We start from the raw sequence: 57,671 nt of genomic DNA, 5'->3' as shown, positions 1-57,671 counted from the left end.
TCGCCGGCGTGCCCGCCCGGATCATCTACGACCGGCGCCAACCCGCCGTACCGTCGCTGCTCAGCCGTTCGGCTTCGTAACCGCCGGGGCTACAACTGCCAGTCGTTGGAGCCGTCATTCTTCGGCACACCGACGGAGTTCTTGACGATGATCGGGTCTCCGCTGCCGAAGTTGTCGAAGAACCACTTGGCGTTGGACGGGCTCAGATTGATGCAGCCGTGGCTGACGTCCCGCTTGCCCTGATCGCCCACCGACCACGGTGCGCTGTGTACGAAGTTGCCGCTGTTGTCGAACCGGACGGCGTCGGACACGGTCACCTTGTAGCCGTTGGCCGAGTTGACCGGGACCCCGTAGGTCGAGGAGTCCATCACCACGGTCGGCATCTTCTCCAGCACGTAATAGGTGCCGTTGGCGGTCTGATGACCGCCGGAGGCCATACCCATCGACATCGGGAACGTCTGGACGACGGTCCCGTTGCGGGTGATCGTCATCTGGTGCGTGGCGTCGTCGGCGGTGGCGATCAGCGAGTCGCCGGTACGGAAGCTCGACTTGGTGCCGGCCGCATCGATGTTCACCGCGGTGTTGGGCGGCCAGAACGCCAGCGGCCGCCAGCGCACCTGCGACGGGGTCAGCCAGTAGAACTTGCCCGGCACCGGCGGGACCGACGAGATGTGGATGGCGCGCTCGGCCATCGCCTGGTCGGCGATCGGTACCTGGAAGTTGATGATGATCGGTTTTGCCACGCCCACCATCGCGCCGTTCACCGGATTGAAGGCCGGCGGCCGGAACGGCGGTTCGCCGATGAACGGGGTGTTGTCCTGACCGGCCGGCGCGGGTCCGCTGGCCACCGGCGCCGCGCCCGGGATGCCCGGAATCGGTGCCAGCGGGTCGGGCAGCGGCGGCAGGGCTATCGGATCCGGCAGCACGGGGTCACCCGGCGCGACCACGACGGGGCCGGGGTCGCCGGGCGGCTCGTCCGGGTCAGCCACTGCCGGACCGGCACCCAGCGCCAGCACTGCGACCACCCCGAAAACGTTCAGAGCGGCAGCGACAAAGGCCCAGAGACGTCCCCTCGAAAAGTCTCTCGTCCTGCGCGACATATCGATCCCTCCGGTCAAATTCTCCGACCCAGTGTGGCACAGCAGCACCACCGGTTAGCCAATCGGCGAGCTCCGGCCAACCGTTACCGACCCCAGTTCAGGCCGCTGACCTGCGGTGTTAATCGTCCTGTGAAATTGCCGTCCCGGCCCCCTGGGCAGGGTCCGCCGGCAGCGCTTCGATCACCCGCCCGAGCGCCGACATCGCCAGCAACGCCAGGCCCATCAGGATCGCCGACGCGGTCAGCATCATCGCCACACTGCGCTCCAACAGCAGCCCGCCGGCCAGCGAGCCTGCCATGATGCCCACCTGAAACGCCGTCACATACAGACTGGAGGCACCGTCGGGGTCGTCCGCCCCGGCGCGCATAGCGGCGGCCTGCAGCATCGGCGACACCGCGGTGGCCATCGCCCCCCACAGCACGATCGCGGCGGTCCCCACGATCAGCGCCGTGCGGGCGGAGTCGTGCCAGCGGTAGGCCAGCACACTCAACAACACCAGGGCGGTCGTCAGCCCGGCGATGCAGATGATGACGGCACCGCGGGGGCGGCGGTCCAGCGGCCGGCCCACCAACGCGACCGCGAGCACCCCGGCGATGCCGTAGGCGGCCAACAGCCAGGCCTGGTTGGGGCCCCGGACCCCGACGACCTCCGCGAGAATCCGCACGATGTAGGTGTAGGAGACGAAGTGGCCGGTGACCCCGATCATGGTGATCAGGCTGACGATGACCAACGCCCGGTTGCGGTGGTGGCGCGAGCGGCGGCCCACGAACTGCAGCTGGTCTTGCGTCAACGTCATTTCCGGCAGCACCACTCGCGCGGCCACGGTGATGACGGCGGCGACCACCGTGATGCACTCGGCTGCCACCCGCCAACCCCACATCAGGCTCAGCGCAGCGGTGAGTGGACTCCCGATCACCAGCGCCAGGCTGGTGCCGATGTAGGTCGACATGGTGGCCCGCCCGGCATGGCTGGGCGGTACCAGCCGGGTGGCGATCGGGGCGATCACCGACCACAGCAGCCCGTGGGTGACCGCGCACAACACCCGCCCGGCGGCCAGCACCGCGAAACTGGGTGCCACCGCCGAGATGAGCTGCGAGACGGTCAGACAGGCCAGGCTGAGCAGCAGCGTCGAGCGGCGCGGCCAGTGCGCCGTCCAGCGCACCAGCGGAACTGTCATCACCGCTGCCACCAGCGCATACCAGGAGACCAGCGCCCCGACCCAGAAGACGCTCACGTGCAGGTCCCGCGAGATGGCGGACAGGGCACCCACCGGCAGCAGTTCGGCGGTGACATAGATGAAGGCCGCCGCGGCCAATACCGACAGTTGAACCGCGATCCGTGGTGTCCACGTTCGGGCGGCACTGGCGGCTTGAGCAGTCATGGTGTGAAGTGCAAAACCGCCGGGGCAGCTACGGTAGCTGGCCGGCGCGGTTTCGCACCTTTACCGTACGCAACGCAGCACTCAGGACCGAACCAGGCGCGCGATGGCTGCGGACGCTTCGGCCAGCTTGTCGTCGACATCGGGGCCGCCCTCGGTCACCGCCCGGGTGACGCAGTGATTGAGATGCTCGTCGAGCAATCCCAGCGCCACCGACCGCAGGGCACTGTTGACGGCGCTGATCTGGGTCAGCACGTCGATGCAGTACTTGTCCTCTTCGATCATGCGCGCAATGCCGCGCACCTGGCCCTCGATGCGCCGCAACCGTTTGCCGTAGTTGTCCTTCTGCTGCGCGTATCCGTGCGGTGCGCTCATCTACTCTCCCGACGAACTGGTCACTATATACCCCGCTAGGGTATCAGACCGGAGCGGTCATTGATTTTGGCGCGATGGCCCCGCACCGCATACTTGCAGGATGGCCCCAGTTCCCGAGCAAGCCCCTGGTCAAGTCGACATCAAGCCCCGCAGCCGCGACGTCACCGACGGTCTGGAGAAGGCCGCCGCCCGCGGCATGCTGCGCGCGGTGGGCATGGTGGACGAGGACTTCGCCAAGGCGCAGATCGGGGTCGCCTCGTCCTGGAACGAGATCACGCCGTGCAACCTGTCGCTGGACCGACTGGCCAAGGCGGTCAAGGAGGGCGTTTTCCAGGCGGGCGGCTACCCGCTGGAGTTCGGCACCATCTCGGTGTCCGACGGCATCTCGATGGGTCACGAAGGCATGCACTTCTCCCTGGTGTCGCGCGAGGTGATCGCGGACAGCGTCGAGACCGTCATGCAGGCCGAGCGCCTGGACGGCTCGGTGCTGCTGGCCGGCTGCGACAAGTCGCTCCCGGGCATGCTGATGGCCGCCGCGCGGCTGGACCTGGCCTCGGTGTTCCTCTACGCCGGTTCGATCCTGCCGGGGGTGGCCAAGCTGTCCGACGGCAGCGAGCGCGAAGTCACCATCATCGACGCCTTCGAGGCCGTCGGCGCCTGCTCGCGCGGATTGATGAGCCGCGCCGACGTCGACGCCATCGAACGCGCCATCTGCCCCGGCGAGGGTGCCTGCGGCGGCATGTACACCGCCAACACCATGGCCAGCGCGGCCGAGGCACTGGGCATGTCGCTGCCGGGCAGCGCGGCACCCCCGGCGACCGACCGCCGCCGCGACGGGTTCGCCCGCCGCAGCGGCCAGGCGGTCGTCGAATTGTTGCGGCACGGCATCACCGCGCGCGACATCCTGACCAGGGAGGCCTTCGAGAACGCGATCGCGGTGGTGATGGCGTTCGGCGGGTCGACCAACGCGGTGCTGCACCTGCTGGCCATCGCGCACGAGGCGGAAGTCGAGTTGTCGTTGGACGACTTCAGCCGGATCGGCTCCAAGGTGCCGCACCTGGCCGACGTCAAGCCGTTCGGCCGGCACGTGATGTCGCATGTGGACCACATCGGCGGGGTGCCGGTGGTGATGAAAGCGCTGCTGGACGCCGGCCTGCTGCACGGGGGCTGCCTGACGGTGACCGGCAAGACCGTCGCCGAGAACCTGGCCGACATCGCCCCACCCGACCCGGACGGCAAGGTGCTGCGCGCGCTGGACAACCCGATCCACCCCAGTGGCGGCATCACCATCCTGCACGGGTCGCTGGCGCCGGAGGGTGCGGTGGTCAAGTCGGCCGGCTTCGATTCTGACGTGTTCGAAGGCACCGCAAGGGTTTTCGACGGCGAGCGGGCGGCCCTCGATGCGCTCGAGGACGGCACCATCACCACGGGCGACGCAGTGGTGATCCGCTACGAAGGGCCCAAGGGCGGTCCCGGGATGCGCGAAATGCTCGCCATCACCGGCGCCATCAAAGGCGCCGGGCTCGGTAAGGACGTGCTGTTGCTGACCGACGGCAGGTTCTCCGGCGGGACGACGGGCCTGTGCGTGGGCCACATCGCACCCGAAGCGGTGGACGCGGGTCCCGTCGCGTTCCTGCGCGACGGCGATCGGATCCGCCTCGACGTGGCCAGCCACACGCTGGACGTGCTGGTCGATCCCGACGAGTTCGCGGCCCGCCGGGCGGGGTTCACGCCCCCGGCGCCGCGCTACCGGACCGGGGTGCTGGCCAAGTACGTCAAGCTGGTCAATTCGGCCGCAACCGGGGCGGTCTGCGGCTAGCACCGGCGACCGGTTGAATTCCCGCTATTTTGGCCGCAACCGGCAATCTCCGACGCTAACATCGGGCGCGTCCAGCGATGCTGTGTCGTCAGCAGCGCGTTACCACAGCGAGGTGCCCGTTGACGTACGCACTGGTTTCACCCCAGCTCCTCACCTCGGTGGCAGCCGAATTGGAGGGCCTCGGCGCCCTGCTCGCCAGTGGTAACGCGACCGCTGCGGCGACCACGACCGCCGTGGCCAGCGCGGCGGCCGACGAGGTGTCCGAGGCCGTCGCGGCGCTGTTCTCCCAGCACGCGGTGGGCTACCAGGAGCTGGCCCGGCAGATGGGCGCGTTCCATGATCAGTTCACCGCCACCCTGTACGCCACCTCGAACGCGTACCTGTCCGCCGAAAACGCCAACAGAGGACTGCTCGGCCTGATCAACGCCCCCACCAACGCGGTGCTGGGTCGCCCGTTGATCGGTAACGGCGCCGACGGGATGACCGTCAACGGGGTGGGCACCGCCGGCGGTCCCGGCGGCATCATCTACGGCAGCGGCGGCAACGGCGGGAACAGCACGAATGTGGGCGCCGTCGGCGGTGCCGGCGGGTCGGCAGGCCTGCTCGGCAATGGGGGCTTCGGCGGGTTCGGCGGACCGGGCGGCGCCGGCGGCGCCGGCGGCAATGGCGGCTCGCTGGGCGGCAACGGCGGGGCCGGTGGCATGGGCGGGACGGGCGTCGCGGGCCTGGCCGGCGCCGTCGGCGGTGCGGGCGGCAACGGGGGCGCCGGCGGCAATGCCGGCATGCAGGGTCACGCCGGGGCCGGCGGTGCCGGTGGCGACGGCGGCCAAGGCGGCGCGGGCGCGACCGGGCAGCAGGGTGGCGCGGGCGGGGCCGCGGGTGCCGGTGGGAACGGCGGCACCGCCGGACACTTCGGCCACAACGGCGCCGGTGGTGATGGCGGCATCGGGGGCGCCGGCGGCAAGGGGGGTACCGGCCTCACCGGCCAGCAGGGCGCAGCCGGCGGTGCCGGCGGCCTGGGCGGTGACGGCGGCAATGCCGGATCGGGCGCAGCGAACGGTGACGGCGGGCGCGGCGGTGACGGCGGAATGGGTGGCTCCGGTGGACAGGGTGCGGCAGACACCGGCAGCGGCGCCACCGTCGGCGGCAAAGGCGGCGACGGTGGCAATGCCGCCGCAGGTGGAGCCGCCGGAACCGGTGGCAGCGGCGGGACGGTAGGCGTCTACGGCACGGGCGGGCAGGGTGGCACCGGCGGACAGGGTGGGGCCGGCCTCAGCGCGGCTGCCGGTTCGGGCGGTACGGGTACCAACGGCGCGGCCGGCGGGTGGGGTGGAACCGGCGGCAACAGTGGCGCCGGTGGCACGAACGGCAGCGGTGGCACCGGTGGCGTCGGCGGCGACGGCGGCGACGGCGGCAGCGGCGCGGCCGACACCGGCAGCGGCCCCGGAGCCGGCGGCAACGGTGGTGACGGCGGGACCGGTGGCCAGAACGGCCTGGCCGGCAAGGGCGGCACCGGCGGCAGCGTGGGGACCGGCGGCGTGGGCGGTGTAGGTGGCGCCGGCGGCGGTGGTGCCGCGGGGGCGGACGGCACCGGCCGCGCGGGCGGCGAAGGCGGCATGGGTGGTGACGGCGGCCGGGGTGGCGGCGCCACCCTCGGCGGGGTCAACGGCGACGGTGGCCGCGGCGGTGTCGGCGGTGACGGTGGCAAAGGCGGCTCCGGAACCGCCGACACCGGCTCCGGCGGCGGTCAGGGCGGGTACGGCGGTGACGCCGGCCAGGGTGGCAGCGGCGGCTGGAGCGGTGGAGGCCCCGGCAGCAGCGCCAACGCCGGAATCGGAGGGGACGGCGGAGTCGGTGGGGACGGCGGCGTCGGCGGCGACGCGATCGCCGGGTCCAGCAATTACGGCGGCTACGGCGGTGACGGCGGGTACGGCGGTGACGGCGGATACGGCGGCAACAGCGAACACACCACCGGCGGTAAGGGCGGCAACGGCGGCAACGGCGGAAACGCCGCGGCCGGCGGTACCTCCGGGGACGGCAGCCAGATGGCCTGGGGCTCCGGTGGCACCGGCGGTGAGGGCGGTCAGGGCGGCTTCGGCGGCGCCGGCAAGATCAATCAACCCGGCGGTACCGGCGGTGAGGGTGGCAACGGTGGCGACGGCGGCAACAGTGGCACCGGTGGCACGGCCGGCACTGGTGGCGCCGGCGGTACCGGCGGTGGCGGCGGCTATGGCGGACCCGGCGATTACCAGCAGAACGGCTCGGCGGGTGGCGCCGGCGGCACCGGCGGCACCGGCGGTGACCCGGGCACCGGTGGTACCGCGGCGCTGGGCGGAGACGGCGGCACCGGTGGCGTCGGCGGCGGTGGCGGTTACGGCGGTACGGGTAAGGAATCCGTCGGCGCCCAGGGCGGCATGGGCGGCACCGGGGGCACCGGCGGCAACCCGGGTGCCGGTGCCCTCGGCGGGAACGGTGGTGACGGCGGCATCGGAGGTCAGGGCGGCTACGGAGATACCGGTGACTCGACGGATGGTTGGGCGGGTGGTGTCGGTGGCACCGGTGGCACCGGCGGCACGCCGGGACCGGGTGGTGCCGCTGCCGGTAACGGGGGTCAGGGCGGCCTCGGAGGTGTGGGCGGCTACGGCGGCAGCGGCGGCAGCGACCAAACCGGATTCGCCGGTGGTGCCGGTGGCCTGGGCGGTTCCGGCGGCGAGGGCGGTGCCGCGCCCGTCGGCGCCGCCAACGGCAACGGCGGCAGCGGCGGTCAGGGCGGCCGGGGCGGTGTCGGTGGCTACGGCGGTTACAACGACGGCAGCGACTCGGGTAAGACCGGCGGTGTCGGCGGCCAGGGCGGCGACGGCGGTGGTTTCGGGCAACCCGGCTCGGGTTCGGGCACCGCGGGCCAACAGGGTGGTGGAGGCGCTGGCGGGCTGGGCGGCACCGGCGGCATCGGCGGGCCGGGGTACTTCAACGCCGATGCCGGCCAGGGCGGTCCGGGCGGTCACGGCGGCGCCGGGGCGACCGGCGGAGCGGGCCAGGCGGGCGGCAAGGGTGGACCGGGCGGCACCGGCGGACTCGGTGGTGGCGCAACCGGCAATGGCGATGGCGGCGTAGGCGGTCTCGGCGGCAATGGTGGCGACGGCGGCGACGGCGGCGACGGAGTCGTGAACGGCCAGGGCGGCGGCAACGGCGGTGGCGGCGGCGTGGGTGGCAGCGGCGGCGCGGGCGGGCATTCCGCCGGCACCGGCAACGGCGGCAATGGCGGCCCCGGCGGGCTGGGCGGCGACGGTGGCGACGGCGGCACCGGGGACGGTGCGGCAGGCGGTCTCGGCGGCGGGGGCGGCATCGGCGGCTACGGCGGCGTCGGCACCGACCCGGGTGGTCTCGGCGGCGCGAGCGGCCTCGGCGGCGCTAGCGGCCAGAACGGCTGATCCGCGAAGTTCGCCTTACCGGGGCAGTCAACGTCCTTTACCGGATACCCCTATGGGGTATACACTGACGGGGCGGAGGTTCCCCCTCCGTTTATGTCCCGAAGATGAGGTGATATCGAATGACAACTCACGAAGCTGGAACCGAGCTGACCTGCGGCCACGAGGGTTGCGGTTGTCGCGTTCGCGTCGAGGTCCCGTGCCACTGCTCCGGGGCCACCGAGCCGTATCGCTGCACGTGCGGCGAAGCGCTGGTGCCGGTGCAGTAGTCACCACTTCCGGGCGTGCGTTCGGGTCGCCCCTGCGCACCCGAACGTGCGCCCGGTCAACACGTGTAAGGCGCCGAGCGTCCTCACAGGTGCGTCAAAACGCCGGTGTGAGCGGCATTCTGCGGACGCTCGGCGAACGACCGGAGAATCGAACGGCTAGATCCGGCGGCCTTCGCGGCGCAGCAGATCCTGGGCCGACAATCCGCCCCCGCCGCCGCGGCGACGCTGGCGCCCGTCCACCGCATCGTCGTCCTGGATGCCGCGGGCGTTGAGCTTCTCGGTGGCCGTCTCGGCGTCGGCGTCGGGCCGCTGTGCGGGTATGGCAGCGGTCTTGTCCGAATCCTCCGGCGCGTCGGGCCGGCTACCCGCGATGGGCATCTTGTTGGTCGCACCGGTCGACGGGGTCGGCGGTTTCGGCGCGGCATTCTTCGGCGCCGCGTTCTTGGGTGCCGGCCCCCGGGGGGTCGGGGCGGGGCCGTTCCGCGTGTTCTGCGGCTGGCCTGCGGTCTGCCCGGACCGGACCGGGACCTGCGGACTGCTCGTGGAGGCCGGCCCGTCGGACGTCAGCTCCGGACGCGCGGGCCGGGGCAACGGCGCCGGATGGGTGGGGTCGTGCGGGGCCCGCGGCGTCGCAGCCACCAGGCCGGCCGTCACCGGCGGCCGTGGGCCGCGACCGGCGTTAGGGGGTCGCTTGCGCTCGTCGGGCAGCTGGATCTCACCCAAACCGATGCGGGTCTGCAGGCGGCGCATCCAGCGCGGCGCCCACCAGCAGTCGTCGCCGAGCAGCTTCATCACCGAGGGCACCAGGAACATCCGGACCACGGTCGCGTCCAACAACAACGCCGCCATCAACCCGAACGCCAGGTACTTCATCATCACCAGGTCGGAGAACACGAACGACCCGGCCACCACGGCGAGAACCAACGCGGCCGCGGTGATCAACCGCCCGGTGGTGGCGGTGCCGATCCGGATCGACTCCTGGGTGGACATGCCGTTCTCCCGGGCCTCGACCATGCGGGACACCAGGAACACCTCATAGTCGGTGGCCAGGCCGTAACCGACAGCGACCACCAGCGCGATGATCACCACCATCAGCGGGGTGGGCGTGAAATTGAGCAGACCGGCGCCGTGCCCGTCGATGAAGATCCAAGTCAGGATGCCCATGGTGGAACCGAGCGTCAGCACGCTCATCACCGCGGCCTTGATCGGCAGCACCACCGAACCGAACGCCAGGAACATCAACAGCATGGTGGTGGTGATCAGCACGATCACCATCAGCGGCGCCCGGTCCACCAGGCTGTGGATCGAATCCTGCTCCAGCGCGGGTGTGCCGCCGACGTAGATGTCGATGCCCTTGGGTGGGGTGATCGACCGCAGCTCGCCCAGCTTCCGGGCCGAATCGGCCGGATTGGTCAGGGCGTTCTGCAGCACCCGCACCGACGGGTCCTTGGTGCCGCCCGGCGCCTGCGGGCGTTCCTGCCACATGTTGGCCGGGTTGTTGTCCTGCTCGATGAAACCGCTGATCGACATGGCCTTGGCGCGGATGTCGGCGACCTGCTGGTCGGTGACCGGCTGATGGTTCTCCGACTGGATCACCAACGTCAGCGGGTTGGTGCGGTAGCCGGGGAAGAGTTGGTCGAAGTGCTCCTGGGCCTGGCGCGCCGCGTTGTTCGGCGGCAGGTACTTCTCGCTCATGCCGCCCAGTGACATATTGCCCAGCGGGATGATCAGCAGGATCATCCCGACCACGATCGGGATGGCGAAGGCCAGCGGGCGTTTCATCACGAAGTTCGTCAGCTTGCCCCAGAAGCCGGCCTCGACCTCCTCACGCGTCTTGGTCTTCTGCAGCCGGTCGGCCAGCCAGTTCAGGTAGGCCCGCGACACCTTCCAGTTGCGCAGGAACGGCACCCGGAACGCGGTCCGCACCCCCAGGGCGTCGACGTGCTTGCCCAGCACACCCAGGCAGGCCGGCAGCAGCGTGATGGACAGGATCGCGGCCAGGGTGACCGCCGTGATCAGGGCATAGGTCAGCGACTTCACGAAGCCCTGCGGCAACAACAGCAGGCTGGCGCCTGAGGCGGCGATGAGCACCGCCGAGAACACCACTGTCCGCCCGGCCGTCATCACGGTGCGGCGCACCGCGGTCTCGGTGTCGTAGCCCTCGGCGATCTCCTCGCGGAAGCGGCTCACCACGAACAGCCCGTAGTCCACTGCGATACCCAGACCGATCAGCGAGACCACCGGTTGGGCGAAGAAGTGCACCGGCCCGAACATCGCGATCAACCGCAGGATGCCCAGCGAGCCGGCGATGCTCAGACCGCCGACCATCACCGGCAGGCACGCCGCGACGGCGCCACCGAACACCAGGAACAACACCACCGCGACCAGGGGTAGCGCCAGCACTTCCATGCGCCGCTGGTCGGTGGCGATGGTGCCGGTCAGGGCGCTGGCGATCGGTTGCAGGCCGGCCAACTGGACGGTGCCGCCGTCGAGTTTCTGCAGCGCGGGTTCGATGGTCTTGTAATTGGTCAGGATGGTGTCGTCGTCGTCGCCGTTCAGCGGGATCGACACGAAGGTGTAGTGCTTGTCGTCGGTGGCCATGCCCTTGATGACCGGGCTGGTGTTGTCCGGGGAGCGCAGATACCCGGCCCAGCCGAACACCTCTTTGGGATGGTCGGCGACGAACTTGTTCAGCTCGTCGGTGATCTTCTTCGACCAGGCCGGGTCGTTGACCGTCTTGCCGTCCGGAGCCTTGAAGATCGCGACGATGTGTCCGGTCCGGTCGCGGCCGTAGACCTTGTCACCAAGGATCGACGCCTTGACCGACTGGCTGCCGTCGTCGTAGAAACCACTCTGCGTGACGTGCTTGCCGAGGCTGAGCCCGAAAATGCCGCCGCCCAGGCACAACGCGACCGTGACCCCGATTACGATGTAGCGCAATCGGTACACAGTTCGACCCCACCAGGCGAACACTTAAGCTCCTTACTGGATCTGTAGCGACCCGCGCATTGCTGTGCACTGCTCTTTTATTGTCAGACCCTCATCACGTCACACGCGAGGTCAACAGCGAGGACAGCGGCCGGAACGGCTGCAACCATGCTCCCTGCTCGGGTAGCGAATCCAGGCCGATCCGCGGCAGTGGCTCCCGGAACACACCTGCGATGTCCTCCAGGTCGACGAACTCCAAGCTATCCGACGCTAGCGCCCAACTAGCGTGTTCACGAAATCCAAGCACGTGAACAGGGGTTCCGCCGCGCGCCACCTCCTCGAGCGGTAACCGAAAGGCCTGGCCGTCGGCGGAGGCCACCATCAGCGCCGCGAGTCCTTCGCGGTAGCGCAGCTCGATGTGCTCCAGCATGTCGCGGTCGACGTCGCTGTCTTCGTCGATCTTGGGTTTGGCGAAGACGGCGAATCCGACGTTGCGCAGCGCGTCCACCCAGGGCCGGACCACCTCGGCGCTGCCGGGTGCGATGTTGGTGAACACGGTCGCCTCGGGGACGACCCGGACATCGGGTGTCTGCGCCGAGACGTCGGCGGTGCGGGCCAGCAGCCAGCGGCCCAGCGCGTCGAACCGGGGCCGTTCCACCCCGGTCGGCCGACGGCCCAGGATGGAACCCAGACCCATGTCGAGGTTGGGCGCGTCCCACACCAGCAGCACCCGCTGGACCCGCTGTGGGGTGGGGTCGGTGAAGCCGGCCAACCCTTCCTGCGCCAGATCTCCCGCCGCCAGCATCGGGCGGTCCAGGGTTTCCGACGCGGCGGTGCCGACGTCTTCGCTGAGGCTCATCTGATTTCGGGCTTCTTCCATACGAACTCGCAGACGCTGCTGCCCGCTTCCTGGGCCTTCGTCTCGTACTTGGTCATGGGCCGAACCACGGAGATCGGCAGGTATTCGGAGCCGGGGTCGACGCGGACGAGGTGCGGTGCGGGAGCGAGGGCGGCGATGTGCTCGGCGTAGCCAGGGTGATCCGTCGCGACATGCAGGACACCACCGGGGAGTAACCGGTCCGCGATCAGAGCAACCGTGCCCGGCTGAAGCAGGCGCCGCTTGTGGTGGCGGGCCTTGGGCCACGGGTCCGGGAAAAAGACCCGCACGCCGGTCAGCGATGCCGGGGCGATCAGGTCTTTGAGCACGTCGACGCCGTTTCCGCGGATCAGCCGGATGTTCTCGACGCCGGCATCGTCGATCGCGCACAGCAGCTGGGCCAGGCCGCGGCGATAGATCTCCACCGCGATCACGTCGATGTCGGGCTCGGCTTGCGCCATCGCCAGCGTCGATGTCCCGCTGCCGCACCCGATTTCGAGCACCAGCGGCGCGTCCCGGCCGAACCAGGAGCGGATGTCCAGCGGCTCGTCGGCCTGCCGGCCCAACTCCGGCCAGCGCCGCTCCCAGGTTTCGCGCTGGGCGTGGGACAGGGCCGACCGCCGCGACCGGAAACTCGTGGGCGGGAGATAGCCCCAGGGCGTGTCGGGCCGTAGCCCCACCCTGGGTTGCGCGTGCATTTGTCCATGGTGGCTCATGATCGATAGGTGTAGCCGCCTCTGGTCCAGATTGATACCCAACAGTTGCCTTCGGCTGGTAACAGCGGGGACACCTGGCTCGCGGGCCGGCGACGGGGATGCCACCATTCGGTGGGATCGCGAGGAGCGGGAAAAGCAGGGGACAGGAGCCGCACATTTTCGTCGACGAGCTGACGCGGTACGCGCGGCAGGCCACTGACCAGCGGATCAGGGCGCTCGCCGAGCAGGCCGGCGCGCCGTTGCGGGTAGCCGTCCGCGGCCGCCCGGGTGTCGGGGCCCGCACGGTGGCACGTGCGCTGGACCGGGCGTCGGGCATCTCGGTGGTAGCGGCCGGACGCAGCGCGGACCTGGTGGTTCAGGTGATCGCCGACGTCGTCAAACCCGAGGACCGAACGAGCCCGGCGCTGGTGGTGCTGACCAAGGCCGACGTGCTGCGCCTGGCCGGGGACGCCCGGGTGGAAGCGCGTTGCGACCGGCTGGCCGACCACGTCGGAGTGCCGGTGTTGCCGATGTGCGGGCTGCTCGCCGTCGCGGCGCTGGACGACCTGGACACCCGGTGCTGGGCGGCGTTACGGACGCTGGCCGCCCATCCCGGTGGCCTCAGCTGCCTGGACGGGTCCTTCGACGGGTTCCTGGGAGCACAGCTGCCCGTGCCGGTCGCGGTGCGAACGCAGTTGCTGCGGGTGTTGGACCTGTTCGGGATCGCGCTGGGCGTGGCGGCGCTGCGGCAGGGCGCCGGTGCGGCGCAGGTGCGGGCGCTGTGGCGCCGGGTCAGCGGAGTGGACGCGGTGCTCGAGCGGCTGCTGAGCGCCGGCGCCGCGGTGCGGTACCGGCGGGTGCTGGACGCGGTCACCGAACTGGAGGCGCTGGCCGTTTCCGACCCGGCCGTGGGGGACTTTCTGACCCGCGACGAGACGGTGATCGCCCGGATGGCGGCCGCCCTGGACGTTGTCACCGCCGCCGGCCAGGCTGCCGGCCCGGAGGCGCCGCTGGCGCGGGCGGTGCACTGGCAACGGCACCGCGCTGGGCCGCACGGTGCGTGCGCGGCGGACATCGCCAGAGGCTCGCTTCGGCTGTGGTCGCGCAGCGGCGGCGCGGTGCCCCGGGAGTCGCGATGACCGGCGCGGCACGCGACGATCCGGTCGCCGACGTCGACGCCCTGGTGACGTCCATCGGGTCGAATCTGGATGCACCGGTGGTCAACCGTCGCGACGTGGTGCTGGTGACCGGTCCCTGGCTGGCCGGGGTGACCGGGGTGGCCACCGCACTACGCGAGCGGCTGCCCGAGCACACCTTCGTCGAATCCGCGGAGCTGGCGCCCGGCGCCGCGCCCAGGGCGGTGGTCTTCGTGGTGTCGGCGGCGGCCCCGGTGACCGAGTCCGACTGCACGCTGCTCGATGCCGCCGCCGAGAACACCGACGTGGTGGTGGCGGTGGTCACCAAGATCGACGTGCACTATGCGTGGCGCGACGTGCTGGCCGCGAACGCGAAGAAGCTGACCCGGCACGCGCGGCGCTATGCCCGGGTGCCCTGGATAGGGGTGGCCGCGGTGCCCGATGTGGGCGAGCCGCACGTCGACGAACTGATCGCGACGGTCCGCGCGCAGCTGGCTGATCCCGACGTTACCCGCCGAAATCGGTTGCGGGCGTGGGAGTCCCGGTTGCAGAAGGCTGCCCAGCGCTTCGACCGGGACGCCGACGGCGCCGGGCGCCGGGCCCGCGTCGATTCGTTGCGCGACGAGCGCAGCGCGGTGTTGCGGCAACGCCGGGAAACGAAATCCGAGCGGATGATCACGCTGCGCGGTCAGCTGCAGCAGGCCCGCGTGCAGCTGTCGTATCTGGCCCGCGCCCGCAGTTCGTCGGTGCGCACCGAGTTGCAGGAGGACATCGCGGGCCTGCCGCGCCGGGCGATGACCGGTGTCGAGGAGGACGCGCGGCACCGCTTCGAGGACGTGGTCGCCGAGGTCGGCGCGGCCGTCGACGCCGATCTCGCCGAGATCGCGCGGACGGCGGGCCTGCCGCTGGAGTTAATGCCCCTCGAGCTGCCGCCGGTCCCGATTCCGCCTGCGCAACGCAAAGCGCGACAGCTGGAGACCCGGCTGATGATGGTGTTCGGCGTGGTGTTCGGCCTCGGCGTGGCGCTGACGCTGAGCCGGCTGGTGACCGGTCTGGCCCCGCGGCTGCACCCGGCCTATCTGGCCGGCGGCGTCGCGGCGTGCGTCGCGCTCGGATTGGCGATGACCGTCTGGGTGGTGCACATCCGGGCGTTGCTGGGCGATCGCAACGCGCTGGACCGCTGGGCGGGGGAGGCGGCGTCGTCGCTGCGGTCGGTGCTGGAGCAGCTGGTGTCCAGTCGGGTGCTGGTCGGCGAATCGCTGCTGACCAGTGCTGCCGCCGCCCGCGACGAAGTCGAGAATGCCCGGGTGAACGAACAGGTCAGCGTGATCGACGGCGAGTTGCGGGAACACGCGCTGGCCGCGGCCCGGGCCGCCGCGGCGCGTGACCGGGAGAAACCGACCGTGCAGGCGGCGCTGGACGCGGTGCGGACCGAACTGGGCGAATCGGTGGCGCCGCGCAATGGCTCGCGTCCCCGCGTGCCCGGCCCAGCGGGCCCGTCGCGGCCGAAGCCGGATAGTAACTCCGACTGACCGGGCCGGTATCTTCTGAATCGGTCTTGTGAGCAGGCTTATACCCTCCTGGGACTTACCCGACAAGTGATGCGCGTTAATCTGTATAAGAAAGCGTTAAGTGTGCGTGTCGAGCGCGCACTCTCTGGAACCGACGAATACCGAACCGCAGAATTCAGGAGAGTTCGATGACCTCAGCGACCATCCCCGGCCTGGACACCGCACCCACCAACCATCAAGGGCTGCTGTCCTGGGTCGAGGAGGTCGCCGAGCTGACCCAGCCCGATCGGGTGGTGTTCACCGACGGGTCCGACGAGGAGTTCAAGCGGCTGTCCGACCAGCTGGTCGAGGCGGGCACGTTCACCCGGCTCAACCCGGACAAGCACCCGAACTCGTTCCTGGCGCTGTCGGACCCGTCCGACGTCGCCCGGGTGGAGTCCCGGACCTTCATCTGTTCGGAGCGCGAAGTCGACGCCGGCCCCACCAACAACTGGAAAGACCCGGCCGAAATGCGGTCGCTGATGAAGGACCTGTACCGCGGTTCGATGCGCGGCCGCACCATGTACGTGGTCCCGTTCTGCATGGGTCCGCTCGGCGCCGAGGACCCCAAGCTGGGTGTGGAGATCACCGACTCCGAGTACGTCGTCGTCTCCATGCGCACCATGACCCGGATGGGCACCGCCGCGCTGGAGAAGATCGGCGACGACGGCTTCTTCGTCAAGGCGCTGCACTCGGTGGGTGCGCCGCTGGAAGACGGCGCCAAGGACGTCCCGTGGCCGTGCAACGAGACGAAGTACATCACCCACTTCCCGGAGACCCGCGAGATCTGGAGCTACGGCTCGGGCTACGGCGGCAACGCGCTGCTGGGCAAGAAGTGCTACTCGCTGCGGATCGCGTCGGCGATGGCCCACGACGAGGGCTGGCTGGCCGAGCACATGCTGATCCTCAAGCTGATCTCCCCGGAGAACAAGGCGTACTACTTCGCCGCGGCGTTCCCGTCGGCGTGCGGCAAGACCAACCTGGCCATGCTGCAGCCGACCATCCCGGGTTGGCGCGCCGAGACCCTGGGTGACGACATCGCCTGGATGCGGTTCGGCAAGGACGGCCGGCTGTATGCCGTCAACCCCGAGTTCGGTTTCTTCGGCGTGGCGCCGGGCACCAACTGGAACTCCAACCCGAACGCCATGCGCACCATCGAAGGCGGCAACACGGTGTTCACCAACGTCGCGCTGACCGACGACGGCGACGTGTGGTGGGAGGGCCTGGAAGGCGACCCGCAGCACCTGATCGACTGGAAGGGCCGCGACTGGACGCCGGGCAACGGCGAGAAGGCCGCGCACCCCAACTCCCGGTACTGCACCCCGATGTCGCAGTGCCCGATCCTGGCGCCAGAGTGGGACGACCCGCAGGGCGTGCCGATCTCCGGCATCCTGTTCGGCGGCCGCCGCAAGACGACGGTGCCGCTGGTCACCGAAGCCCGCGACTGGCAGCACGGCGTGTTCATCGGCGCCACCCTGGGCAGCGAGCAAACCGCCGCCGCCGAGGGCAAGGTCGGCAACGTGCGCCGCGACCCGATGGCCATGCTGCCGTTCCTGGGCTACAACGTGGGCGACTACTTCCAGCACTGGATCGATCTGGGCAAGAACGCCGACGAATCCAAGCTGCCGAAGATCTTCTTCGTCAACTGGTTCCGCCGCGGCGACGACGGCCGCTTCCTGTGGCCGGGCTTCGGCGAGAACAGCCGGGTGCTGAAGTGGATCGTGGACCGGATCGAGCACACGGCGGGTGGCAAGACCACCCCGATCGGCACGGTCCCGGCTGCTGAGGACTTGGACCTGGACGGTCTGGACGTCGACGCCGGTGACGTGGCGGCTGCCCTGGCGGTCAACGCCGACGAGTGGCGCGAGGAACTGCCGCTGATCGAAGAGTGGCTGGAGTTCGTCGGCGAGAAGCTGCCGACGGGCGTCAAGGACGAGTTCGACGCCCTGAAGGAGCGTTTGTCGCAGGCCTGATCGCTTGAAGGCACGAAGCCCCGTCGCACCCCTGTGGCGGGGCTTTTGCTTTCTTGCTTCCATGGTGGTTTGCCATATTTATTGTTTCGGGCGGCCGAACTAATCGATATGGCGGCTTGATCAGCAGATATAAGGCGACCCTTTGTTCGAAAATCGTAGCCTCGCTAAGTTGCCATGTGCTGAGAACCGGGTTACCGTCTAAGACATCGAAGGGGAGTAGTTCCAGTTCGTCGGCCTCGGCCGGCGGCGGCGGATGGTCGACATACTGGCGATTTCAGCTTTCAGGGGCGCCCGGTCATCCACCGGAGAGTTTTCCGGCGAACGAGACCTTCGGCCAGGCCATCCAACCGCCGAACCGAAGGAACCACCCGCATGACCCTGCTGGCCGAACGCCGCAAGACCCGGACACCCGCGGACACGCTGCTGCGTTCGCTGCTCCTCACCCTGGCGTTCATCGCCCCGGCGCTGGTGGTCCGCTTCGTCGGACTGCACCCGACCCCGGTCATCGCGTTGGTGATCTACGGCGCGGCGGTGGTCGCGGCGAGCTTTCTGCTCGCCTGGGCAGCCGAAGCCGCGCAGGTCGATGTCTCCGGCGGGCTGGCCGTCGCCGTCCTCGCCCTGATCGCGGTGTTGCCGGAATACGCCGTCGACCTCTACTACGCGTACCGGTCCGGATCGCACGCGGAGTACGCGCAGTACGCGGCGGCCAACATGACGGGATCCAACCGGCTGCTGATGGGCCTGGGCTGGCCGGTCGTGGTGCTGCTGGGGCTCTGGGTGGCCCGCCGGGTGAGCGGACACAAGGCGGCCGCCCTGACCCTGGGGCGCGGAAACCGGGTCGAGCTCGGCTTCCTGCTGATCGCCGGCGTGGTCGCGGCGATCGTGCCGGCGACCGGTCGCATCTCCCTCACGCTCGGCCTGGCGTTGCTGGCCTGGTTCGGGTTCTACCTCTACAAACTCAGCCGCGGCGAGGTCGAGGAGCCCGAGCTGATCGGGACGGCCGCGGCCCTGGCCGCGTTGCCGCACCGCGCCCGTCGCGGTGGTGTGGTCGCGATCTTCGTCTTCGCCGCCATGGTGATCCTGGCCTGTGCGCAGCCGTTCGCCGAGAGCCTGATCGGGGCCGGCACCGATCTGGGGGTCGACCGGTTCCTGCTGGTGCAGTGGCTGGCGCCGCTGGCTTCCGAAGCACCGGAGTTCGTGATCGCGATCATCTTCGCGGCCCGCGGCAAAGGCACGGTGGCCATCGCGACGCTGATCTCGTCGAAAGTCAACCAGTGGACGCTGCTGGTCGGCTCGCTGCCCATCGCCCACCTGGCCGGCGGCGGCGGATCCGCGCTGGTGCTGGACGCCCGGCAGATCGAGGAGATGCTGCTGACCGTGACGCAGACCCTGATGGGTGTGGCGTTGCTGCTGGCGCTGCGCTTCCACCGACGCCTGGCATGGGCACTGCTGGCGCTGTTCCTGGTGCAATTCGCGGTCCCGTCAACCGAAGGCCGGTTGGTGCTCAGCGGCGTCTACGCCGCAGTGGCTGTCGCTGGGCTGGTCGTGCACCGGCGCCAGTTGATTCCCACGCTGCGAGCGCCGTTCGCCAGGGCGTGACGGCCGGGTCGTAAAGTCGGCCCATGCAGATTCGTCCGCACGCACAGGCACATCCCGGCAAACCGGCCGTCATCCTGCATCCGTCGGGCACGGTGGTGACGTTCGGCGAACTCGAAGCGCGCGCCAACCGGCTGGCGCACGCCTTCCGTCAGGCGGGGCTGCGCGAAGGCGACGCGGTGGCGATCCTGATGGAGAACAACGAACACCTGCACGCGGTGATGTGGGCGGCGCGCCGCAGCGGGCTGTACTACGTGCCGATCAACACCCATCTGACCGCCGCCGAGGCGGCCTACATCGTCGACAACAGCAACGCCAAAGCCATCATCGGCTCCGCCGCGCTGCGGGAGACCTGCGCCGGGCTCGGCGACCACCTGCCCGGCGGCCTCCCCGGTCTGCTGCTGATCGCGGACACCGATCTGGACGGCTGGCAGCGATACCCGGAATGCGTTGCAGAGCAACCGGATTCACCGATCGACGACGAGATCGAAGGAGACCTGCTGCAGTACTCCTCGGGTACCACCGGCCGGCCCAAAGGCATCAAACGCGAACTGCCGCACCTGCCGCCGGCGGAGGTGCCCGGCATGATGGCGGCGCTGGTCGGGTTCTGGATGGACTCCGACACGGTGTATCTGAGTCCGGCGCCGCTGTACCACACCGCCCCCTCGGTGTGGTCGATGACGGTGCAGGGCGCCGGACTGACCACCGTGGTGATGGAGAAGTTCGATCCCGAGCAGACGCTGGCCGCCATCGAGCGTTACCGGGTGACCCACGGCCAGTTCGTGCCGGCGATGTTCGTCCGGATGCTGAAACTGCCGGAGGCCGTGCGTAACTCGTACGATCTGTCCAGCCTGAAACGGGTGATGCACGCCGCCGCGCCGTGCCCGGTGCAGATCAAGCAGCAGATGATCGACTGGTGGGGGCCGATCGTCGACGAGTACTACGCTTCCTCGGAGGCGATCGGTTCGACGTTGATCACCGCCGAGGACTGGCTGACGCATCCCGGCTCGGTGGGCAAACCCATGATGGGTGCCTTGCACATCGTCGGCGAAGACGGTGCCGAACTGCCCCCCGGCCACCCCGGCGAAATCTATTTCGAAGGCGGGTACTCCTTCGAGTACCTCAACGACCCGTCGAAAACCGCTGACTCACGCGACAAACACGGCTGGATGACCGTCGGCGACATCGGCTACCTCGACGAAGAGGGCTACCTCTACCTGACCGACCGGCGACACCACATGATCATCTCCGGTGGGGTGAATATCTATCCGCAGGAGACGGAGAACCTGCTGGTCACTCATCCGAAGGTGTTGGACGCGGCGGTGTTCGGGGTTCCCGACGACGAGATGGGCCAGCGGGTGATGGCGGTCGTGCAGACCGTCGATCCGGCCGACGCCACCGATGAGTTCGCTGACGAACTGCTCGGTTGGCTACGAGATCGATTGGCGCACTACAAATGTCCGCGAACGATCGCTTTCGAGGCAACACTGCCGCGTACCGACACCGGCAAGCTCTACAAGAACCAGCTGGTCGACAAGTATTCATGATGCGGGCCGTCGACCTGCGCAGCGCCCCCCTGCCGGACGATGCGGCGCTGCCGGGTGTGATCGTCGCCCACGGGTCGGTTGACAACGAATACTGGCTCGATGCAGCGACTTTCACCCTGACCGAGCATCCCTGCCCCGATCGCCGGGTGGTCACCGTGGACTCGGTTGCCGACACGCTGGCCGAACTGGCGGCGCGCTGTGCGCGCTGGCCGCACGCAAGCACCATCTGTGACGATGTGTTGCGGTGCGTCCAACCCGGGACGTCGGCCGGATTGCTGACCGAATCGCTGGCCTATTCCACGCTGCAGGCCGGTCCGGAATTCGCGCGCTGGCTTGCCGAACGCGGTCCCGCGCGACTGCCGGACAGCGCCGATCCGGTTGCGGTGCAACGCGAAGACGACATACTGCGAATCGACTTCAACCGGCCCGCCCGGCACAATGCCTTCTCCACCGACACCCGGGCGGCCCTGCTCGAGGCGCTCAGCGTTGCACAGCTCGATGACTCGGTCACCGGAATCATGTTGGGCGGCAACGGTCCGTCGTTCTGCAGCGGCGGCGACCTCGCCGAGTTCGGTACCTTCGCCGACCCGGCCGGTGCGCACCTGGCCCGCACCCGGCACAACCCGGCGCTGGTGCTCGACGAGCTGACCGGCCGGCTCGGGCGAGCCTGCCGCGCGCAGGTGCACGGACAGGTGCTGGGCAGCGGTCTGGAGATGGCCGCGTTCTGCGGATGGGTGGTGGCGCAGCGCGATTCGGTGTTCGGGCTGCCGGAGCTGAGCCTGGGGTTGATCCCCGGCGCCGGCGGCACGGTGAGCGTCACACGGCGCATCGGACGCTGGCGCACCGCGTATCTGGTGCTCTCCGGCCGGACGATCGACGCCGAAACCGCCCTGGCGTGGGGGCTGGTGGACGAGCTCGCGGCTGCGTAGCGGTGCCGCTCAGAGGCCGCCGCGGGCCACCAGCTGCGCGGCAATCACATTGCGCTGAATCTCGTTGGTTCCCTCGCCGACGATCATCAGCGGCGCGTCCCGGAAGTAGCGTTCCACGTCGTACTCGGTGGAGTAGCCGTAACCGCCGTGGATCCGCACCGCGTTCAACGCGATCTCCATGGCTACTTCGGAGGCGAACAACTTCGCCATGCCCGCCTCCATGTCACAGCGCTGCCCGCTGTCGTAGCGTTCGGCGGCGTAGCGGGTCAGTTGCCGGGCGGCGGTGAGTTTGGTCGCCATGTCGGCCAGATAGTTGCCGACGGCCTGATGTTTCCAGATGGGCCGGCCGAAACTCTCGCGTTGCTGGGCGTAGGCGAGCGCGTCGTCCAGCGCGGCGGTGGCCACGCCCAGCGCGCGGGCGGCAACCTGGATGCGACCCGTCTCCAGGCCTTTCATCATCTGGGAAAAGCCCTGTCCCGCAACGCCACCCAATATTGCCGAGGCAGGCGTGCGGTAACCGTCGAAGGACAGTTCGCACGACTCCACGCCTTTGTAACCCAACTTGGGCAGGTCGCGCGACACCGTCAGGCCCGGCCCGTGCTCGACCAGCAGCACCGAAATGCCCCGGTGCCGCGGTGTGGCCCGCGGATCGGTCTTGGCCAGCAACGCGACTAGGCCGGACCGGCGGGCATTGGAGATCCAGGTCTTGGCACCATTGACCACCAACTCGTCGGCGCCGTCCGGCAGCGCCGTGGTAGCGATGTTCTGCAGATCGGAACCACCGCCAGGTTCGGTGAGCGCCATAGTGGCCCGCAGCTCACCGGTTGCCATCGGCGGCAGGTACTTTCGCTTCTGCTCCGCGGTGCCGAACAGGGTGAGCAGCTTGGCGACCACCGTGTGCCCGCCCATCGCGCCGGCCAGGCTCATCCAACCCCGGGCCAACTCCTGGGTGACCAGCACATAACACGGCATCGACACCGGTGATCCGCCGTACTCCTCGTCGATGGCCAGGCCGTAAATGCCGATTCGCTTCATCTGTTCGATCCACGCCTCCGGGTAGGTGTTGGCGTGTTCGACCTCGCGCACCGTCGGCTTCACGTCGCGGTCCACGAAGGCCCGCACGGTGGCGACCAGCATCGCCTCCGCGTCGTCCAGGTCGTAGGGTTCGTTGCTCACCGTTACCGCCCTCCCGCGTGCACCCTCGGGTGCACAGCCTGCCAGCATGAGGCGTTGTGACATACGGGTATGCGGCCATCCGGTCCGGTGGAGCCTTCTTCGACGACCTTTCGGTGGGCCAGGTGTTCGACTGGGCGCCGTCGGTGACGCTGACGGCCGGCCTGGCCGCTGCCCATCAGGGCATCGTGGGCGACCGGCTGCGCCTGGCGCTGGACGGCACCCTGTGCACCGCGGTGACCGGGGCGCCGGCTGCCCTGGCGCACCCGAGCCTGGTGTGCAACGTGGCGATCGGACAGTCGACGCTGGCGACTCAGCGCGTCAAAGCCAACCTGTTCTACCGCGGCCTGGCGTTCCACCGGTTCCCGGTGATCGGTGACACCCTCTACACCCGCACCGAAGTGGTCGGACTGCGCGCCAACGCCGCCAAGCCCGGACGCGCGCCGACCGGGCTGGCGACGCTGCGGATGACCACCATCGACCAGGCCGACCAGCTGGTGCTGGACTTCTACCGCTGCGCCATGCTGCCGGCCGGCCCGGGCTGGCAGGGCACCGACCGGGCCGACGACCTGTCCGCGATCGGTACCGAGCCGGTGGTGCCGGCCGTCAGTCCCACCGAGGCCTGGGACGGGGCGGCCTACCGGCGCCGGGTGCCCGGTCCGCATTTCGATCCGGCGATCGCCGGCGCGGTGCTGCACAGCACCGCAGACGTGGTCACCGGTGCGCCGGAACTCGCCCGGTTGACCCTCAATATTGCTGCGGTGCATCATGATTCGCGGGTGGGCGGACAGCGGCTGGTGTACGGGGGACACACCATCGCGCTGGCCTTCGCGCAAGTCAACCGGTTGCTGCCGAATCTGGTCACGGTGCTGGGCTGGGAGTCCTGCGACCACACCGGGCCGGTGCGCGAGGGCGACACCCTGTACAGCGAACTGCACGTCGAATCCGCTGCGGCGACACCGAACGGCGGCGTGTTGCGGTTGCGGTCGCTGGTCTATGCGGCTGGCGACGCGCCCGACGAGCCGGACCGGCCCGTGCTGGACTGGCGGTTCAGCGCGCTGCACTTCTGACTGGATAGCAGGCCGACCGTCCAGCCTCGCTGCTGGACCGGACGGTCGGCCTGCCCGTCTCTAGGTGCCGGCGGTGCCGGGGGCGCCGGTGTTCCCGTTGCCGGTGTCGCCGATGCCACCGGCGCCTCCAGTGCCGAAGTTGCCACCGGCGCCCTTGCTGCCGGCGGTCGCAGCCGCACCGGGGCCGGCGCCACCGGTCCCGGGTGTGCCCGCGGACCCGCCGCTGCCGCCGTTGCCGCCGCTGGGGCCGGTGCCGCCGTCGCCGCCCTTGCCGCCGGGGCCGGAGTTGCCGCCGACCCCACCGGTCTGGCCGGTCAGGACATTGCCGCCCTGGCCGCCCCTGCCACCGGCGCCGGCGTTGCCACCCTTGCCGCTGGTGGCAGTGCCGCCGCCGCCGCCCTGACCACCCTGGCCGCCGCTGCCACCGGTGCCGCTGGCGCCGCCGGTGCCGCCGTCGGGGTGGGTCGCGGTACCGGTGGCACCGTTTCCGCCGGTACCCGGCGCGCCGCCGGTACCGCCGGTACCACCGGTGCCGCCGGCGCCGCCGTTACCCGTACCGAGGGTGCTGCCGCCGGTGCCGGCCAGTCCGCCACCGCCGCCGAGTCCGCCGTCGCCGCCCTTGCCGCCGATGCCGTTGTTGATGGTGAAGGTGGGGTCGCCCGCCGCGCCGTTGCCACCCCGGCCGCCGGTGCCACCCTGGCCACCGTTGCCGCCCTTGCCGCCGTCACCGGAGATGGAGCCACCCAGGCCGCCGTCGCCGCCCTTGCCGCCGGCGCTGCCGGTCGCGCCGGTGTTGCCGTTGGAGCCCGGCGTGGTGCCCGCGGCGCCCTGCGACCCGGGCGCGCCGTTGCCGCCGGTGCCGCCGGTACCGCCGGTACCGACGTTGCCGGCGTCGCCGCCCTTGCCGCCGTTGCCACCGTCGACACCGGCCGTGGTGGAGGTCCACCCGGTGCCGCCGGTGCCGCCGTTGCCGCCGCTGGTGGTTGCCGTGCCCGCGTTGCCGGCAGTCGGGCTGCCCGAGCCGGAGCCGACCGTTCCCGCGGTGCCGGCGACGCCTCGGTCACCGCCGCGGCCGCCGTTGCCGCCGTTGGGGTTCGAGGCGCTGGTGCCGGCCGCCCCGTTGCCGCCGGTACCGCCGGCGGCGCTGTTGCCGCCGGAGCCCGCGCTGCCCGCGGTGCCGGTCGTCGACCCGGTGCCGCCGTTGCCGCCGTTGCCGCCGTTGCCGCCACCACCGCCGTTGCCCGCGTTACCACCGTTGCCGCTGTTGACGCCGGCCACGCCGACCGCACCGTTGCCGCCGAGGGCGCCGTTGCCGCCGCTGGCGCCGCTACCGGCGTTGCCACCGGCGCCGTCCGCGGCCTGGACACCGCTACCGCCCAGCGTCTTGCCACCAGCCCCGCCGTTGCCGCCGTTACCGCCGCTGCCGCCGTCGCCGCCCCGGCCACCGGCCTGAGCGGTACCACCGGCCACGCCGTTGCCGCCCTGACCGCCGTTGGCGCCGCTACCACCGTTGCCGCCGACTCCGGCAGCACCGGAGATCGAGCCGCCGTTACCACCATTACCGCCGGCCCCACCGGAGCCGCCGGTCATGCCCGGGTTGCCGTTTCCGCCTGGACCGGAGCCATTGGGGCCGGCCGCTCCGGCGACGCCGTTGCCGCCGTCACCACCCTTGCCACCGTTGCCGACGTTGCCGCCGTTACCCCCGTCGCCGCCACGCGTGCCGCTGGCGCCCGGGTCGGTCGGGCTGAAGCCCTTGCCACCCTCGCCGCCATTGCCGGCCGGCGTGGTCACTGCGGTGCCCGGGGTGCCGGCGGTGCCGGCGCCCGGTCCGGTCTGGCCGGTGCCGGCGGCTCCAGCAGCGCCCGCGGTTCCGGCGTCGCCGCCGTCGCCACCCCGGCCGCCGGAGACGCCGGCGCTGGTGGAGTCCCCACCTTTGCCACCGTCACCCGGAGTCCCGGCGTTACCGCCGTTGCCACCCGAGCCACCGAAGCCCTGGGTGCCCGAGGTCACGGTGCCGGCATTGCCGCCGGCCCCGCCCGCGCCACCGTCCATGCCGCTGCCGCCGTTGCCGCCGGCCTGGCCGGCGCCACCGTCGATGCCGCTGCCGCCGTTACCGCCATCACCGCCGTTGCCGCCGCTGCCGCCGTTGCCGCTGTCACCGGAGATGGTGCCGCCGTTGCCACCGCCGCCGCCGGCGCCGCCCTTGCCGCCGGGCGTTCCGCTGGTGCCGGAGGCGCCCGGACCGGTTCCGGCTAGGCCGTTGGTGCCGTCGGCGGCGTGGCCGCCGGCCCCGCCGTTGCCACCGTCGCCGTACGTGCCGCCGTTGCCGCCGCGGCCGCCGTTGCCGCCGTCGGCCCCGGGGACGGTCCCGGTGGATGCGTCATAACCCGCGCCGCCGTTGCCACCGTTACCCACGGTGCCCAGCGGGAGCCCATCGGTGCCGGGGTTGCCGTTGGCGGCCTGGCTGGCACCGTTCCCGTCGAACCCGCCGGCACCGATGGTGCCGTGCTGGCCCACGTAGGCGGTGCCGCCGTTGCCGCCGTTGCCGCCGTCGGGGTTGGTCACGGTGCCGTTGGCGCCGTTGCCGCCGTCGCCGGGGGTGCCGCCGTTCGCGCCGTTCCCGGAGTTGCCGCCCTTGCCGCCGCTGCCGACGACGCCGTTGGGTGCCGCGCCACCGTTGCCGCCGTTGCCACCGGCCCCGCCGTTGCCGCCGGCCCCGCCGTTGCCGCCGTCCTGACCGCCGCCGACGCCGGTGCCGTACTGGTCGGTGTCGGCGACACCGGCCAGGCCCAGCTTGCCGTTGCCACCCGCGGTGCCGTTGCCGCCGTTGCCGCCGGTACCGCCGGTGCCACCGTTGCCGGCGTCCGCGCCACCACTGCCGCCGTGGCCGCCGGCGCCACCGGCGCCCCCGGTGTCGCCAGCGGTGCCGCTGCCGCCGTAGGCGGTCGCATTGGTGCCGGCGACCGTGGCGGACACGCCGTTGCCACCGTTGCCGCCGTTGCCGCCGTTGCCGATCCGGCCACCGTCGCCACCGTTACCGCCGGTTCCGCCATTGTTGCCCGGGGTGAACGGGTGGTAACCGTTGCCGCCGTGCCCACCGTTGCCGTTGGGCGCGATCACCGGGGTGCCGGGGAGGCCGCCGTTGTTGCCGGCCGCGCCGGCGAATCCGGCGTCCCCACCGGCTCCGCCGTTGCCGCCGTTGCGGTGCAGGGTGGTGCCGTTCGCGCCGGCTCCGCCATCGCCGGCGGTTCCCGCGTCGCCGCCGTTGCCGCCGGTGCCGGTCGCGCCGGCGGCGGCAGCCGCGCCGGTGCCGCCCGCGGCCTTGCCACCGACGCCGCCCGCACCGCCGTTGCCGCCGTTGCCGCCGCTGCCGCCGTCGCCACCCTTTTGTCCGCCGCCGATCCCGGCGCCCTGGCCGTAGTCGGTGCCTGCCACGCCGTACTTGCCGATCACACCCTTGCCGCCGTCACCACCGTCGGCACCCCGGCCGCCGGCCCCGCCGACGCCACCGCTGCCGGCCACGGTGCCACCGTTGCCACCGGCGCCACCGGCACCGCCGGAACCGCCGGTCTGACCGTCGGTGCCGCTCGCGCCGGGCACGGTCCCGTTGACGCCGTTGGTGCCGGCCACCCCGTTTCCGCCGGCACCGCCGGCGCCACCGTTGCCGTGATCGCCGCCGTCACCGCCGAGGCCGCCGTCGCCGCCGCTGGCGCCCGGGGTGGTGGGAGAGTAACCGGCGCCACCGGTACCGCCGGCGCCGCCGCCGGTGCTGGGGTTCGGTACGCCGGACGCGCCGTTCGCGCCGGGGGTACTGCCGGCGCCGCCCTGGCCACCGCCGCCCACGACGGTGCCGGTGTTGCCGCCGTGGCCACCCTTGCCGCCGGTGGTGTGCGTCGCGTCGCCCGCCGCGCCGGTGCCGCCGGCGCCGCCGAGACCGGGGGTGCCACCCTGCCCACCGGTGCCGCCGACACCAACGGTGCCGTTGGTGACCGTGCCGGCGTCGCCCGCCTGGCCGCCGGTGCCACCCGCGCCGCCGTTGCCGCCGTCGCCGCCGGTGCCGAAGCCGCCGCCGGGGTTGTAGTTCCAGTCGCCGGTGGCGCCTTTACCGCCGGTACCACCGGTACCGCCGGTGCCGCCGTCGCCGCCGTCGCCGCTGTTACCGCTGACCCAGCCGCCGTTGCCACCCCGGCCACCGTCACCACCGACGCCACCGGTGCCACCGTCGGCGCCCTTGCCGGTGGTGGGGAAGGTGCCGTTGGCGCCGGTGTCGCCCTGGCCGCCCTGGCCGCCCTTGCCGCCGTCGCCGCCGTCGCCGTACTGACCGGCGTCACCACCGTCACCACCGTCGTAACCCTGCTGGTGGGCACCCGGAACACCAGTGGCGTCACCACCGTCGCCGCCGTCACCGCGGCCGGTGCCCGGAGCGACCAGCTGACCGTCGGTACCGGCCACACCAGCCGCACCGGACAAACCGGTGCCGTTGTTGCCGGGCGTGCCCGCGGCACCACCCTTGCCGGGGTTGCCGCCGGTGCCGCCGTCGCCGCCGCCGAGGAAGCCGTCGCCGCCGGCGCCGCCCTGGCCGGCGGTACCGCCGTTGCCACCGTTGCCGGCGTTGCCGCCGATGCCGCCCGGGACGTTGTAGCCGTTGCCGCCAGTGCCGCCGTTGGCGCCGCTGCCGGCGTCACCACCGGTGCCGGCGTAGCCGTTGTAGATGCCGCTGTTGCCGCCCTTACCGCCGTCACCGCCGTTACCACCGGCCTGGCCGTTGGTGCCGTTGATGCTGGTAGCGCTGCCGTCGTTGCCGGTGGCGCCCGCGACGCCGTTGCCGCCCTGACCGCCGTCGCCGCCGTTGCCGTAATTGCCGCCGTCACCGCCGGCGCCGCCCTTGCCACCGTGCGCACCGGGGGTGGTCGGGTTGTAGCCGTCGCCACCGTCACCACCGTCGCCACCGATATCCGACGGCGTGGACCCGCTGCCACCGTGGCTGCCGTCGGCACCCTTGGTGGAACCGGTGCCACCGGTGCCGCCCGCGCCGCCGCCGACGCCGACACCGGCGTCGCCGCCGCTGCCGCCGCGTCCACCGTCCGGGTTGGCCTTGGTGCCGTCGGCGCCGTGGCCACCGTCGCCCTGGGCTCCACCGTCCCCGCCGGCACCACCGTTACCGGCGTTGCCGCCGGCGCCGATGGTGCTACCGCTGCCGCCCTTGCCGCCGTTGCCGCCCACCCCGCCGACGCCGCCGTTGCCGCCGTTGCCGCCGTCCTGACCACCGCCGATACCAGTGCCGTAGGCGTTCTCGTTGGTGACACCGTCGGCGCCGTCATCGCCGGAACCACCGGTTCCACCGTCGCCACCGTCACCACCGGCACCGGCTGCGCCTCCGGCGCCCTGCTCACCCTTGAAGCCGTACAACCCCGAGGTACCGCCGGCGCCGCCGTCGCCACCGTCGCCACCGTGGCCGCCGCTGGCGCCGGCGCCGCCGGTCTGACCGCCGTTGGCGCCCAACCCACCGTTGTCACCGGGGGTGAATCCGTCGGCCCCGGTCCCGCCGTGACCGCCGTCGCCGCCGGAGCCGCCGACGCCGCCCTTACCGCCGTTGCCGCCGTCGCCCATCATGGCGCCGGCGTTCCCGCCGATGCCGCCCTTGCCGCCCTTGCCGCCGTTCTCGCCCACGGTGCCGTTGACATTGTCGGCCGACCCGCTGATGCCGTCGGTGCCGTCCAGACCGTCGGCGCCGTCGCCGCCGTCGCCGCCGTCGCCGCCGCTGCCGTAGGTGCCGCCGTGACCACCGGCGCCGCCCTCGCCGCCCGCAGCGCCGTGCTCGGTAGCGGTGTAGCCCACGCCCCCGTGACCACCGTTGCCTGCCGGGGCGGACGGCATCGCGCCGTCGTTGCCGTCCGCGCCCAGGGTCGAGCCGCTGCCGCCGGTGCCACCGCCGCCCGCCGTGCCCGGGCTGCCGCCGTTGCCGCCGGCCCCGCCGGTGGTGTAGCTCGCGGTGCCTGCGGCACCGTCGCCGCCGTCGCCAGGTGTCCCGGCGTTTCCACCGTTTCCGGCCGAACCGCCGGCAGCGGTGTTGCCCTTGGTGGCGCCGTTCAGCCCGGCACCGCCGACACCGCCGTTGCCGCCGTTGCCACCGTTGGCGCCGCTGCCGCCATTGCCGCCGTTCTCGCCGCCTCCAATGCCGTTGTTGTAGAGGTCGGCGCCGGACTGCCCCTCGCGTCCGGTCCAGCCGCTGCCGCCGCTGCCGCCGTCGGCACCGGTGCCTGCGGCACCGCCGTTGCCGCCGTGCCTACCGGCGCCATGGCCGATGCCGCCTGCGCCGCCGTCGCCGCCGCTGCCACCGGCCTGACCGTTGGTGCCGTTGGGGTTTGCGGCAGTGCCGTTGACACCGTCGTCGCCGATCACGCCGTTGCCGCCGTCGCCGCCGTTGCCACCGTTGCCGACGTTGCCGCCGTCGCCACCGGCCCCACCGTCGCCGCCGTCGGCGCCGGAGGCCGTCGAGGTGAAGCCCGCCCCGCCGTTGCCGCCGTTACCGGCCGCCCCGGTGACCGCAAGACCCTTGCTGCCGTTGGTGCCGGCGGTGGCGCCGGCGCCGGCCGTGCCGCCGGTACCGCCCTTACCTGCGGTACCGGCGTTGCCGCCGTCACCGCCCCGGCCGCCGTCGACGTGGGCCGACGTGCCGTCGGCTCCGTGACCACCGTCACCCGGGCGCCCGGCGTTGCCGCCATTGCTGGCGTTGCCACCGTTGGCGTTGGCGCCGGCTGTACCACCGGTCCCGGTGCCCGCAGCGCCGCCAGTGCCGCCGTTGCCGCCGTTGCCGCCGGTCCCGCCGTTGCCACCGTTGCCGCCGCGGTACCCGTCGCCGTTGTTGCCGGCCGGGAAGGAGCCGTCGTGGCCGATGGCACCGGCGCCACCGTTACCGGCGGTACCGGCGTCGCCACCCTTGCCGGCGTCGCCGCCGCTACCCGAGCTGCCCACGCTGGCGCCGTCGGACGTGCCGCCCGCGTTGCCACCCCTGCCGCCGCCGCCGCCGTTGCCGCCGCTGCCGGCATTGCCGCCGTTCTGCCCGTCGTTGCCGGCACCGGTGGTGACCGTGCCGGCAGCGCCGTTCACCCCGGAGCCACCGTCGCCGCCCGCGCCACCCTGGCCGCCGTCACCGCCGGTGCCACCGTGGAAGCCCGCGCCGCGACCGGTGCCACCGTCACCGCCGAGACCGCCCTGGCCGCCGACCGTGCCGTTGGTGCCGCTGTCACCGGCATTGACGCCGTTCTTGCCGGCCGTGCCCGCCGCGCCGTCACCGCCGACGCCACCGTCAGCGCCGTGGGCGCCGATGCCGTCGGCGCCCTTGCCGCCGTTGACGCCTCCGGTGCCGGCGGTGCCGACGGTGCCACCCTTGCCGATGTTGCCCGCGTCGCCACCCTTGCCGCCGTTGCCGCCGTTGGGGTTGGCGGCGGTGCCCTTCGCGCCGTCGCCACCGGCGCCGGCCTGCCCGGAGTTGCCGCCGGCCCCGCTGTTGCCGCCGTTGCCCGCGGTGCCGTTGATGGCAGCCCCGGTACCGATGGTGCCTGCCGTGCCCCGGGTGCCACCGGCGCCGCCAGCACCGCCGGTCCCGCCGTCGCCACCGTTGCCGCCGTTCTGGCCGCCGCCGATACCGGTGCCGTACTTGTCGACATCGGCCAGGCCGTCGGCGCCGGCGATGCCGTTGCCGCCGGTGCCGGCCGCCCCACCGGTGCCGCCGTTGGTGGCGTTGCCGCCGGCGCCCTTGGCGCCCCCGGCAGAGATGTTGGTGCCACCGATGCCCGCGGTGCCGCCGTTGCCGCCGTTGCCGCCGTTGCCGCCCCTGCCGCCTTCGCCGCCGTTACCACCGGTGTAGCCATCGGGGTGGGCCGCGGTGCCGTCGTGTCCGAGGGCGCCGTTGCCGCCGTTGCCCGCATTGCCGGCGTTGCCGCCCCGGCCGCCGGCCGCGCCGCTGGACGAGGTACCCGCGGTGGCCCCGTCGGTGCCGGCGCCGGCGTTGCCGCCGCTGCCGCCGTTGCCCGCGTTGCCACCGTTGCCCGCGTTGCCGCCGATCAATCCGGCGCCGCCCTGACCGGCGCCGAAGGAACCGTCCCTGCCGGTGACACCGGATCCACCGGCACCACCGTCGCCACCCCGGCCGGCTGTGCCGGCGTTGCCACCGTGGAAGCCGGCGCCGCGTCCGGTACCGCCGGCACCGGCACTGCCGCCGTTTCCGCCGGTCGTGCCATTGGTGCCGCTGTCGCCCGGATTGACGCCGTCTTTGCCGGCGTTACCCACCGCGCCGGTGCCGCCGTCGCCACCCCTGCCACCGTTGGCGCCGGTGCCGGGGCCGTCGGTGCCGCCGTTGCCGGTGCCGACGCCGTCCGCACCGCCGTCGCCGCCGAGCCCGATGGCGCCCGCGTCACCGCCGCGACCGCCCGCACCACCGGCGAGGTTGGCGGTACCCGCGACGCCATCGGCACCGCGGCCGCCGTCACCGGCCGTGCCGGAGTTACCACCCCGGCCACCGATGCCGCCCTTGCCGTTGGTCGCGGTGGTGCCACCGTTGCCGTCTTGGCCTGCGACGCCACCCTTGCCACCGTCGCCACCGGTGCCGCCATCGCCACCGTTGCCGCCGCTGACACCAATGCCGCTATTGGTTCCGGCGACCCCGTTGGCGCCGGTGAGGCCGGCCCCGCCGGCGCCCGCTGCTCCGCCGGCGCCACCGTTGGAGGCATTGCCGCCCTTGCCGTAAGTGCCTGCGGTCGCGGTGTTGGTGCCGTTGCCGCCGGCGTTGCCGCCGGCCCCGCCGTTACCACCGTTGGCGCCGTCACCGCCGGCCCCGCCGTCGCCGCCTCGATAACCATCCAGGTGGGTGGAAGTGCCGTCGTGGCCGGTCGCGCCGAGGCCACCCTTGCCGGCGGTGCCCGCGGCACCACCTGCGCCGCCCGCCCCGCCGTTGGTCGCGGTGCCCTTGGTGGCGCCGTCGGTGCCGCTGCCGGCACTGCCGCCGTCGCCGCCCTTACCGCCCCTGCCGCCGGCCCCGGCGTCGCCGCCGTCCTGACCGTTGTTACCCACCCCGGCGGTGGTGGTCCCGTTGGCGCCGTCGACGCCGGAGCCGCCGAGGCCGCCGGCGCCGCCGGTGCCCGCCGCACCGCCATCGCCGCCGTGGAAGCCGGCACCCCGACCGATACCACCGGTGCCACCGCCGCCGCCGTTGCCGCCGTCGCCGCCGACGGAGCCGTTGGCCCCGGCGCTGCCGTTGTTGGTACCGGTCAGCCCGGCCGCGCCGTCACCACCGGTGCCGCCGGTGCCGCCGTTGGCGCCGGTGCCCGACGCGGCAGTGCCCACGCCGTTGCCGTTGAGACCACCCAGCCCGATGTGCCCAGCATTGCCGCCCGCGCCACCCCGGCCGCCATCGGCGTAGGCGGTGCCGCTGATGCCGTTGGCACCCCGACCTCCGTCGCCTGCCGCGCCGGCATTGCCGCCGATGCCGCCTGCCGCACTGGTGCCGTTGGTGCCTGCTTTGGCAGTGCCGCCGAGCGCCTTTCCACCGGTGCCGCCGGCCCCGCCGTTACCGCCGGTGCCGCCGTCGCCGCCGTTTCCACCGTCCTGACCGGCGCCGACACCGGTGCCGTAGAGGTCGGCGCCTGCGGTGCCGACCGAACCCTTGACGCCGCCCCCGCCGGAGCCCGCCGCCCCGCCGACGGCACCGTTGCTGGCATTGCCGCCGTCACCGTACGCGCCGGCGTTGCCGCCGGCGCCGATACCGGCAGCGCCGCCCTTGCCACCGTCACCACCGTTGGCGCCGTTACCGCCATTGCCGCCGTCGCCACCGCTTTGGCCGCCGCCCACACCATTGCCGTAGGCGTCGACGCCGGCCGCGCCGGGCGCACCGTTGGCTCCGAGGCCGCCCTTTCCGGCGGCTCCGGCGTCCCCGCCGTTACCGGCGTTGCCGCCGCTACCGGCGTTGCCGGCGATGCCGCCGCCGGTGCCACCGCCACCGGCGTTGCCACCCGTGCCACCGTCGCCGCCGGCGCCGCCGGCACCGGCGTTGCCACCGTTCTGACCGTCGCCGCCCGATCCGGTGATCGCCGCGCCGTTGGCCCCGTTCAAGCCGCTGCCGCCCTTACCGCCGGCGCCGCCCTTTCCGCCGGTGCCGCCGTCACCACCGTGGGTGGTGAGGCCGGCCGGGGTCTGGCTACCGCTGGCAGTACCGCCGGCGCCGCCTTCGCCACCCTTACCGCCCGCGGCGCCCGCCGCCCCGCTGTCGCCGGGGTTGAGGCCGTTGGCGCCGACAGCGCCTTCGGCACCATGACCGCCGTCGCCACCCCTGCCACCATTGGCGCCGAAACCGTCGCCGTTGTTGCCTGCAGGGCCGCTGCCGTCACCGTTGAGGCCGCCGGTGCCATGGGCGCCGACCGTGCCGGCGTTGCCACCGGCACCGCCCTTGCCGCCGTCGAGGTAACTGCTCGTGCCATCGGCGCCGCGGCCACCGTCGCCGGCAGTGCCGGCGTTACCGCCGCGCCCGCCCAGGCCGCCGGTGCCGTCGCTGCCCGCGCTGAGTCCGGTGCCGCCCTTACCGCCGGCGCCGCCCTCGCCGCCGACGCCACCAGCTCCACCGTTGGCACCGGCCTGACCCTGCCCGGCCGTGCCGTACTGGGTGGACCCGGCCACCCCGGCTGCCCCCGACTGACCCGCGCCACCGCTGCCGGCGGCGCCACCGGCGCCACCGTTGCTGGCCGCGCCGCCGTTACCGTCGACCCCGGCCTTCAGCGAGGCCGCGTTGCTGCCGGTTCCCGCTGCGCCACCGGTGCCACCGTTGCCACCGTTGCCGCCCTTACCGCCCTTGCCGCCGTTGCCGCCGTCATAGCCGTCGCGGTGCCCGGCGGTGCCGTCATGACCGGAGGCGCCCACACCACCACTGCCGGCAGTGCCGGCATCGCCGCCCTTACCGGCCGCACCACCATCGGTGCCAGCGCCGATACCGGCGCCGTCGGTGCCCGCGCCGCCGCTGCCGCCCTTACCGCCGTCGCCACCCCTACCGCCACTGCCGGCGTTACCGCCGTCACCGCCGGCCAGACCCGCACCCGAGGTGGCCACCCCGGTGCTGCCGTTGAGGCCGGAACCACCGCGCCCACCGTCACCACCGGCACCGGCCGCGCCCGCGGCACCCCCGGTGAAGCCCGCGCCCCGACCGATACCACCGCTGCCGGCGTCGCCGCCCTTACCGCCGGCACCACCGTCGATACCGCTGTCGCCGGGGTTGAGACCGTTGGCGCCCGCGGCGCCGCCGGCACCCCGACCGCCGTCGCCACCCTTACCGCCATTGGCGCCGGTGCCGTTGGAAAGATTGCCCGCAGGGCCGCTGCCGTCACCGTTGAGACCACCAGTGCCGTGCTGGCCGATCGCACCGGCGTCACCACCGGCACCGCCCTTGCCGCCGTCGACGTAACTGGCGGTACCGTCCGCGCCGCGGCCACCGTCGCCGGCAACGCCGGCGTTACCGCCGCGCCCGCCCAGGCCGCCGGTGCCGTCAGCGGCGTGGCTGGTGGTGCTGCCCCCGTTGAAGCCGCCCGTCCCGCCAGTGCCACCATCGCCGCCACGACCACCCGCGCCGCCGCTACCACCTTCGGCGCCTGCGCCCAGGTTCACCCCGGCGGAGCCCGACGCCCCGGTCACACCCCGTCCACCGGCGCCGGCGTTGCCGCCGGCACCGCCATCGCTGCCCTTGGCGCCCGCGCCGTTGGCCGCCGTGGGCGCGGTGCCGTCACCGTTGAGGCCCGCGACCCCGCCGTTGCCGCCGCTGGCGCCGTTGCCGCCCTTGCCGCCGTCACCGCCCCGGCCACCGTCGCCGGCACCAGTGCCGTAGTCCACCCCGGTCTGTCCGTCGGCACCGGCCGCCCCGTGGCCACCGGCGCCCGCCGTCCCCGCAGCGCCACCGTCACCCCCGGCGCCACCGGCACCGGCGGTACCTGCTGACCCGCCGTAGGGGCCTGCGTCACCGGCCGCGCCGCCCTTGCCGCCGGTTCCTCCCGCCCCGCCCTTGCCCGCGTCGCCACCCTGCTGGCCGGTGTTGCCCACGCCGTTGGCGTCGGTGCCGGTCGCATCTGCACCCCGCACACCGGAACCGCCTTCACCGCCTTCGCCACCTCCGCCGCCGGTGCCACCGCTACCAGCTGTGGTCCCGGCGCGACCGGCAGCGCCGCCCTTGCCGCCGTCACCACCATCGCCACCGGCTTGGGCATTGCCACCACTGGCCCCGGCGCCCAGTCCCTGGCTGCCGGCGGCCCCGACGGCACCATTACCGCCGTCACCGCCCCGGCCGCCGTTGACGCCCAGGCCGTCTTTGCCGTCGACCACGGTACTGACGCCGTTGTCACCGCCCAGGCCTTTGAAGCCGGACAGACCGGCGTCGCCGCCCTTGCCGCCGTCGGAACCGTTGACGTGCGCGGCGGTGCCGTCGGCGCCGCGCCCACCGGTACCGGCCGCGCCGGCATCGCCGCCGTTACCGCCGACGCCGTTGGCGCCCGCCTTGGCGGCGTTGCCCACATGGTCGGTGCCACCCATTCCGCCGGCGCCCCCATTGCCGCCGTCGGCACCACTGCCGCCGTTGCCACCGTCGCCGCCGTTGACACCGGCGACGGTGCTGGACTGGCCGTTGACACCTTTGCCGCCGGAACCACCGGTGCCACCGTCGCCGCCTGCGCCACCCACACCGCCGGCACCGGCGACCGAACCACCCTTGCCGCCATAGCCACCGGCACCACCCGAGCCGCCGGCCGTACCGTGGCCGCCGCTGTCACCGGGGTCGACGCCATCAGCACCGGCCTTGCCCGCCGCCGCGTTGCCGCCGGCGCCACCGGCGCCACCGTTGCCGTAGTTGCCGCCGTCACCACCGTGTCCGCCGTTGCCGCCACTGGCGCCGGCGATGGAACCGGTCGATGCGTCATAACCCGCGCCACCGGTGCCGCCGTTGCCCCCGGTGCCGGTGGCCATGGTGCCGGCCGCGCCGTGCTTGCCGATGACCGAGCCGTAGCCACCGGTGCCGCCGGCTGCGGCGCCGGCACCGTTGTTGCCGCCGTTGCCGCCCCGACCGCCGTCGGGATTCGCCAGCGTGCCGGCCGCACCGTTGCCGCCGTTGCCGGCGCCGCCGCCGGTGCCGCCGTCGCCACCATTGCCGCCCCGGCCGAGGATGCCGTCCTCGCCGAACAGCAGGCCACCGCGACCAGCCGCACCGCCGTTGCCACCATTACCGCCGGTCGCGCCGACGCCGCCGCCGCCACCGTTCTGGCCGCCGCCGTCTCCGTTGCCGTAGTCGACGCCCCAGACCCCGTCTGCGCCGTTGCTGCCTTGAATGCCGGTGCCACCCCTGCCGCCGGTCCCACCGTTGCCGCCGTTGCCGCCGTCGCTGAACAGCAGACCGCCCCGGCCGCCCGCCCCACCGTCACCGCCATTGCCGCCGGAGATCCCGGCGAGCCCGTCGCCACCCCGGCCACCGTTGCCGCCGACGCCGCCGTTGCCGTACAGCCAGCCGGCGTTGCCGCCGGCGCCGCCGGTTCCACCGCCGTTGCCGGTACCGCTGGTGCCACCGCTGCCGCCCGCGCCACCGGTGCCCAGCAGCCATCCGGCGTGGCCACCGCGACCGCCGATGCCACCGATCGCCGCGCCGGTGCCACCGGTGCCGCCCGACCCACCCGGACCGAACAGACCACCGGACCCACCGGTGCCGCCGACGCCGCCGCTGCCGGTATTGCCGATGCCGCCGATGCCACCGGCCCCGCCGGACGCACCGGAAAGCCAGCCCGCGTCGCCACCGGATCCGCCGGTGCCGCCGATGCCCGCGGTGCCGCCGGTACCACCGGCGCCGCCGGCGCCGGCCAGCAGACCACCGTGGCCGCCGTCGCCGCCCACACCGCCGAAACCGCTACCGCCCGGTCCGGTGCCACCGGCCCCACCGGCACCACCGGCGCTGAGCAGCCAGGCGTCCCCGCCCCGGCCACCGGTCCCACCGATACCGGTCGGACTGGTGTTGGCGCCACCGGCGCCGCCGGCACCACCGTCGCCGTACAACCATCCGCCGCTGCCGCCGGCCGCGCCAGCGCCACCGTTGGCGCCCCAACCCGCCGCACCGCCGGTGCCGCCGGCGCCGATCAGCCAGGCCCGACCGCCCACACCCCCGGTGCCACCGGTGCCCAGTCCGTTCAGGTTGGCACCACCGATGCCGCCGGAGCCGCCACTGCCGTAGAGCCATCCGCCGTTGCCACCGGCCCCGCCGGCGCCACCGTTGGCCGTGGTCGATGACCCACCCGCACCGCCGACTCCGCCGTGTCCGATCAACCCGGCGTTGCCGCCGGCTCCGCCGGCCTGACCGGCCGCGCCGCCCGCACCGGCGCCGCCATTGCCCCACAGCAGGCCGCCGTCCCCGCCGGCCTGGCCGGGCTGCGCCCCGTTGGCGCCGTCACCGATCAGCGGCCTGCCGAGCAGGACCTGGGTGGGGGTGTTGATGGCACCCAGCACCGCTACGCCGAGTCCCTCGAGCGGTGCCGCGCCGGCGGCCTCGGCCCACGCGTACGAGCCGGCGTTGGCCGTCAGGTTCTGCATGAACTGGCTGTGGAAGGCCGCAGCCTGGGCACTGATGCTCTGGTAGGCCTGCCCGTGGGTGCCGAACAGCGCCGCGATGGCGGTAGACACCTCGTCTTGCGCGGCGGCCAGCAGGTTGGTGGTCGAGGCCGCTGCAGCGGCGTTTGCCGACTCCAGCGTGGCGCCGAGTCCGGCTAGATCGGAAGCCGCGGAGCTCAACACGTCCGGCGCAGCGAGGAGATACGACATGGGAACCGTCCACTTACTAGGTCACGACCTGGTGAGGCCGTGGTTTACATGTCCCCCGGTCATGCTGATGGGCAAAGCCGATACGAACCATAACTCGATTTCGGCCAAAACAAACTGGCTTTCACTCAAAAATGCCAAAATACATCCAGTTAGTTTTGCAAGGACATGCTAACCGCACCTCGACCCATGTCGAATGGCCTAACGTGGGCATAGCTGCGGTTCCTAGGGCACAGTGGTGACTGCCGGTTCGAATTTGTCAGCCGGTGACGCCGGCCTGGCCGAAGATCCCGCCTCGCCCGCCGCTGCCGCCGGCTCCGTCGGCACCCTCCGGGGTGCCCGGACCCCCGGCACCCCCGCGGCCACCGTTGCCGCCGTTGCCGATGAAGGTGGCGCTGCCTCCGGTACCGCCGCCGCCGCCGGGACCGCCGGTAGCGCCGCTCAGGTTCTCGCCGCCGGCGCCGCCGCCACCGCCGATTCCGCCGTTACCGAAGATGAACCCACTGTTACCGGCGGCTCCGCCGTGGCCACCGGCCGCGCCGACGTTGCCCGAACCGTTGCCACCCGAGCCGCCCGCCCCGCCGGCACCGCCGTTGCCGAGCAGGAAGGTCGAGGCGCCGTGACCGCCGGCACCCCCGGCGCCACCGGCGGGACCACCGACACCCCCGGCACCGGCTCCACCATTGCCACCGACGCCGCCCGCTGCACCGTTGCCGTAGATGAAGCCGCTGCCACCGGCACTTCCGCCCTGGCCTCCGGCTCCGCCCGACGAGCCGGATCCAGCCAGACCGCCGGACCCACCGTTGCCGCCGGCACCACCGCTGCCGAGCAGCACGGCGGTGCCGCCGTTGCCCCCGGCACCGCCGATGCCTCCGGCAGCACCGGCGATGCCCGTACCGCCGCCACCGCCATGGCCGCCGGCACCGCCGCGGCCCCAGATCCACCCGGCGTCACCACCGGCGCCACCACCACCGCCATTACCGGATCCAGGCACCGTGACCAGCCCGGTTCCGCCGGTCCCCCCGTGGCCGCCGAAGCCGAAGAGGAACCCGGCGTCGCCGCCGTTGCCGCCATACCAGCCGTTCCCGTCGGCGACGGCTGCGACGCCGGAACTGCCGGCGCCGCCGTGACCACCGCTACCGAGTAACCAGGATCGGCCGCCGCTGCCGCCGTTGGACGGCACTTCGAAGCCGCCGTCGCCGCCGTCGCCGCCGTCGCCGAACAGCAGACCGCCGTTGGCGCCCGGGCGTCCCGTGCCGCCGTCGCCGCCGTAGCCGATCAACAGCCCGGCCCGGCCGGCGGTGCCGCCGATCACGCCGTTGCCGCCGTCCCCGCCGCTGCCGAACAGCCAGGCGTTGCCACCACCGCCGCCGATGCCGTCGCCGATTCCGGCCACACCCGCCCCGCCGTTGCCGCCGTCGCCGCCGCAGCCGAGCAAGAACCCGGCGTTACCGCCGTTGGAACCGTTGGCGGCCAGCCCGCCGGTGGGCGCGCTCCCGCCGTTGCCGCCATCGCCGCCGTTGCCGATCAACCACGCACTGCCCGCGGTTCCGGCGCTACCGGCGGAACCGGCCGCAAAGGTCGTCGACCCGCCGTGGCCACCGTCCCCGCCGGACCCGATCAGGAATCCGCCGTTGGCGGCGGTGCCGCCGTCGCCGCCGTCGCCGGTAGTGCTGGTTCCGCCCGCGCCCCCGGTGCCACCGTTGCCCAACAGCCACGCGGTGCCACCAGTGCCACCGGCACCGCCGTTACCGTGACCGCCGAGATTGGCGCCACCGGCACCACCGGCGCCGCCGGACCCGACGAGTAGTCCGCCGGTGGCACCGGACCCGCCGGCCCCGCCGAACGAACCGCCGCTGCTGCCACCCGCACCGCCGCCGCCACCGAAGCCGATCAGCCAGGCCGCCCCGCCAGCGCCGCCGGCGCCGCCACCGGCGCTCGCGCTGCTGCCCCCGGCCCCGCCGTAGCCGCCGTTGCCCAGCAACCAGGCGTTGCCGCCGACACCGCCGGCGCCGCCGGCGCCGATGCCGGTGGCGTGGCCGCCGTTGCCGCCGAACCCGGCGTTGGCCAGGAACAGCGCGTTGCCGCCGTCGCCGCCGGCACCGGCGGCCCCGAGACCTGCGGAGTCACCGCCACTACCGCCGAATCCGGCGGTGCCGAGGATCCATGCGTTGCCGCCGTCACCCCCGGCGCCGCCGGCGCCGTTTGCGCCGGCACTGCCACCGTTTCCGCCGAATCCGGCGTTGCCCCACAGCAGTCCGGAGCTGCCGCCGTTGCCGCCGGACCCGCCGGCCCCGCTCACGCTCGACCCGCCGGCCCCGCCGGCCCCGCCGCTGCCGATGAGTCGGGCGCTGCCGCCGAGTCCGCCGAGCCCGCCGGATCCGAGTCCACCGGTATTGGCACCGCCGGCGCCGCCGGCGCCACCGCTGCCGTAGAGCCAGCCGCCGTTTCCGCCCGCGCCGCCGGCTCCGCCCGCGCCGGACGACGTTGCGCCGCCGCTGCCGCCGGCACCGCCGTGTCCGATCAACCCGGCCGACCCGCCGGCCCCACCGGCCTGCCCGGCCGCGCCCGTTCCACCCCGGCCGCCGTTACCGAACAGGTAGCCGCCGGGCTTTCCGGCAGCGCCAGTTCCATCGATGCCGTTCGCGCCGTCGCCGATGATCGGTCGGCCGAACAGCGTCTCGGTCGGCCAGTTGATCAGGTCGAGCAGCGGCTGCAACGGGGTTGCGGCGGTCGCCTCGGCCAGCGCGTAGGAATTCGCGCCCGCAGCCAGCGCCCGGGTGAACTGGGCCTGAAAGGCCGCGGCCTGGGTGCTGATGCTCTGGTAGGCCTGCCCGTGGGTGCCGAACAGTGCGGCAATGGCGGTGGACACCTCGTCTTGCGCGGCGGCCAGCAGGTTGGTGGTGGAGGCCGCCGCAGCGGCGTTGGCTGACTCCAGCGTGGCGCCGAGGCCGGCCAAGTCGGAGGCTGCGGCGGTCAGCAGGTCCGGCGCTGTTGCAAGGAGATACGACATGGGAACCGTCCACTTACTAGGTCACGACCTGGTGAGGCCGTGGTTTACATGTCCCCCGGTCATGCTGATGGGCAAAGCCGATACGAACCATAACTCGACTTGGGCCAAAACAAACTGTCTTTCCGTCAAAAACCTGCTAATGATGCGGATAGTTTCGGCATGGGGGGCTGCGCCGCACGTCGGTTCCACCTCCGCTGGGCCCGTTCACACCGGCGCCGCGACACGCGCAACCATGGAGGGGTGAGTCCGGAAGCCGCCTCGGATTGGACCCCGGCGTGGGGCAGCAGCGGGCTGGCCTACCTGACCGGTCCGCCGGACGGGCCGCCCGACTTCTCGCGCGCGGCGGTGGTCGGCCGCGCGCAGCAGATCGCCCCCGACGCCGCCGCGCTGCTGAGCGGCCGGGCCGCGTTGCTGGGCCTGACCCGCCGCGGTCGCGTGTCGGCCGGCGGTGCCACCCGGCTGCTCGGCGCACGCGACGGTTGGTGCGCCGTGACGCTGTCGCGTCCCGACGATGTTGCGGCGGTCCCTGCGCTGCTGTGTTCAGACGAGGTCGCCGACGATCCGTGGCCGTGCCTGGAAAGATGGGCTGCCACTCGGCCCACGACCGAGATCGTCGCGCGGGCCGAACTGCTCGACATCCCGGCGGCGGCACTGGGTGAGACCACCGCGGCCGCGCCCGTGGTACGTCGGACGGCGCCACGGGGCCCGGTACGCGGGCCGGCGGGGCTGCTGGTCGCCGATCTGTCCTCGATGTGGGCCGGACCGCTGTGCGGACGACTGCTGGCCCGCGACGGCGCCACCGTCGTCAAGGTCGAGAGTCCGCAGCGGCCCGACGGCACCCGGGGCGGCCACCCGGTCTTCTTCGACTGGGTCAACAGCGCCAAGCTGTCCTACTGCCTGGACTTCGACCGCCAGACCAGGGAGCTGCGTCAGCTGCTGACCGCGGCCGACATCGTCATCGAAGGGTCACGGCCCGACGGGCTGGCCCGCCGCGGATTGGGACCCGACGACCTGGCGCCGCGGGTGGCCCGGATCTGGCTGCGGATCTGCGGACACGGGTCGGCTTCCCGACGGCCGGCGTTCGGAGACGACGCCGCGGTGGCCGGTGGCCTGGTCGGCCGGGGGCCGGTGTTCTGTGGCGACGCGATCGCCGATCCGCTGACCGGACTGGAGGCCGCCCGGGTGGTGACCGAATCGCTGCGCCGGGGCGGTGGCGAGCTGATCGACGTCTCGATGGCTGCCGTCGCCGCGACGTATGCGGCGCTGCCGACCGGCGCACCGGGATCGGCCTGCCCGGTCGAGCCGCCGCGGGCGCCGACGGTGCCGGAGCCCGCCGCCGCCCTCGGTGCCGACGACGAGGCTGTCCGCCACCTGGTGACCGAGAGGCTGCGGCGCACATGCTGAGGCTGCCATGTTGATCCGCAGGGCGGCGTTGCTCGACGGGCGCACGGTCGATATCCGGGTTAGCGCGCGAATCGAACAGGTGGGCCGGGAGTTATCGCCGCGCGCGGGCGAGGGGGTGCTCGACGCCGGCGGTGGCACCGTCTTGCCCGGACTGCATGACCATCACGTGCACTTGCGTTCGGCCGCATCGGCATTGGATTCGCTGTCCGTGGGGCCACCCGCCGTGCACACCAAAGAACAACTGGCACAAGCGTTGTCGACTGCCGTCCCGGGACCCGACGGGTGGATACGTGCCGTCGGATACCACGAATCGGTTGCCGGGGAACTGAATCGGGCCACGTTGGATGCGGTGCTGGCCCACGTTCCGCTGCGTATCCAGCACCGCAGCGGCGCGCTGTGGGTACTCAACTCCGCAGCGCTCGGCCGGGTGGGCTTGGCCGCCCACCCCGACGGCCGGTTGCGCAGCGCCGATCCGTGGGCACAGGCCCTGCAGCGCCGCGAAACCGACCTGGCCGAACTGAGCAGGCGGATCGTCGCGCGCGGAGTCACCGGGGTCACCGACGCCACCCCGGACATCGATGCGGGCGACCTGATCTCGCTGATGATGGCGCACCGAAACGGCGAGTTCCGGCCCGGGGTGCGCCTGCTCTCGCCCGGTAAGAAGATCCTGCACGATGACCGGCTTGATCTGAATGCATTGGCGGAGTGGATCAGTGAGCGGCACGGGTTCGGCCAGCCGGTGGCTGTGCATTGCGTGACGGCGGCGCAACTGGTGGTGACGATCGCGGCGCTGCGGGCCGCCGGCGGCCATCCGTTCGACCGCATCGAGCACGCCGCCGTCGTCCCGGGCGACACCCTGTCCGATCTGGCCGAATTGGGCATCACAGTGGTGACGCAACCGAATTTCGTTGCCGAGCGCGGGGACCAGTACCTGACCGATGTCCCCGCCGACGAGCACGACCAACTCTGGCGGGTCGCCTCATTGCTCGACGCCGATATCCCGGTGGCGTTGTCCACCGATATGCCGTTCGGCAGCGGCGACCCGTGGGCGGCGATGCGGGCCGCCGTGTCGCGCACCACCCCTAGCGGCGCGGTGCTCAACGCCGCCGAATGTGTCTCGCCCAGAACTGCTTTGACGATGTTCCTGGGCTGGCCGGATCGGCCGGACCGGCCGCGGACGGTGGAGATCGGCGAGCCGGGGGATCTGTGCGTGCTGTCCGAGCCGCCCGCGGTCGCACTGGCCGAACTGGATGCCGCCCTGGTGGCGGCCACCTTGATCAGGGGTGAGCTGGTCTACTTCGCGATGTGATCACGGGGTCAGCGCTGCGCGCAGCGCGTCGCATTGCATGGCGAAGAACTGTTGAGACACTGTGACTTTGGGTGCCACCAGGTCGAAACCGTGGAATGCACCCGGGATGCGCTCCAGCTGGCACGGCACCCCGGCCTCGGTGAGCCGGCGCGCGTATTCGACGTCCTCGTCGTGAAACAGGTCGTGGGTCCCGACGCCGATCCACGCCGGAGGCAGCCCGCGCAGGTCCGCGCGTCGGGCGGGGACCGCGACCGCCGGATCCGCACCGCCCAGATAGGCGGTCCAGCCGAACCGGTTGGCTACCGGGTCCCACAACCGGTGATCGGGGTCGGCCGGCGCCGCCGCGCTGCGGTCGTCGACCATCGGGTAGACCAGCAGCTGGAAAGCCGGCGTGATCTCGCCGCGATCGCGGGCCAGCAGCGCCAACGCCGCTGCCAGACCGCCGCCGGCGCTGGCGCCGCCGATCGCCACCCGGTCGGCCTGCACTGCGGGAAGTCCGGCCAGCCAGGCCAGCACCGAATAGCAGTCCTCCAGGGGCGCGGGATAGGGATGTTCGGGTGCGAGCCGGTGCTCGACCGACGCCACGGTGATGCCCAACCGCTTGCTGAATCCCAGGCACAGCAGGTCGTCCTGTTGCGCCGAACCCAGCACATAGCCGCCGCCGTGAATCCACAGCAACGCCGGCCCCGGCTCGGTGGTGCCGGCCGGACGGTAGAGCCGCACACCCGCCCCCGACGGCAGGGTCAACACCTCGACGCCCTTCGGGGCGCGGCCCAGCCTGGTCCGCAACCCCATAGCGACGCGCATCAACGGCAATGTCCGGGGGCCGACCAATCTCTTGGGCGCAACGCGCGCCAGCCGGCGCAGATCAGGGTGGACGGCATCGACCATCGATTCAGTATCCCTGCACCCCCGATCAGGCACCGCAGGGGTCTGCGGAACATTGAAATCAGCTGTGGCACAGCGATATTCACCACACGATCGGCCGCCCCGGCCGCCGGTCGTCCCGGTGACCCGGCAGCGGGACTTTTTCGGCGGCGCCACGACACCCGACAGCTAACGGCGAAACAGTCGTGGAAAGCTATGAATACCCGAGCAGCAAATGCGGCTACCGAATTTCCCGAGCCACCCGGCCAATACCGCACACAGTTGAACGATTATTACCCGCGGGTAGGGGTACAGTGCCCTGCATGACGGCGACTGGACAGTCCAAATCTTGCGTCAAGCGGTTGTTGCGCGCCGGTCCGGCCGACTACCTGTTGGCGATGAGCAGAGCCGGTGCCGCTCTCCCGATCATCGGCAAGCGGTTGGAACCCTTGGGCACCATGGCCGCCATGAGTGTGTGGGGCATCCGGATCGCGCCGGAACTGATGTCGACGTCGGCGAAGGGCCGGTTCGCCCCCGGCAGCGGCGAGACGCGCCGCCGGGACCGGGAAAGCACCAACGAGGTGTCCATTGCCGCACTGCGCGGCACGGTCTCAGCTGCCGAACTGGACCTGGACTGGCCCGCCGCCGACCGGACACCGCCGTTCTGGGCGGCCCTGCGTGGCAGCAAGTACCTGCACCGCCGCGGTGTGCACTACGGCGACCACCCCGCGCAGATGCTCGACGTGTGGCGTCGCAAGGATCTGCCCGCCAACGCGCCGGTGCTGGTGTTCCTGCCCGGTGGTGCGTGGGTGCACGGCAGCACCACCATGCAGGGGACCGCCCTGATGTCACGACTGGCCGAGCAGGGCTGGGTGTGCCTGGCCGTCAACTATCGGGTCTCGCCGCACAACCGGTGGCCACGGCACATCACCGACGTGAAGACCGCGATCGCATGGGCACGGGCCAACGTCGACAAATTCGGTGGCGACCGCGATTTCATCGCGGTGGCGGGTTGTTCGGCCGGTGGGCACCTGGCCGCGCTGGCCGGCCTCACCCCCAACGACGCCACGCTGGACGCCAAGCTGCCCGAGGGCGCGGACAGCTCGGTGGACGCGGTGGTCGGAATCTACGGCCGCTACTGCTGGGAGGACCGCTCCACCCCCGAGCGGGATCGGTTCGTGCAGTTCCTGGAGCGGGTGGTGGTCCAGAAATCCATCGCCCGGCATCCCGAGATCTTCCGGGACGCCTCGCCGATCGCGCGCGTACATCGAAATGCGCCGCCGTTCTTGGTGATTCACGGCAGCGGGGACAACGTGATCCCGGTCGATCAGGCGCGCAGTTTCGTCGAACGGTTGCGTTCGGTCTCGACCGCGGCGGTCAACTACGTGGAGTTGCCGGGTGCCGGCCACGGCTTCGACATGCTCGACGGTCCCCGCGCGGGCGCGATGGCCCACGCGACGGCGTTGTTCCTCAACCAGGTGCACCGCACCCGCACGCAGTTCGCCCAAGAGGTCATCTGATCGCGCTAGGGTCGCGTGATGGGTAGGGGATTGCGGTGAAGCGGCTCACCGGCTGGGACGCGGTGCTGCTGTACAGCGAGACGCCGAACGTGCACATGCACACCATCAAGGTGGCGATCATCGAGCTCGACGAGGCCAGCCGCGGTTTCACCATCGACGCGTTCCGTCAGGTCATCGCCGGCCGGATGGACAAGCTGGTCCCGCTGGGTTACCAGCTGATCGACGTCCCGTTCAAGTTCCACCACCCGATGTGGCGGGAGAACTGCGACGTCGACTTCGAGTACCACGTCCGGCCCTGGCAGCTGGCTGCCCCGGGCGGCCGTCGGGAACTCGACGAGGCGATCGGTGAGATCGCCTGCACCCCCCTGGATCGCGCGCACCCGCTGTGGGAGATGTACTTCGTCGAGGGACTGGCCAACGACCGGATAGCGGTGGTGCTCAAGATCCACCACGCGCTGGCCGACGGTGTCGCCTCGGCCAATCTGATGGCGCACGGCATGGATCTCATGCCGACACCGCAAACCGCTTCGTACACAACCGATCCCGCGCCTAGCAAGCGAGAGCTGATGAGCGCGGCGTTCGTCGACCACATGCGGCACATCAAGCGCATCCCCGGCACGTTCGCCTACACCGCACAAGGTGTCCGACGGGTGCGCAGCAGTTCCTACAAGTTCTCCCCGAAGCTCACCCGCCCGATCGACCCGCCGCCGTCGTTCATGAACCACAAGATCACCCCGGAACGCCGGTTCGCCACCGCCACCCTGGCGCTGGCCGACGTCAAGGAGACCGGCAAGAAGCTGGGCGCCACGATCAACGACATGGTGCTGGCCATGTCCAGCGGAGCCCTGCACAGCCTGCTGCTGCGCTACGACGGCAAGGCCGAGCCGTTGCTGGCGTCGGTCCCGGTCAGCTACGACTTCTCCCCGGAACGCATTTCCGGCAACCACTTCAGCGGGATGATGGTCGTGCTGCCGACCGACCTGGACGACCCGCTGGAGCGGGTGCGGGCCGCTCACGACAACGCCGTCTCGGCCAAGGAGAGCCACCAGTTGCTGGGCCCGGAGTTGATCAGCCGGTGGGCGGCCTACTGGCCCCCCACGGCGACCGAAGCCATGTTCCGGTGGTTGTCCAGCCGCGACGGGCAGAACAAGGTCCTCAACCTCAACATCTCCAACGTGCCCGGGCCCCGCACCCGCGGCCGGGTGGGCGGCGCGCTGGTCACCGAGATCTACTCGGTGGGTCCGCTGACCGCCGGCAGCGGCCTGAACATCACGGTGTGGAGCTACGTCGACCAGCTCAACATCTCGGTGCTGTCCGACGGCGCGACACTGAAAGACCCGCACGAAGTGACCGCGGCGATGATCGCCGAATTCGTCGAAATACGCCGGGCCGCAGGGATTTCCGGAGAGCTCACCGTGGTCCCGGAGGCCATGGCGCAGGCCTGATCGACAGGGTCGGTCAACGTTACACGCACCGGGCGGTTCGTCACGCGGCCCGACAGCTACCATCTGGACTGTGAGCGACGAAGCTAACGAACCCGAAGTTCTGGTCGAACAACGCGACCGCATCCTGATCATCACCATCAATCGCCCCCGGGCCAAGAACGCCGTCAATTCCGCGGTGGCCCACGGTCTGGCCGACGCCATGGACCGTCTCGACGGAGACGCCGGGCTGTCGGTGGCCATCCTGACCGGAGCCGGTGGCTCGTTCTGCGCGGGCATGGACCTCAAGGCGTTCGCCCGCGGTGAACTGCCCATCGTCGAGGGCCGCGGGATGGGCTTCACCGAGCGTCCACCGGACAAGCCGTTGATCGCGGCGGTCGAGGGCTATGCACTGGCTGGCGGCACCGAGCTGGCGCTGGCCACGGATCTGATTGTGGCAGCAAAGGATTCGGCATTCGGCATCCCGGAGGTCAAGCGCGGCCTGGTGGCCGGCGGCGGGGGATTGCTGCGGCTGCCCGAACGCATCCCGTACGCCATCGCGATGGAGTTGGCGCTCACCGGGGACAACCTGTCCGCCGAGCGCGCACACCAGATCGGTCTGGTCACCGCGTTGGCCGAACCGGGTAAGGCGCTGGATGTCGCTCTCGAGCTGGCCGGCAAGATCGCCGCCAACGGCCCGCTGGCGGTGGCGGCCAGTAAGAAGATCATCGTCGAGTCCCGGGGCTGGAGCCGCGACACCATGTTCGCCGAACAGACCAAGATCCTGGGCCCGGTGTTCGCCTCCAACGACGCCAAGGAAGGTGCGATCGCGTTCGCCGAGAAGCGCCCGGCGCGCTGGACCGGCACCTGAGGCCGGCTACCGGGCGATGCCCAGCGCCAGCAGCGCGATGTCGTCGTCGGGACTGAGCTTGGGTATCAACGCGACGAGGTCGTCGATCAGCGCGGCGGCCCCCAGGGTGGTGCGTTCGGTGACGAATGCGGCCAGCCTGTCCTCGTCGAACGTGATCTCGGCGCGCCGCGACTCCACGATGCCGTCGGTGTAGCAGATCAGCGTCTGACCCGGCAGCAAGCGCAGGCTGCATGCGTCGAATGACGCACCCGGGATGAGGCCCACCAGCATGCCGTGGCTGGGGCGGATCTGCTCGACGGTGCCGCTGGCGGCGTCAGCCAGCAGCGCCGGCTGATGACCGCCGGTGGCGATGGTGACCCCGAACCCGGGGCCGTCGCTGCGCGGCTCCAGGATCCCGAACAGCACTGTGCAGAATCGGCGCGGTTCCACCTCGCGCAGCAATACCGAGTTGAGTTCGACGAGCACATCGATGGGGTTGTCGTAGTGCAGCGCGGCGGATCGCAGCGTGTAGCGGATCAGCGACGTCACCACCGCGGCCTCCGCGCCGTGGCCTTCGACGTCGCCGATGAAGAACGCCCACCGGTTGCTCCCGACCGCGAATACGTCGTAGAAGTCGCCGCCCACCTGACGCGAAGAGGCCGGATGGTAGTGCGAGGCCACGGTCAGGCCGTCGATGTAAGGCAACGAGGGCGGCAGCAGCGTGCGCTGCAGCACCGTGGCGTACTGGGCGATCAGGTCACGATCGTGCTCGGCGATATTGCGGTCGCGCACCGCCTCGTCGCGGTCTGACTGCGCGTCGTCGCGGTCGCGCCGGGCCTCGTCGCGGTCGTCCTCGGCCACGCCGCGCAGCTGTCGTTCCGCGCGCAGCGCGGTGCGTGCCGAAACCCGCAGGTCCAACTGCTCGGCGACGATGGCGGCGAGATCGGTCAGGGTGGCCAGTTGAGCGTCGGTCGCGGTGCACGGGTCGTTGTCCAGGACGGCCACCGCCCCCAGCCGATGCCCGTCGCTGGTCACGATCGGTGCGCCCGCATAGCAGCCGATGCGGTGTTCGGTCACCAAGCTGTTGTCCCGGGTCCCGGGGTCGGCGCGCACATCCCGCACGACGTGGGGTGCGTCGCTCAGGACCGCCGACCCGAACAGGCCGTCGTTGCGGCTGACGGTGGGCAGGTCCACGTCGAACCCGTGACTGGCCACGAACCGGATGCGGTCGCGCCCGACGATCGAGACGACGGCCATCGGCGCCGAACAGAACTCCGCGGCCAGCCGCACCACCCGCGAGAGAACCTGGTCATGCGCCGAATCCAGCAGTCGGTAGCGCTCGACGGCGCGCACCCGCGCCGATTCGGCCGCAGTGGCTTTCGAGGTGATCGGGGGCATGGGATGCGCATTCGGGATCGGTGGACTCGGTGTGGCGCAGCTACTCTCTGGTTGCCCGGAATTCTACGGATGTATGCGCGCGGGGCTGCGGCGCAGCTAAGCGGCGGCCCGCCCCGGCGGGCGGGACCGGCCCCGCGATGGGTTACACTGTCGGCAGAATTTGTAAAGGGCAGGGTTCCCAGAAGGATCGCGGATGAGCGTTTCGTTGCTTCTCGAGATGGCTGCGTCGAGCAACCCTGACCGCACGGCTGTCATCTCCGAGGAACTGCGGCTGAGCACCCGGGAACTCAGCGACCTCGCCGACGGCGGGGCGGGGGTGATCGCGGCCTCGGGCGCCCGGCACGTCGCCTACGTCGGGACCGGCGGGGCGCTGCTGCCGATCCTGATCTTCGCGAGCGCGCGTGCGGGTCTGACCTTCACGCCGATCAATTACCGATTGTCGGCCGAGGGGATCGGCGCCCTGCTCGACCGCCTGCCGGACCCGTTGGTGGTCGTCGACGAACGCTACCGGGACGCACTCGGCGGCGGCGATCGCCGGGTGATGTCGTCCGAGGAGTTTTTGACCGCGGCCCGTACCGCCGAACCGGCAGCGGAGTTCCCCGACCCGGACTCGGTGGCGATCGTGCTGTTCACCTCGGGCACCACCTCGGCGCCCAAGGCCGTCGAACTCACCCACAACAACCTGACCAGCTACGTCACCGGCACGGTGGAATTCGAGTCGGCCGGGCCGGACGACGCCGCGCTGATCTGCGTGCCGCCCTACCACGTCGCCGGGGTCGGGGCGGCGCTGTCCAACCTGTACGCCGGCCGCAAGATGGTGTATCTGCCCAACTTCGACGCCCACGAGTGGGTGCGGCTGGCCAACGCGGAACAGGTCACCACCGCAACCGTGGTGCCCACCATGCTGGACCGCATCGTGACGGTGCTGGAGGCCGGTGACCACAAGCTGCCCGCGTTGCGCAACCTGGCTTACGGCGGTTCCAAGGTGGGCCTGCCGCTGGTCCGCCGCGCCCTCGAGCTGTTGCCGGACGTCGGATTCGTCAACGCCTACGGCCTGACCGAGACCAGCTCGACGATTGCGGTGCTCACCCCCGACGACCACCGTGCGGCACTGGCGGCCGCGGATGCCGCCGCGGTGAAGCGGCTGGGTTCGGTGGGCCGGCCGGTGCCGGGCATCGAGGTGGAGATCCGCGACGAGGCCGGCACCGTGCTGGGACCCGGGCAGACCGGCGAGCTGTTCGTGCGCGGCGAGCAGGTGTCCGGACGCTACACCGGCATCGGTTCGGTGCTCGATGAAAACGGCTGGTTCCCGACCAAGGACATCGCCACCCTCGACGAAGAGGGATTCCTGTTCATCGGCGGCCGTAGCGACGACACCATCATCCGCGGCGGCGAGAACATCGCGCCGGCCGAGTTAGAAGAGGTGCTGATCGAGCATCCGCACGTGCGTGACGTGGCGGTGGTCGGTGTCGAGGATGCGCAGTGGGGCCAGGCGATCGTCGCCGTGGTGGTGCCGCGTGACGATGTCGATCCCGACCCCGAGGAACTGCGTGAATTTGTCCGAAAGAGTTTGCGGGGGTCGCGCACTCCGGACCGAGTAGTGTTTCGCGACGAGCTGCCAACCACCGCCACCGGCAAAGTGCTTCGCCGGGAGATCATCGAACACCTAGCAGGGATGCAATCATGATCAAGAACGGAACCCGCCTGGCCAGCCAGGTGTGCGACACCCAAATCATCGTCGTCCGCAGCGCCGACAGCCTCGACGACCTGCGCTGCGGCGGAGCGCCGATGGTGGAGATGGGCGCCGAGCGCTCGGGTGAGATCGACCCCGCCTTTGCCGACGGCAGTGTGATGGGCAAGCGCTACGTCGACGAGACGGGCGCCGAAGTCCTGGTGACCAAGCCCGGCAAGGGCAGCCTCAGCGTGGGTGAGACGAAGCTGTCGCTCAAAGAGGTCAAGCCGCTGCCCGCCAGCGACTGACTACGGTCGCTCGGCCAGCCCGTTACGGCGGACGAATTCCCGTGCCTTGACCAGGAATTCCAGCTGGCCGCCGACCTCGCGCAGCGGTGCGACGCTGCGCGTCGAGCGGCACAGCACGATGGCGCCTTCGAGTGCGGAGATGGACGTCACGGCCAGCGAGGCCGCGTCGTTGTCGTCGAAGCCGTCGGTCACGAAGGCGCGCGTCAGCGCGGTGCACCAGCGGCCCATGATCACGCCGGCCTCGTCGGCGAGCTGCAGTTCATCGTCGGCCGAGCCGATCGCGGCAGCCACCACCGGGCAGCCGGCGTGGAAATCACCCTCGGTCAACAGGTTTTCCCATAACTCGACGAACTCGCGCAGCAGCGCCCGGCCGCCCCGGTCGACGGCGCGGTCGATGGTCGCGGTGATGGTGTCGCCCGCGTACCGCAACGCCTCGGTCAGCAACTGATTGCGGCCCTGGGGGAAGTGGTAGTACACCGAGCCGCGCGGGGCACCGCTGCGGGCCAGCACCGCATCGATGGTCACTCCGGCGGCGCCACGCTCGCGCATCACCTGTGCGGCACTGACCAGCATGTTGTTCCGGGTGCCGCCCCGCTTGGCGGGCTGCGGATCCATTGCGGTCTGCTCCTCGGTACGGGTCATGCGGCGCGCGAGTGCCGGACTGCCGGCCAGTGCAACGCCCGGGGGCTGACCCGGAACTGCCGGCGGCGCGGGTCAGGGACTTCGCGGGTGAACCGGTAGCCGGCGACGTTGAGTTCGATGATCCACATAACTTCTCCCGGCTTGGGTGGTGCAGCCATGGACCGGGTCCACCGGCCCATGACTATGCGAGTGAGCATATAAGACACGTGTCAGGGAGGCAAGCTAAGCCAGCTAAGTACCGAGCAGGCCTGGGTTTACCTCACCACCTCCGAGTACCAGGCAGAGTGATCGCAATACTTGTGGTCCCGAAATTATGCTATCTTGCATAATTCAACGGACTGCGTTTCACTGGCCCCATGACGAACGACACAGTGTCCCTCGAGCGCGACGGCCATGTGCTGCTGATCGGCCTGAACCGCCCGCACAAGCGCAACTCCTTCGACCGGACGATGCTGGCCGACCTGTCCCGCGCCTATGCGCTGCTGGAATCCGACGACGAGTTGCGCGCCGGGGTGCTGTTCGCGCACGGCGACCATTTCACCGCCGGTCTGGACCTCGTCGACGTCGGCCCCGGGATTGCGGCGGGAGAGTCGCCCATGCCCCCGGACGGTCGCGACCCGTGGCGGCTGGACGGCCCTTGGACCACGCCGCTGGTCGCCGCCGCACACGGTTGGTGCATGACCCTGGGCATCGAACTGTTGCTGGCCGCCGACATCCGCATCGCCGCGGCCGGCACCCGCTTCACGCAGCTGGAAGTTCAGCGCGGTATCTACCCGTTCGGCGGTGCGACCATCCGGTTGCCCCGGGATGCCGGCTGGGGCAATGCAATGCGCTGGTTGCTCACCGGCGACGAGTTCGACGCCGCCGAGGCACACCGCATCGGGCTGGTTCAGGAGGTTGCCGACGACGCCGCGGCCGCGCTGACCCGGGCTCGCGAGATCGCCCAGACCATCGCCGAGCGCGCGGCGCCGCTGGGGGTGCGGGCAACCCTCGCCTCTGCGCAGCTGGCCCGGGCCCAGGGGGAGGGCGCCGCGATCGAACGCTTGCGTCCAGCCGTCACCGAACTGTTCGCCAGCGCGGACGCCGCCGAGGGTGTGCAGTCGTTCATCGAGCGCCGCGAGGCGCGTTTTCAGGGTGGCTAGCGGAACGTCTGATACCGCCGACCGTGAACCTCACGACGTCCATTCGGCCTGTCGCGCAGCGTAGTTCACACTCGGCGCAATACGCCCGGTTACTCGACCGTGTACCCCATTGGCATCAGCACGCTCTTCTGCTGGGTGAAGTGCTCGACGCCCTCGGGCCCGTTCTCCCGGCCGATGCCGGAGTTCTTGTACCCGCCGAAGGGACAGCAGGGGTCGAAGGCGTACCAGTTGATGGCGTAGGTGCCGGTGCGAATCTTCTCCGAGATCTCGATGCCCTTGGGGATGTCCGACGTCCACACACTGCCGGCCAGTCCGTACACCGAGTCGTTGGCGATCCTGACCGCGTCGTCTTCGGTGTCGTAGGGAATGATGCTCAGCACCGGCCCGAAGATCTCCTCCTGGGCGATCGTCATCTTGTTGTCGACGTCGGCGAAAACTGTCGGCTGCACGAAGAATCCGTTGTCCAGACCTTCCGGACGGCCACCGCCGCACACCAGCCGGGCGCCCTCTTCCTTGCCCTTGGCGATGTAGCTCTCCACCCGGGCGCGCTGCTTCTCCGAGATCAGCGAGCCGATCTGCGCGGTCGGGTCCGACGGCGGGCCGACGGGCAGGGCCTGCACAAAGTTGCTGACCGCGTCGACGATCTCGTCGTAACGCGAGCGGGGCGCCAGGATCCGGGTCTGTCCCACGCAGGCCTGACCGGTGTTCATGATTCCGGAGAAGACCATCATCGGGACGGCAGCGGCCAGGTCGACGTCCTCCAGGACGATGGCCGCCGACTTCCCGCCCAATTCCAGCGTGCACGGCTTGAGCAGGTCCGCGGCGCGCTTGCCGATCTCCTTGCCGACGGCCGAGCTGCCGGTGAAGGTGAACAGGTCCACGTCGGGGTTGGAGGTGAGCGCCTGACCGGTTTCGACGCCGCCGGGTACCACCGACAGCACGCCTTCGGGCAGGCCGGCGTCGGCGAACACCTCCGCCAGGGCATTGGCGGTCAGCGGCGTTTCGGCGGCCGGCTTGAGCACCACGGTGCAGCCGGCCAGCAGCGCCGGGCCCAGCTTGTTGATCGCCAGGAACAGCGGCACATTCCACGCCACGATTGCGGCGACCACGCCGATCGGCTCGCGGTGCACGATGGTCTGCCCGTAGGAGCCGGTCCGCACCTCCCGCCACGTGACCTGGTCGGCGGCCGGGCCGGCGAAGAAACTCATCGCGCCCATCGACCCCATCCAGTGCATGGTCTCGATGGTCATCGGCGGCTGACCCGTCTCGTCGGCAAGGAGCTTGGCGAACAACTCCTTGCGCTCCTCGAGCAGTTGCTGCGCCTTGGCGATGACGGCCGCGCGTTCCTGCGGCGGGGTGGTGGGCCACGGGCCGTTGTCGAAGGCCGCGCGGGCCGCGGCGACTGCGGCGTCGACGTCGGCCGCCGTCGCCAATGGCACCTTGCCGACGTACTCGCCGGTGGCCGGGCAGTGCACCTCGATCACTTCAGCGGTCGCCGGCTCGGTCCACTTGCCCCCGATGAAAAGCTTGTCGTACTCCGTCGTAGCGGTTGTCGCGTTGGTCACAGTCGCCACCATACCCAAGACGGCGCAAAACGAGAACATGTTCCATTAGTGCGCTCGGAGGACCAGCACCAGATTGCTCGCGACGAACTCCCGCAACACCGGTACCGATGTCACCCACCAGGCCCATCGTGGGTGGTAGCGCGGGAAAGTCGCGACGGCCGCGCCGGTGTCGGCCGCCCATTGCAGGCCGTCGGCGGCGGACACCGCGAATAACGACGACCCGTAGTTGTTCTTGGCCGGATGGCCGTGTTTGCGGGCGTATCGGGCGGCGGCCCGGGCGCCGCCGAGGTAATGGGTCAGGCCCATCTCGTGACCGCCGAACGGGCCCAGCCACACGGTGTAGGACAGCACCACCAGTCCACCCGGCCGGGTCACCCGCAGCATCTCGTTGCCGAGTTGCCAGGGCCGCGGCACATGCTCGGCGACGTTGGACGACAGGCAGATGTCGACCGAGTCGTCGGCGAACGGCAGCGCCATGCCCGACGCGCGCACGAAGGTGCCGGTGCTGCGCTGGAAAGCCGGTCCCGCCGCGTGCATCTCGGCGGGGTCGGGTTCGACGCCGATGTAGCGCACCCCGGCGCCGGCGAAGGCCGCCGCGAAGTATCCGGGTCCGCCACCCACGTCGAGCAGCGTGGCGCCGGCGAGGTCGTCCCCGCACCAGGAGCGCCACAGGTCGCCGACCATCGCGGCGGTGTCGGCGGCCAGGGCGCCGTAGAAGCGGGCCGGGTCGCTCTGCTCGTAGCGGAACTCCCGCAGCAGTCGCACCGAGCGGCGCAGGGTGGCCCGCCGAGCGAAGGCGTCGGTGACGGCCACCCGTTACTTCGGCACCTTCGCCGCGATCTGCTCGGCGATGCGGACGCCCTCGTCGGTCAGGTTCGCGTTGCATGCCTGGACGTTGGCGACGATGTTGTTGACGGCGGTCAGAGCCTGCTGGCAGCGCCAGTTGCCGCCGGTGACCGTGACCCGCAGGGTGCCGTTGATGCTGGACACCGGTCCCGCCGACCAGGGCTTGGCTTCGCCGGACGGCTTGGTGACCGTGTAACTCTTCGAGGCGCAGGCCTGCCACTTGGCTTGCGCCGCGGTGACGTATGCGGCTGCGGCCTGGGCGGAGGGGAAGCGCGCTGCGGCCTGGTCCACCCAGTGATAGGTGGGTTTCTCCGATACCTGCTCCTCGACCGAGTCGGTCATGCCGCTTCCGGCGAAGGCGTCGGCCTCCACCGTGTCGACGAACCGGCATTCGACGGGGGTCACCTGGTACGGGTTGTTGGTGATCGCGTGGTGCCCGGCGGAGGAGGTCATGCCGGTGGTGGACATCGCTTTGCTGACGGCGTCGGGGGTGAGCAGCAGCCCGTCCAGCGCCCCGGGGGCGACCAGCGGGGCGGTGGTGGTCGTGGTCGTGGTCGACGAGGTGCCGGAGGAGGCTGCGGTGTCATCGGAACCGGTGCCCACCGCGACGCCGATGACGCCGACGATCACCACCACCACCACAGCGGCGGCCACCGCCACCCACACCCAGGTGCGGTTGCTGCTGCGCTGGGCCGACGGGAAGGGCGGCGGACCGCCGTACCCGCCGGTGAACGGGGCCGGCTGGAACTGGGCGGGGTTGGGCGCATACGGCGGCGGGGTGTGCTGCTGCGGCGGTGGTGGGTAGGCCGGGCGCGGCGGTTGGTAACCGGGCCCGGACGGGATCGGCCCGGACTGCATCGGCCGCGGATTCGGGGGTTCGGGCCGGCTGGGGGCCGGTTGCGGCCGGGCCAGCGGTCCGGTGATCGCCGCGCGGGCCGCCAAGGTGAGCTCTCGGGTGGTGTCGTAGCGGTCGTCGGGGTTTTTGGCCATCCCCTTGGCCACCACGGCGTCGAGTTGGGCGGGCAGGCCGTGGCGCAACACCGACGGA

General features: G+C 71.8%; 35 protein-coding genes (1 of these 35 running past the window's edge). 19 read left to right on the top strand and 16 right to left on the bottom strand.

Annotation, left to right across the window (positions count from 1 at the left end; genetic code table 11):
* A protein-coding gene (locus tag AC5Y6Y_RS13990; RefSeq protein WP_463827981.1) for a serine acetyltransferase crosses the window boundary here: on the top strand, positions 1 to 80 show its end. 493 nt of this gene lie to the left of the window's left edge; 80 of the gene's 573 nt are visible here — the last part of the coding sequence; its start codon lies off the left edge, out of view; its stop codon occupies positions 78 to 80.
* A 9-nt stretch (positions 81 to 89) separates the two neighbouring features.
* Here AC5Y6Y_RS13990 and AC5Y6Y_RS13985 read toward each other — a convergent pair whose 3' ends face one another.
* The 3 genes from AC5Y6Y_RS13985 to ricR form a co-directional block, all read right to left on the bottom strand.
* On the bottom strand, positions 90 to 1,100 hold the full coding sequence (locus tag AC5Y6Y_RS13985; protein ID WP_463827982.1) for a L,D-transpeptidase: 1,011 nt from the start codon (positions 1,098 to 1,100) through the stop codon (positions 90 to 92).
* Between the two features lie 118 nt (positions 1,101 to 1,218).
* The gene (locus tag AC5Y6Y_RS13980; protein WP_463827983.1) at positions 1,219 to 2,481 is read right to left on the bottom strand and encodes an MFS transporter; all 1,263 of its coding nucleotides are present in this window, start codon (positions 2,479 to 2,481) and stop codon (positions 1,219 to 1,221) included.
* Positions 2,482 to 2,562: 81 nt separating this feature from the next.
* A complete protein-coding gene (gene ricR / locus AC5Y6Y_RS13975) occupies positions 2,563 to 2,853 on the bottom strand; it encodes a copper-sensing transcriptional repressor RicR (RefSeq protein ID WP_463827984.1) in 291 nt (96 codons plus the stop codon).
* A gap of 100 nt (positions 2,854 to 2,953) precedes the next feature.
* Between ricR and ilvD the strand changes: the two genes are divergently transcribed.
* The 3 genes from ilvD to mymT all read left to right on the top strand — a co-directional run bounded on the left by ilvD (position 2,954) and on the right by mymT (position 8,369).
* On the top strand, positions 2,954 to 4,672 hold the full coding sequence (ilvD, locus tag AC5Y6Y_RS13970; RefSeq protein ID WP_463827985.1) for a dihydroxy-acid dehydratase: 1,719 nt from the start codon (positions 2,954 to 2,956) through the stop codon (positions 4,670 to 4,672).
* Positions 4,673 to 4,791: 119 nt separating this feature from the next.
* The gene (locus AC5Y6Y_RS13965) at positions 4,792 to 8,103 is read left to right on the top strand and encodes a PE family protein (RefSeq protein ID WP_473138905.1); all 3,312 of its coding nucleotides are present in this window, start codon (positions 4,792 to 4,794) and stop codon (positions 8,101 to 8,103) included.
* 119 nt (positions 8,104 to 8,222) lie between these two features.
* Positions 8,223 to 8,369: a copper-binding metallothionein MymT gene (mymT, locus tag AC5Y6Y_RS13960; RefSeq protein ID WP_246398338.1), complete on the top strand. Its 147-nt coding sequence runs from the start codon at positions 8,223 to 8,225 to the stop codon at positions 8,367 to 8,369.
* 156 nt (positions 8,370 to 8,525) lie between these two features.
* Here mymT and mmpL3 read toward each other — a convergent pair whose 3' ends face one another.
* The 3 genes from mmpL3 to trmB all read right to left on the bottom strand — a co-directional run bounded on the left by mmpL3 (position 8,526) and on the right by trmB (position 12,890).
* Complete coding sequence (mmpL3, locus tag AC5Y6Y_RS13955) at positions 8,526 to 11,342, bottom strand: trehalose monomycolate exporter MmpL3 (RefSeq protein WP_463827987.1); 2,817 nt, start codon at positions 11,340 to 11,342, stop codon at positions 8,526 to 8,528.
* A gap of 70 nt (positions 11,343 to 11,412) precedes the next feature.
* Entirely contained in the window at positions 11,413 to 12,156 is a 744-nt protein-coding gene (locus AC5Y6Y_RS13950) for an NYN domain-containing protein (protein WP_473138906.1), read from the bottom strand.
* A complete protein-coding gene (gene trmB / locus AC5Y6Y_RS13945; protein WP_463827989.1) occupies positions 12,153 to 12,890 on the bottom strand; it encodes a tRNA (guanosine(46)-N7)-methyltransferase TrmB in 738 nt (245 codons plus the stop codon). The genes AC5Y6Y_RS13950 and trmB overlap by 4 nt, the downstream gene beginning before the upstream one ends.
* Positions 12,891 to 12,988: 98 nt before the next feature.
* On the opposite strand from trmB, the gene AC5Y6Y_RS13940 reads away from it, so the two are divergent.
* From AC5Y6Y_RS13940 to AC5Y6Y_RS13915, 6 genes are all read left to right on the top strand, one after another.
* Positions 12,989 to 14,008, top strand: a complete 1,020-nt coding sequence (locus tag AC5Y6Y_RS13940) for a hypothetical protein (RefSeq protein WP_473138907.1) — start codon at positions 12,989 to 12,991, stop codon at positions 14,006 to 14,008.
* Positions 14,005 to 15,537 carry a hypothetical protein gene (locus AC5Y6Y_RS13935; RefSeq protein WP_473138908.1) on the top strand — a complete coding sequence of 511 codons (1,533 nt, stop codon included), beginning with the start codon at positions 14,005 to 14,007 and terminating at the stop codon, positions 15,535 to 15,537. The genes AC5Y6Y_RS13940 and AC5Y6Y_RS13935 overlap by 4 nt, the downstream gene beginning before the upstream one ends.
* A 167-nt stretch (positions 15,538 to 15,704) precedes the next feature.
* The gene (locus tag AC5Y6Y_RS13930; RefSeq protein WP_463827992.1) at positions 15,705 to 17,528 is read left to right on the top strand and encodes a phosphoenolpyruvate carboxykinase (GTP); all 1,824 of its coding nucleotides are present in this window, start codon (positions 15,705 to 15,707) and stop codon (positions 17,526 to 17,528) included.
* 372 nt (positions 17,529 to 17,900) lie between these two features.
* Complete coding sequence (locus AC5Y6Y_RS13925; protein ID WP_473138909.1) at positions 17,901 to 19,127, top strand: calcium:cation antiporter family protein; 1,227 nt, start codon at positions 17,901 to 17,903, stop codon at positions 19,125 to 19,127.
* A gap of 23 nt (positions 19,128 to 19,150) precedes the next feature.
* Positions 19,151 to 20,671 carry a fatty-acid--CoA ligase FadD4 gene (fadD4, locus tag AC5Y6Y_RS13920; protein WP_473138910.1) on the top strand — a complete coding sequence of 507 codons (1,521 nt, stop codon included), beginning with the start codon at positions 19,151 to 19,153 and terminating at the stop codon, positions 20,669 to 20,671.
* Positions 20,668 to 21,600 (top strand): enoyl-CoA hydratase/isomerase family protein, encoded by a 933-nt coding sequence (locus tag AC5Y6Y_RS13915; protein ID WP_473138911.1) that lies wholly within the window; start codon positions 20,668 to 20,670, stop codon positions 21,598 to 21,600. Before fadD4 ends, AC5Y6Y_RS13915 begins: the two co-directional genes overlap by 4 nt.
* A gap of 9 nt (positions 21,601 to 21,609) precedes the next feature.
* On the opposite strand, the gene AC5Y6Y_RS13910 is transcribed toward AC5Y6Y_RS13915, so the two are convergent.
* Complete coding sequence (locus AC5Y6Y_RS13910; RefSeq protein WP_473138949.1) at positions 21,610 to 22,737, bottom strand: acyl-CoA dehydrogenase family protein; 1,128 nt, start codon at positions 22,735 to 22,737, stop codon at positions 21,610 to 21,612.
* Positions 22,738 to 22,832: 95 nt separating this feature from the next.
* On the opposite strand from AC5Y6Y_RS13910, the gene AC5Y6Y_RS13905 reads away from it, so the two are divergent.
* Positions 22,833 to 23,843 (top strand): MaoC family dehydratase, encoded by a 1,011-nt coding sequence (locus AC5Y6Y_RS13905; protein ID WP_473138912.1) that lies wholly within the window; start codon positions 22,833 to 22,835, stop codon positions 23,841 to 23,843.
* A 60-nt stretch (positions 23,844 to 23,903) separates the two neighbouring features.
* Here the strand turns inward: AC5Y6Y_RS13905 and AC5Y6Y_RS13900 are convergent, their stop codons facing one another.
* Positions 23,904 to 38,669 carry a PE family protein gene (locus AC5Y6Y_RS13900; protein ID WP_473138951.1) on the bottom strand — a complete coding sequence of 4,922 codons (14,766 nt, stop codon included), beginning with the start codon at positions 38,667 to 38,669 and terminating at the stop codon, positions 23,904 to 23,906.
* A gap of 256 nt (positions 38,670 to 38,925) precedes the next feature.
* The gene (locus AC5Y6Y_RS13895; protein WP_473138913.1) at positions 38,926 to 41,679 is read right to left on the bottom strand and encodes a PE family protein; all 2,754 of its coding nucleotides are present in this window, start codon (positions 41,677 to 41,679) and stop codon (positions 38,926 to 38,928) included.
* 240 nt (positions 41,680 to 41,919) lie between these two features.
* Here AC5Y6Y_RS13895 and AC5Y6Y_RS13890 point away from each other — a divergent pair, with 240 nt between their 5' ends.
* Both AC5Y6Y_RS13890 and AC5Y6Y_RS13885 read left to right on the top strand, forming a co-directional pair.
* On the top strand, positions 41,920 to 43,083 hold the full coding sequence (locus tag AC5Y6Y_RS13890) for a CoA transferase (RefSeq protein WP_499930105.1): 1,164 nt from the start codon (positions 41,920 to 41,922) through the stop codon (positions 43,081 to 43,083).
* A gap of 7 nt (positions 43,084 to 43,090) precedes the next feature.
* Entirely contained in the window at positions 43,091 to 44,392 is a 1,302-nt protein-coding gene (locus tag AC5Y6Y_RS13885; protein ID WP_473138915.1) for an amidohydrolase family protein, read from the top strand.
* On the opposite strand, the gene AC5Y6Y_RS13880 is transcribed toward AC5Y6Y_RS13885, so the two are convergent.
* Positions 44,393 to 45,283 (bottom strand): alpha/beta hydrolase, encoded by an 891-nt coding sequence (locus tag AC5Y6Y_RS13880; protein ID WP_473138916.1) that lies wholly within the window; start codon positions 45,281 to 45,283, stop codon positions 44,393 to 44,395.
* Between the two features lie 299 nt (positions 45,284 to 45,582).
* Here AC5Y6Y_RS13880 and AC5Y6Y_RS13875 point away from each other — a divergent pair, with 299 nt between their 5' ends.
* The 3 genes from AC5Y6Y_RS13875 to AC5Y6Y_RS13865 all read left to right on the top strand — a co-directional run bounded on the left by AC5Y6Y_RS13875 (position 45,583) and on the right by AC5Y6Y_RS13865 (position 49,071).
* Positions 45,583 to 46,779, top strand: coding sequence for an alpha/beta hydrolase fold domain-containing protein (locus tag AC5Y6Y_RS13875; protein ID WP_463828001.1), 1,197 nt, complete (start codon positions 45,583 to 45,585; stop codon positions 46,777 to 46,779).
* Positions 46,780 to 46,814: 35 nt separating this feature from the next.
* Positions 46,815 to 48,224: a WS/DGAT/MGAT family O-acyltransferase gene (locus AC5Y6Y_RS13870; RefSeq protein WP_499930104.1), complete on the top strand. Its 1,410-nt coding sequence runs from the start codon at positions 46,815 to 46,817 to the stop codon at positions 48,222 to 48,224.
* A 70-nt stretch (positions 48,225 to 48,294) separates the two neighbouring features.
* On the top strand, positions 48,295 to 49,071 hold the full coding sequence (locus tag AC5Y6Y_RS13865) for a crotonase/enoyl-CoA hydratase family protein (RefSeq protein WP_473138917.1): 777 nt from the start codon (positions 48,295 to 48,297) through the stop codon (positions 49,069 to 49,071).
* Between the two features lie 6 nt (positions 49,072 to 49,077).
* Here the strand turns inward: AC5Y6Y_RS13865 and AC5Y6Y_RS13860 are convergent, their stop codons facing one another.
* Positions 49,078 to 50,448: a PP2C family protein-serine/threonine phosphatase gene (locus AC5Y6Y_RS13860; RefSeq protein WP_473138918.1), complete on the bottom strand. Its 1,371-nt coding sequence runs from the start codon at positions 50,446 to 50,448 to the stop codon at positions 49,078 to 49,080.
* Positions 50,449 to 50,641: 193 nt separating this feature from the next.
* Between AC5Y6Y_RS13860 and AC5Y6Y_RS13855 the strand changes: the two genes are divergently transcribed.
* Complete coding sequence (locus tag AC5Y6Y_RS13855) at positions 50,642 to 52,135, top strand: class I adenylate-forming enzyme family protein (protein ID WP_473138919.1); 1,494 nt, start codon at positions 50,642 to 50,644, stop codon at positions 52,133 to 52,135.
* Positions 52,132 to 52,428 carry a hypothetical protein gene (locus AC5Y6Y_RS13850; protein WP_463828006.1) on the top strand — a complete coding sequence of 99 codons (297 nt, stop codon included), beginning with the start codon at positions 52,132 to 52,134 and terminating at the stop codon, positions 52,426 to 52,428. The genes AC5Y6Y_RS13855 and AC5Y6Y_RS13850 overlap by 4 nt, the downstream gene beginning before the upstream one ends.
* Here the strand turns inward: AC5Y6Y_RS13850 and AC5Y6Y_RS13845 are convergent, their stop codons facing one another.
* Both AC5Y6Y_RS13845 and AC5Y6Y_RS13840 read right to left on the bottom strand, forming a co-directional pair.
* Positions 52,429 to 53,070 (bottom strand): TetR/AcrR family transcriptional regulator, encoded by a 642-nt coding sequence (locus AC5Y6Y_RS13845; protein WP_473138920.1) that lies wholly within the window; start codon positions 53,068 to 53,070, stop codon positions 52,429 to 52,431.
* A complete protein-coding gene (locus AC5Y6Y_RS13840; RefSeq protein WP_463828031.1) occupies positions 53,067 to 53,228 on the bottom strand; it encodes a hypothetical protein in 162 nt (53 codons plus the stop codon). The genes AC5Y6Y_RS13845 and AC5Y6Y_RS13840 overlap by 4 nt, the downstream gene beginning before the upstream one ends.
* A gap of 198 nt (positions 53,229 to 53,426) precedes the next feature.
* On the opposite strand from AC5Y6Y_RS13840, the gene AC5Y6Y_RS13835 reads away from it, so the two are divergent.
* Positions 53,427 to 54,212: a crotonase/enoyl-CoA hydratase family protein gene (locus AC5Y6Y_RS13835; RefSeq protein WP_473138921.1), complete on the top strand. Its 786-nt coding sequence runs from the start codon at positions 53,427 to 53,429 to the stop codon at positions 54,210 to 54,212.
* Between the two features lie 89 nt (positions 54,213 to 54,301).
* Here the strand turns inward: AC5Y6Y_RS13835 and AC5Y6Y_RS13830 are convergent, their stop codons facing one another.
* The 3 genes from AC5Y6Y_RS13830 to AC5Y6Y_RS13820 all read right to left on the bottom strand — a co-directional run.
* Complete coding sequence (locus tag AC5Y6Y_RS13830; RefSeq protein WP_499930103.1) at positions 54,302 to 55,777, bottom strand: aldehyde dehydrogenase; 1,476 nt, start codon at positions 55,775 to 55,777, stop codon at positions 54,302 to 54,304.
* Between the two features lie 45 nt (positions 55,778 to 55,822).
* Positions 55,823 to 56,590, bottom strand: a complete 768-nt coding sequence (locus AC5Y6Y_RS13825) for a class I SAM-dependent methyltransferase (protein ID WP_463828010.1) — start codon at positions 56,588 to 56,590, stop codon at positions 55,823 to 55,825.
* Between the two features lie 3 nt (positions 56,591 to 56,593).
* On the bottom strand, positions 56,594 to 57,671 hold a 1,078-nt coding region (locus tag AC5Y6Y_RS13820), incomplete at its 5' end, for a sensor domain-containing protein (RefSeq protein ID WP_499919260.1).

The sequence above is a fragment of the Mycobacterium sp. NGS24 genome (genome assembly GCF_059813065.1).
This window is presented reverse-complemented; position numbering and strand designations above follow the sequence as displayed.

Bases quoted from the DNA above. Each gene is read 5' to 3' on its own strand.
- AC5Y6Y_RS13985 (WP_463827982.1), bottom strand. From the start codon at position 1,100: ATGTCGCGCAGGACGAGAGACTTTTCGAGGGGACGTCTCTGGGCCTTT.
- AC5Y6Y_RS13980 (WP_463827983.1), bottom strand. From the start codon at position 2,481: ATGACTGCTCAAGCCGCCAGTGCCGCCCGAACGTGGACACCACGGATC.
- ricR (WP_463827984.1), bottom strand. From the start codon at position 2,853: ATGAGCGCACCGCACGGATACGCGCAGCAGAAGGACAACTACGGCAAA.
- ilvD (WP_463827985.1), top strand. From the start codon at position 2,954: ATGGCCCCAGTTCCCGAGCAAGCCCCTGGTCAAGTCGACATCAAGCCC.
- mymT (WP_246398338.1), top strand. From the start codon at position 8,223: ATGACAACTCACGAAGCTGGAACCGAGCTGACCTGCGGCCACGAGGGT.
- AC5Y6Y_RS13950 (WP_473138906.1), bottom strand. From the start codon at position 12,156: ATGAGCCTCAGCGAAGACGTCGGCACCGCCGCGTCGGAAACCCTGGAC.
- trmB (WP_463827989.1), bottom strand. From the start codon at position 12,890: ATGAGCCACCATGGACAAATGCACGCGCAACCCAGGGTGGGGCTACGG.
- AC5Y6Y_RS13940 (WP_473138907.1), top strand. From the start codon at position 12,989: ATGCCACCATTCGGTGGGATCGCGAGGAGCGGGAAAAGCAGGGGACAG.
- AC5Y6Y_RS13935 (WP_473138908.1), top strand. From the start codon at position 14,005: ATGACCGGCGCGGCACGCGACGATCCGGTCGCCGACGTCGACGCCCTG.
- AC5Y6Y_RS13930 (WP_463827992.1), top strand. From the start codon at position 15,705: ATGACCTCAGCGACCATCCCCGGCCTGGACACCGCACCCACCAACCAT.
- AC5Y6Y_RS13925 (WP_473138909.1), top strand. From the start codon at position 17,901: ATGACCCTGCTGGCCGAACGCCGCAAGACCCGGACACCCGCGGACACG.
- fadD4 (WP_473138910.1), top strand. From the start codon at position 19,151: ATGCAGATTCGTCCGCACGCACAGGCACATCCCGGCAAACCGGCCGTC.
- AC5Y6Y_RS13915 (WP_473138911.1), top strand. From the start codon at position 20,668: ATGATGCGGGCCGTCGACCTGCGCAGCGCCCCCCTGCCGGACGATGCG.
- AC5Y6Y_RS13910 (WP_473138949.1), bottom strand. From the start codon at position 22,737: ATGCTGGTCGCCACCGTGCGGGCCTTCGTGGACCGCGACGTGAAGCCG.
- AC5Y6Y_RS13900 (WP_473138951.1), bottom strand. From the start codon at position 38,669: ATGTCGTATCTCCTCGCTGCGCCGGACGTGTTGAGCTCCGCGGCTTCC.
- AC5Y6Y_RS13895 (WP_473138913.1), bottom strand. From the start codon at position 41,679: ATGTCGTATCTCCTTGCAACAGCGCCGGACCTGCTGACCGCCGCAGCC.
- AC5Y6Y_RS13885 (WP_473138915.1), top strand. From the start codon at position 43,091: ATGTTGATCCGCAGGGCGGCGTTGCTCGACGGGCGCACGGTCGATATC.
- AC5Y6Y_RS13880 (WP_473138916.1), bottom strand. From the start codon at position 45,283: ATGGTCGATGCCGTCCACCCTGATCTGCGCCGGCTGGCGCGCGTTGCG.
- AC5Y6Y_RS13875 (WP_463828001.1), top strand. From the start codon at position 45,583: ATGACGGCGACTGGACAGTCCAAATCTTGCGTCAAGCGGTTGTTGCGC.
- AC5Y6Y_RS13860 (WP_473138918.1), bottom strand. From the start codon at position 50,448: ATGCCCCCGATCACCTCGAAAGCCACTGCGGCCGAATCGGCGCGGGTG.
- AC5Y6Y_RS13855 (WP_473138919.1), top strand. From the start codon at position 50,642: ATGAGCGTTTCGTTGCTTCTCGAGATGGCTGCGTCGAGCAACCCTGAC.
- AC5Y6Y_RS13850 (WP_463828006.1), top strand. From the start codon at position 52,132: ATGATCAAGAACGGAACCCGCCTGGCCAGCCAGGTGTGCGACACCCAA.
- AC5Y6Y_RS13845 (WP_473138920.1), bottom strand. From the start codon at position 53,070: ATGACCCGTACCGAGGAGCAGACCGCAATGGATCCGCAGCCCGCCAAG.
- AC5Y6Y_RS13840 (WP_463828031.1), bottom strand. From the start codon at position 53,228: ATGGCTGCACCACCCAAGCCGGGAGAAGTTATGTGGATCATCGAACTC.
- AC5Y6Y_RS13835 (WP_473138921.1), top strand. From the start codon at position 53,427: ATGACGAACGACACAGTGTCCCTCGAGCGCGACGGCCATGTGCTGCTG.